We start from the raw sequence: 56629 nt of genomic DNA, 5'->3' as shown, positions 1-56629 counted from the left end.
GCCGGTCGGCGCCGCGGAAGCAGAAGAGCTCGGCGGGCCAGTCCGTCAGGGCGTGGGCGGGCTCGGGGGCGCCGTCGTAACCGGCGAGCACGGCGTGGTAGTTGGTGCCGCCGAAGCCGAAGGCGCTCACTCCCGCGATGCGCTGTGCCACCGGGACCGGCCAGGGCCGGGCGCGTCCGGTGTCGAAGCGGAACGGACCGGTGTCCTCCTCGGCCGGCCGGGTCAGATGCAGCGTCGGCGGCCGCACCCCGGCGTGTACGGCACGCGCGGCCTTGATCAGACCGGCCAGGCCGGCGGCGCATTTGGTGTGCCCGATCTGCGACTTGACCGAGCCGAGGGTGCAGCTGCCCGGTGCCGCGCCCGCCGCCTCGAACAGCTCGGTGAGGACGGCGAGTTCGGTGGTGTCGCCGACGACGGTGCCGGTGCCGTGGGCTTCGAGGAGTCCGACCTGCGCGGGGCTGATCCCGGCGCGGTGGTAGGCGCGTTCCAGGGCCCGCCGCTGGCCCTCGGGCCGTGGTGCGGTCAGCCCGAGGGACCGCCCGTCACTGGAGGTGCCGACCGCTTTGACGACGGCGTAGATGCGGTCGCCGTCCCGTTCGGCGTCCGCGAGGCGTTTGAGGACCAGACAGCCCACCCCCTCGCCGAGCGCGATACCGTCGGCCGCCGCGTCGAAGGGGCGGCAGCGGCCGGTGGGGGACAGCGCCTGCACGGACGCGAACATCAGGTAGTCGTTGATGCCGTTGTGCACATCGGCGCCGCCGCACAGCGCCATATCGCTGTCGTGGTCGCGCAGTTGGCGGCAGGCCAGGTCGAGCGCGGCGAGCGAGGAGGCGCAGGCGGCGTCCACGGTGCAGTTGGCGCCGCCGAGGTCGAGGCGGCTGGCGATGCGTCCGGCGATGACGTTGGCGAGCACGCCGGGGAAGGAGTCCTCGGTCAGCCGGGGCAGTTCGGCGTCGAGGGCGGGCGGCAGGTCGCCGAGGTAGGACGGGTGCAGGGCGCGCAGCCCGTAGGCGCCGGCGAGTTCGGTGCCCGCCTCGGCGCCGAAGACGACGCTGGTGCGGGCGCGGTCGAAGTCACGGCCGGCGTATCCGGCGTCCGCCAGGGCCTTGGCGGCGGCGTCGAGGGCGAGCAGCTGCACCGGTTCGATGCCGGTGAGGGAGGCCGGGGGGATGCCGTGGGCGAGGGCGTCGAAGGGGAGGGCGGGCAGGAAGCCGCCCCAGCGGGACGGGGTGCGCTCGCCCGCCCGCGCGGGATCCGGGTCGTGGTAGATCCCGGCGTCCCAGCGCTCGGCGGGCACCTCGGTGACGGAGTCGACGCCGGTGACGACATTGGACCAGTAGCGGGCCGCGTCGGCCGCGCCGGGATAGCAGCAGGCCATGCCGACGATCGCGATGTCCAGCGGTGCCGCGTCCCGGTCCCGGGGCGCGGCGGGCGGCCGGAACTGCTGGGCTCGCGCTTCGAGTTGGGCGGTGGCCCCGTCGGTCACGGCGGTGTGCAGTGCGGCGAGGGTGGTGGTGGCGCTGCGGGCGGTGGCGGCCTGGCCCAGCATGTACAGGCCCTCCCGGCGCTGTGCGTGCTCCGCCACGGGTGCGGGCGGCCCGCCGTCGGTGTGCCGTAGTCCCTTGCTCGCGATCCGCAACCGGCCGAGGTTGCGCTGCTCCAGCTCCTCCCATCGGGCCCGGGGGTCCGTGCCGTGGGCGGCCAGGCGGCGTTCGGCCGCCGCGAAGTCCTCGGTGTAGGCGGTGTCGGCGCAGCGCGTGGCGTGGCCCGGTGCGGTCCGCAGCAGTACGGTCCGGTCGCAGGCCAGGGCGGTGTCCTGGAAGCCCGGGAGGACGGCGCCGGTGGCCACGGCCTCCTCCGTGAAGAGGTAGGCGGTGCCCATCAGGACGCCGATATGGGCGCCGAGTTCGGCGAGCGGGGCGGCGGCGGCCGCGGCCATGGCGGCCGAGCGGGCGTCATGGATGCCGCCCGCGAGGAGCACGTCCAGCCCCTCGGCCGTTCCGCCATGCTTCCGGGCGTGGGCGGTCAGCCGCTCTATCTGCTCCTCCCATAACGGGAAGCTGGCCCGGGGGCCGATGTGTCCCCCGCACTCCTGCCCTTCGAAGACGAACCGCCGGGCGCCTTCGGCGAGGTAGCGCTCCAGCAGTCCGGGCGCCGGGACATGGAGATAGGTCCGGGTCCCGGCCGCTTCGAGGGGCGCTGCCTGGGCGGGCCGGCCGCCGGCGATCAGGGCGTATTCGGGGGCGAACTCGGCCACCGCGGCGAGCTGTTCACGCCGGAGTTCGGGTGGGGCGAAGCCGAGCAGGCCGACGCCCCAGGGCCGGTCGCCCAGCCGCTCGGCGGTCTCGGCCAGCAGCCGGCGTACCTGTTCGCCCGCCATGACGGCGAGGGCGAGAAAGGGCAGCCCGCCCTCGGCGGCCACGGCGTCGGCGAACGCGGCCTCGTCGCTGACGCGGGTCATCGGCCCCTGGGCCACGGGGAGATGGCTGGCGCCGGGGCGGGGGGCGAGCGGGCGACTGCGTGCCGCGGCGTCGAGGTGGCCGGTGATGGCGGCCCGTACGGCCTGCACGATGCCGCCGGTGGTGCGGTGGCGCGCGGCGAGCCGGGCGGCGAACGCACCGTCCTGGCCGATGGGCAGCAGCTGGGTCCGCAGGTCCCGGGCGCCGAGGAGGGCGGCGACGCGGGCGGGATCGTGGCCGGTGGCTCCGTCCTCCGCTCCCCCCTCGCCCGCTCCCCCGGCCCCGCCGCCGGCCACGGGCGGGCGGAGGTCCGGGCGGGTGAGGACCCGGTGGCCGGCGACGAGGGTGGTCTCGCTGCCGTCCATGGCGCGGATCGCGTCGGCGACCGCCCGGGGCAGCCGGTCCGCGCCCTCGGTGGTGAGCGCGAGCTGGGAGTCGAGCAGCACCCCGGCCGCCCCGCCGGCGACGGCCGCGGCGGCGGTGTGCGGGCCGATGCCCCCGGCGGCGAGGACGGGGACGGTCACGGACGGGTCGGCCAGCAGGCGCTGCAGCAGGACGCAGATGGTGAGTTCGCCCACCCGGCCGCCCGACTCGTGGCCGCGGGCGACGAGCGCGCTGACCCCGGCGGCACACGCCGCCGTGGCCTCCTCGGGGGTGGTGACCTCGGCCCAGACGCGGCGCCGCCCGCCGCCGGCCCAGCCCTCCGGCCGCCCGGGGGCCCGGCCGCGGGCGGGGGCGGCAGGCGGCTCGGGGGCGGCGCAGGCCCGTGGGTCGGCCCAGGCCCCTGGGTCGGCGAGCAGCACGGTATCGACCGCGTCGGGCAGGTCGGCGGGCGTCAGCGGGCACCCCACCGGTATCCGCACGCCGTACGAGAGCCCCCCGGGCCCCCCGAGCCGGGCGAGCGCGGCGCGTGCCGGGCCGGGGTCCCGGCCGAGATCCAGCAGGCCGAGCGCGCCCGCGCGGGCGGCGGCGAGGACGATCCGCTCGCCCGGCTCCTCGAACGGCGAGAGGGCCACGACGAGATCGCGGCCGGCGAGCTCCGGGCGGGCAGGCCCGGCGGGGACGGGGCCGGGGCGGGCGGGCCCGGCGGTCGGGGCGGCAGCAGCGGGCTCAGGTCCGGTGGACGGGCCGGACCCGGGGCCGGCGGGCGGAGCGTCAGGGCCGGACGACCTGGAAAGGGGGGTGCCGGGGAACGGGGGCCGGGGGACCACGGGCGCTCCTTCTGCCGGGGGGGGCGAACACGCTGACCACTGCCACCTGCGGTAACCAGCGGTAGCCCGCTGATGCCGCGTTGCATCGTGAGGCCACCCCCGTGCACTGTCAACGCAGGTGCAACAGGCGGTAGTTGATTGCGCCAAGGTCACGACGGCGGCCCCCGGACCGCCCCGTGCCCCCTGTTCCCCCACGCCGGCCTGCGCTTTCCTGCCCCGCGCCGCCCGTGTGCCGGCCCCTCCGGGCCGCTCCGCCGCCGCGGCGGCGACCGAAACCCGACCCCCGGTGCCTCAGCCGGCCCACAGCGCCTCGGGGTTGGCGCAGTGGACCAGCGGCTCACCACGCAGATAGCGGCCGACGTCCGCGGCGACGATCCGTGCGGCCTTGTGCGCGACCTCCTGGCTGCCGCCCGCGATGTGCGGGGTGAGGACGACACCGGGGGCGGTCAGCAGCCGGGAGGTGGCGGGCAGCGGCTCCTCGGGGAAGACGTCGAAACCGGCGCCGGACAGCTGACCGGAGTCCAGCGCGTCGCAGACCGCGTCGTAGTCGAGCAGCGCGCCGCGGGCGCAGTTGACCAGGACCGAGCCGCGGGGCATCGCGGCGAGCTGCCGGCGCCCGATCATGCCCGTGGTCTCCTCGGTGACCCGGGCGTGCAGGGAGACGATGCGGGAGCGGGTCAGCAGCTCGTCGAGGGAGACCTGTTCGGCGAGGCCGGCCAGCGCCTCGGGGCGGACGTAGGGGTCGTGGACGAGGACCTGGGCGCCCATGGCGGCGAGGACCTTGGCGACCCGGCTGCCGATGGCGCCGAAGCCGATCAGCCCGACGGTGGCGCCGTCGATCTCGATGCCGCAGTTGTCGTAGTCGTAGTAGTCGCCGCGCCAGACGCCCCGGCGGAGGTCCGTGTGGGTGTCGCCGACACCGCGGGCGGCGGCCAGCATCAGGGTGAGGGTGTGCTCCGCGGTGGCGGTGGCGTTGCGGCCGGGGGCGTAGCAGACCGCGACACCGTGCCGGGTGGCGGCTTCGACGTTGGCGTTGACCGGGCCGCCGCGGCTGGTGCAGAACAGCTTCAGATCGGGGCAGTGGGCGAGGATCCGCTCGGTGAGCGGGCCGTGCTCGGTGACACAGATCTCGGCGCCGCGGAGGGCCTCGATCATCTCGTCCTCGCTGCCGGAGGCCTCGATGACCTCGGCGACCGGCCCGAACGGGGTGTGCGGCCAGTCGAATTGGATCTCGCGTACGTCCAGCGGGGTGTCCCCGGCGGCCTCGCGCACGGCCCGGGTGAACAGGTCCGGGCGGATGAAGTGGTTGCCGGCGGCGAGGACGGTGGCGCTCATGAGGGGCTGCTCCTGAAGGGGCGGGGGCGGGGCGGGTGGTCAGTGGAGGGCGGCGGTCCGGGCCGGGGCCGGCGCGTTGAAGCTGAGCAGCGCGGTCTGCCCGTTCTCGATGCGGAGCTCGGTGCGGGCGCCGTTGTCCAGCCGGGGGAAGACCCGGCGGTAGTCGGCAAGCGGGATGCCCAGCAGATGGCAGAGCAGGACCCGGACGAGGGTGGAGTGCGCGACGAGCAGGATCCGGCCGTGCGGCTGTGCGCGGGCGAGTTCGGCGAGGCAGTCGGTGGCGCGCTCGGCGGCGTGACGCGGATGTTCGCCGCCGGGCAGATGGTGCTCGACCGGGTCGGCGAGGAAGGCGGCCAGCTGTTCCGGGAAGCGCCGGCGCATCTCGTCCCTGGTCAGGCCCTCGCCCTGGCCGAAGTCGACCTCGTAGAGCCGCTCGTCGACACCCGCGGTGAGACCGCAGGCCTCGGCGGCGGGGGCCGCGGTCTGCCGGGCGCGGGAGAGCGGTGAGCTCCAGATGGCGGTCAGTCCGGCGGTGGCGGCCCAGGTGGCGAGGGCGGCGGCCTGCTCGCGGCCGTGGTCGGTCAGGGCCACGTCGGTGCGGCCGGCGTAGCGGTTCTCCGCGTGCCAGACGGTCTCGCCATGGCGTACGAGGATGAAGTCGGTCACGGTGCTGCCCTCCTGCGGGCGTGGTCGGCCACGGACCGGTCGAGCCAGCCACGGCGGGTGAGTTCGTCGATGAAGCGGAGATGGACGGGGAGGTAGCGGGCGGTGCGGTCCGGCCTGGGGGTGATCTCCCGGGCGGTGCGCACCATGGCGGCGGCCGCTTCCTGCAGCCCGGTGCCGGAGGAGGTGGCGGCGAGGACGGCCATGCCGAGAGCGCCCTCGGCCTGCTGCGGCAGCCGTACGGGGCGGCCGAGGACATCGGCGCGCAACTGGCACCAGTAGGCGTTGCGGGCACCGCCGCCGGTGAAGGTGAGCGGCCCGTCGACGGGCGCGCCGAGGTGGTCGAGGTAGTCGAAGCAGAGCCGTTCCAGGCAGGCGACGCCCAGGAGACAGGCATGGAACTCGGCGGCCCGGGTGGGGGCTTCACCGAGGAGGAAGGGCGCGGCGTCGGGGGCGCGGAAGGGGAAGCGTTCACCGCCGCCGGCGACGAGGGGGTAGGCGACCGCGTCCGGGTCCAGGGCGGCGGCCCGTGCGGTGAGCGCGTCCAGGTCCGCGCCGGGGAAGCGCTGGGAGAGGACGCCCGCGCCGCTGCTGGAGGCACCGCCCGGCAGCCAGGTCCCGCCGGGCCCGCGGTGGCAGTAGACGACGCCCGCCGGGTCGCGGACCAGGTGCGGGCTGCTGCCCTTGAGGACGAGGGTGGTGCCGAGCACCGAGTTCCAGGCGCCCGGCGCGAGCGCTCCGGCGCCGATCTGGGCCGCGCAGCCGTCGGTCATCCCCGCGACGATGGTGGTCCCTTCAGGGATGCCGGTGGCCTCGGCGGCCGCGGCGCAGACGGTGCCGAGCGGGCTGCCGGGGCGTACGACGTCGGGCAAGAGGCTCTCGGGTACGCCGAGTCCGTCCATCACCTCCTGCGGCCAGCGCTCCTCGACGAGGTGGTAGCCGGTCTTGAGGGCGTGGCCGGCATCGCTCGCGAGCTGCCGGCCGGCCAGCCGCCAGGTGATCAGGTCGACCTGGTGCAGCAGCCGGGAGCCGGTGCGGAGTCCGGGGTCGTCCTCCAGGAGCGCGACGAGCTTGGGCAGCGCCCAGGACGGCTGCATGGTGCGGTAGCCCAGCTCCTGCCAGACCTGCTCCCCGACGGCGTTGACCGCGGCGGCCGGTGCGGCGGCGCGCCCGTCGTCGTACATCAGGCCGGGGGTGCGCGGGGTGCCCCGGTGGTCGGCGAGCAGGATCGTGCCGGAGGTCCCGTCGACCGCCAGCCCGCGGATACGGCGGGTGTCGAGGCCGTCGAGGGCCTCCCGGCAGGCGGCGCCTAGCGCGCGCCACCACTCCTCGGGGTCCTGTTCGTGGCGGTTGCCGTCGCGCCGGCCGGTCAGCGGGCGGGCGGCGGTGGCCAAGACCTCTCCGGTGCCGTCGACGGCGAGACAGCGTGCGCTCTGGGTGCCGAGGTCGAGGCCGAGCCAGATGCCGTCGAGGGCGGGGGCGGCGCCGTGGTGGCGCGGGTCAGACACGGGGTCCTCCAGGGGTGGTGGCGGGGTGGCCGCCGGCTTCGGTCGGCCGGCCGGGGGCCTCGGCGGGGCGGCGGGCGCTCCCCCGCCAGACGGCGCCGCCGCGCCAGCCCGCCTCCCGGGCGCGCGTCCGCCACCCGAGGAAGTCCTCGTACAGCGCGGCATAGAACTCCGCACGTTCCGGTTCGGGCCCCCAACTGCGCTGCATCCGGACGTACTTGGCGGCGGCGCTGTGCATGCTGGTCTCGGCGCCGGTGCGGACCAGGCCGGTGAGGAAGGCTCCCTTGGCGCCGAGTTCGGTGTCGCCGGAGCGGGCGGTGGGCACCCCGGTGGCATCCGCGATCAGGGCGCACCAGGCGTCGCTGTTGGCGCCGCCGCCGCACAGCCGCAGTTCGCTGACGTCCGTGCGGGCGGCGGCCAGCGAGTCCCGCAGGACCAGCGAGAGCCCGTCGAAGACGGCACGCGCCAGATCGGCGGGCGTGTGTTCCAGGGACAGGCCCCAGAAGGAGCCGCGGGCGCCGGTGTCGAGGAAGGGCGCGCGCTCGCCGGCCGGGGAGAGGTAGGGCAGGAACATCAGCCCGCGGGCGCCCGGCTGCGATTCGAAGGCCAGCTGTGCCAGCTCCGGCGGCCCGGGCAGATGCAGCAGCCGGGCCGCCCAGCCGAGCACCTCGGCGCCGTTGAGCGTGGGGAAGGCGCGCAGCACCCGCTCGCGGCCCCGGTAGGCGATGTGGATGCCGGACGGCTCGCCGCCGGTGTCGATCCCGGTACGGACGATCTCGGTGCACAGCGTGGTGCCCAGGATGCTGCACGCCTGGCCGGGGTTGACGACGCCGACGCCGCGGGCGGTGGCGGCGATGTCGTACGGGGACATGACGACCGGCAGACCCGCGGGGAGGCCCAGTTCCTCCGCGGCCCCGGTGGTGATTTCGGCGATCCGCTGCGACTCCCCGAGGACGGTGGGCAGCAGCCGTGCGTAGGCGTCGAGGCCGAAGAGTTCGATGATGGCGGGGTCGTAGTCGCCGGTGGTGTGGTCGAGGAACGGGGCGGAGGCGTCGGACTCGTCGCTCGCCCGGACGCCGGTGAAGCGCAGGAAGAGCCAGCCGGCGGCGGTGAGCGAGGTGGCGGAGCGGGCCAGCCGGTCCGGGTCGTGCGCGGCGAGCCAGCTGAAGAGGGCGTTGGGCATTCCGGTGCAGGTCAGCGAGCCGTTGCGGCGGAAGGCCGCCTCCAGGACGCCGTCGCGCTGCCATCCGGTGAGCAGGTCCCCGGCGCGGCCGTCGGACCACAGGATGGCGGGCCCGGTGGGCCGGCCGCGGTCGTCGACGAGCCAGGCGCCGTCGCCCTGGGCGGTGAAGGACACCAGCCAGACCGGGTCGGTCAGCCCGTCGAGGACCGTGCGGACGGTGTGGACGACGGCGTCCCAGACGGCGTCCATGTCCTGTTCCGCCCAGCCGGGGTGCGGGCGCAGGACCTCGGTGGCCCGGCGGGCGACGGCGATCTCGGTGCCCTGGTCGTCGAAGACGACGGACTTGATCACCGTGGTGCCGACGTCGATGGTCAGTACGGACATCAGTGGGGTCCTCTCACGCCGGTGCCGAGGCGGCGGTGGGCGCGGGGCCGTCCGGGGCGTCGCCGTGCCGGGCGTCCGCGCCGGGGGCGTCCTCCGTACCGGGCGCGGCCGGCAGCTTCAGGAAGTGGGCGAGCACGCAGCTCACCGCATACATCCCCGCGAAGATCCAGACCACCCCTTCGACACCGAGCGGTCCGACGAAGGCGGCGACGACGGCGGGGCCGACGAAGGTGCTGGCGCCCGCGCCCAGGTTGAGGGCGGCCAGGGCCTGGCCCTGGTGCTTCGGCTCCAGGGTGGGCACCAGCGCCGAAAGCGGTACATAACCTGCCAGCGTAGCGCCGTAGAACGCGGCGACCAGGAGGGCGAGCGGGAAGTTCGCGCCCGCCGCGTCCGGGACGTAGAAGAGCAGCAGGGTGCTGAGCGTGCAGCCGGCGCCGCCGAACCAGGCGATGGTGCGGCGCCAGCCGAACCGGTCGCCGACCACGCCGAACAGCAGGTTGGCGAAGATGTTGGTCGCGAACATCGCGCTGAGCAGATGCAGCCACTCGGTGAGGGTGAAGCCGACCGTTCTGGTGAAGTGGATCGGCAGGATGACGAAGAAGCCGAACTGCGAGGCCGTGTTGATCACCCGGACGACCGAGCCGACGCCGACCCGGGGGTTGCGCCACAGGATCGTGATGCTGCCGACCAGGGTGGCCACCGGCCCCTCCCCCTCGCCGGGGGCCCGCCGTACACCGCGGTCGTCACGGACCAGCAACAGGGCGATCAGTCCGCCCGCGGCCACCAGCACCAGCGCGGCCCACAGGGTGGCGTAGGAGCCGATGTGCGGGATCAGGCCGCCGGCGACCAGCGAGCCGAGCGTGGGCAGGCCGCCGGTGAAGGCGAACCAGAACCAGCCCATGGCCGTGCCGAGCCGGGCGCGCGGCGCCACTCCGGCGATCCAGACGAGGAACCCGTAGGCGAACAGCGGATATCCCAGGCCGCGCAGCCCGTACGCGAGCATCATCAGCGGATAGCTGGTCAGGGGGATGGCGGCGGTGAGGAAGAGCAGCTGGAAGACGGCCCAGATGCCCAGGCCGGCCCACATGACGCGGCGCGGCCCCCACAGGTCGGACAGCACTCCGGAGAGCCAGGCGGCGATACCGGCGGCGACTCCGTAGACGGTGAACAGCAGCGCGACCCGGGATTCGGTAAGGCCCTGGTCGAGGAGGTACGGCGAGAGATAGCCGGACTCGACCCCGTCTCCGATCATGAAGAGGAGGAGGCCGAGGTATCCCCAGGCGAGGGTCGGCGGGATGCCCAGGCGTGTGATCAGCGAACCCGGAGGAGAATTCTTCATCGAATCTCCCTTTCTGCGGCGGCGGGGCAGGAGGGGTGGACGCAGCGATGGAACCGCCGGGCGGAAACGGGCGTCAATGGCCGCCGGAATCTTCGCATCGGGGCCGCGACCTGCCATGTTGTGTCGTACCGGAGCCGCATGTGGGCGCCCTGGCCGCCGCGCGCGCCATGTGAAATCCGTGCGAACATAACGCGGCGCATTCACACGGCGGAGCCCGTACGGCGGGGCCGCACCGGCCCGCCACGGGGACAACCGGGACGGAGGGAGCGGAGCGATGGACCGGGTCGAGGCGCAGGAGGAGCGGCGGCGCCGTATGCGGGACACCGTCATCGCCCGCGGGTTCGTGCGGACCGCGGACCTCGCCGAGGAGTTCGGCGTGAGTCTGATGACCGCCCACCGCGATCTGGACGCCCTTCAGGCGCAGGGCTGGCTGCGCAAGGTGCGCGGCGGTGCGACGGGGCTGCCGTCGGCGCAGTTCCACGGCAGTGTCGCGGAGCGGATGGCCACCATGGCGCAGACCAAGCAGCAGCTGGCGCGGGCCGCCGCCACGCTGCTGGTCCCCGGGCAGACGCTGCTGCTCGACGACAGCACGACCTGTCTGCTGCTGGCGCACCAGCTCTCCGGGCACACCCCGCTGACGGTGATCACCAACTCGCTGCCGGCCCTCACCACCCTCGCCAAGGAGCCCGGCGTCGCACTGATCACGCCGGGCGGTGCGTACTTCCCGGCGTATGACGCCTTCATGGGCCCGCACACCGCGGAGGCGGTACGGGCCTTTCGCGCCGATGTGCTGTTCATGTCCACCACGGCCGTCACCAACGGCCGCTGCTACCACACCTCACCGGAGACCGTGCAGGTCAAGCGGGCCATGATGGAGAGCGCCGGCCGCCGGGTACTGGTCGCCGACCACACCAAGTTCACCAAGGGCGGCCTCTATGCGCTCGCCCCGCTGACCGACTTCGATCTGCTGATCGTCGACGACGGACTGGCGGCCGAGCAGGTGCGGGCGGTACGGGCGGGCGGCACCGAGGTGATGGTGGTGCCGGGGCGCGGGCCGGTGGCCTGAGCCGGCGTGCCGTGCGGCCGGTCGCCCCGGCACGGAACCGGCGTTGGCGCGGGCCGGCCCGTCAGACCGCCGGGCTCGCCGTCCAACTGGCCAGCAGGGCCAGGCGGTCAGCCGTCCGTGACCCCGGTTCCGGCGTGTAGACCACCAGCATCTGATCCGGCTCCCCGGACACCGTCAACGTCTCGTACGGCATGGTGAGTTCACCCGCGACGGGGTGCCTCATCCGCTTCGCCCCGTACGTCTTCTCCTTGACCTGGTGGTCCGCCCACAGCCGGCGGAAGTCCTCGCTGCCCAGCGACAGCTCGCCCACCAGCGTCGCCAGCTGCTTGTCCCGTGGGTGGCTGCCCGCGTCCAGGCGCAGATAGGCGACCGTCTCGGCGGCCACCGCGGGCCAGTCCGGATAGAGCTCGCGCGCCTGCGGGTTGAGGAACACCTGGCGCGGCATGTTGCGCTCCTCGGGCGGCATCTGCGAGAAGCCGACGACGGCGTCGCCCAGCGCGTTCCACGCGAGCACATCCATACGGCGGCCGAGCACGAACGCGGGGACCTTCTCCATGGCGTCCAGGAGGAGGCGCAGGCCCGGGCGGACTTTCCGGTCGGCGGGCCCCGCGGCGGACGTGCGGCGGGCGGCGGGCCTGGCCACCGTCCGCAGATACTGCTGCTCGGTGTCGTCGAGGCGCAGAACGCGCCCGATGGCGTCGAGTACGGCATCCGAGGCGGAGGGGCTGCGGCCCTGTTCGAGGCGGATGTAGTAGTCGACACTGACGCCTGCCAGCTGGGCGACCTCCTCGCGGCGCAGGCCCGGAACCCGCCGTCTGCCGTGTCCCGGCAGCCCGACCTCTTCGGGCTGGATGCGGGCGCGCCGGGAGCGCAGGAAGTCGCCGAGTTCCCCGGCCGTGGAGGTGTCCATGCCGCCGATCCTAGGGGGCGTCCCGGATCCGATCCTGGTACTGCCGGACCCAGGAAAAGAGCAGCCCTGGGTAGCGGCGGCGGCCGGGCGCAGTGTGGTTGCCGTCGCCGGGAGACGCCCGGCGGCGACGTCAACCAGCCCAGGAGTTCCCCATGTCGTACGACACCCTCGCCGGCCGCACCGCTGTCGTCACCGGAGCCGCCAGCGGTATGGGCGAGGCCACCGCCCGGCTGCTCGCCTCGCACGGCGTGCGGGTGGCGCTGCTCGCCCGCCGGGCCGAACGGCTGGCGGAGCTGGCCGCCACGATCGAGGCGGCCGGCGGACAGGCCCTCCCGGTCGCCGCCGATGTGACCGACGACGCCTCCGTGGACGCGGCGGCGGAGCGGGTGCACACCGCGTACGGTCAGGTCGACCTGGTGGTCAACTCGGCCGGCGTGATGCTGCCGAACCCGGTCACCGACGGCCGGGCCGACGAGTGGCAGCGCATGCTGGACACCAATGTGGCCGGCGCGCTGCGCGTCGTGCGGGCGTTCACCCCGGACCTGATCGCGGTGGCGGAGTCCGGCCGGACGGCGGACCTGGTGAACATCTCCTCGATCGGCGCGCACATCGCGTTCCCCGGCTATGCGGTGTACGGCGCGACGAAGGCCGCGCTGACGTACCTCTCGCAGTCCCTGCGCACGGAGCTGGGCCCGCGCGATGTGCGGGTCACCAACATCGAGCCGGGTCTCACGGACACGGAGCTGGGCGACCACATCGACAACGCGGAAATGGCCGGCCAATTGGACGGCATGTTCGACGCACTGACCGGCCTGGCCGCGGACGACATCGCGGACCTGGTCGCCTACACGACGAGCCGGGCCCGTCACGTGAACCTGCGCCAGGCGATCGTGCTGCCGACGCGGCAGGCATGAGCCCGGCGCCCGGCCGGCCCGGTCCGCGACGGTGGCGCGGACCGGGCCGGGTCAGGACGGAATCAGGCTGTGGTGGATCAGTTGTTGAGGCTGGTGTGGTTCCACCAGCCCTGGCGGCCGACGGTGAAGTCGGCCGTCGGGCCGTTCCCGTCGATCTTGCCCTGGTACTGCTGCCCCTTCTTCAGCGGGCTTTCGATCAGCTTGTCGTGGGCGTCCCTGATCGAGTCGATGACGAGGGTCGGGACCTTCTTCAGCAGCGCCGGGTCGATGGGCTGCGCGGGGGTGATGGTGACGGCCTCGTCCCAGTTCGGGCGGGCCGCGAGCTGGTGGGCGAGGTGGATCTCGTCGCCTTCGCCGAACACCAGGTAGGTGAGGTATTCGGGGTAGGGCAGGTCTCCGAGCTTGCGGAAGGAGAGGACGTCTTCCCTCTTGCAGTCCACCGTGGTCTCGGCCGTCGTCATCTGCTGGAAGTCACGGCTGCCGTCCGGCTTCACCACGACCCGCTCCAGATGCACCCGGAACTCCTTGCCCTGCTGCAGCTCCGGGAGTTCGAAGTGGTGCGGACAGCGCAGGGAGTAGAAGACCCGCTGGTTCTCGTGCTGCGCCAGGTCCTTCAGGTACATGTCCCGCAGCTCGCCGTTGTCCTTGATGGAGAAGCTGAAGACGGCCTGGTAGTTGTGGCCCGACTGGGGGTTGTACAGCGCCAGGTGGTAGAAGAACAGCTTCTTCTTGCCCAGCAGCAGGAAGCGGTGGATGTGCTCGTGTCCGGCCGTGGGCTCGGATGCGGGGGTGGGGGTCATGGTGAGGTCTCGCCTTTCATGAGTGGGGGTTGTGGTGGAGGTTCCGCTGCCGCCGGGCCCAGAAGGGCCGGTCGGTCCAGCGGGTTTCCTGGGCGTGCACGGCACGGTGGCCGTGCTGGTAGGCGGTCCTGGCCGTGGTGACCTTGGCCGCGTAGTCGGTGAGGGCCGCCCGGTTGCCGTGCAGCCGGGCGTCGACCGCCTGGCCCGCGCTCAGCCCGGTGTAGAGGGCGGTGAGGATGCCCTGGGAGCTGAGCGGGTCGAAGGCGGCTGCCGCGTCCCCGGCGGCCGTCCAGCCGTCGCCGTGCACCCGGTCCAGATGTGCGCTGTGCGCGGGGGCGCGGCGGGGTGGGCGCAGGGTGGTGAACCCGTGCGGGCGGGCCCGGCGGGAGATGTGCCGGGTGGCCAGCAGCCGTTGGCGGAACCGCTCGGCGCCGCGGGCGGCGGCGACGGGCAGGTCCGGGTCGGTGAAGTAGGCGACCAGACGGTGCCGGGAGGGCAGCAGGGCGGTGTACCACCAGCCGTCCTGGTCGGACTCGACCAGCGAACGGCCGTCGGTGGGGGTCTGCGGGGCCGGGTCGAGGGTGAGGTGGAGGGCGGTCAGCTGGTCTGCGGTGCGCCGCCGGGCGCCGGAGCGGACGGCGATCGCGGCGCCCCGTCCGGTGGCGTCCACCACCCAGCGGCAGCGCACCGTACGCTCCCCGGCCCCGCCGGCCCGGTCGCGCAGGGCGAGCCGCCAGGTGCCGTCCGACTGCCGGGAGGGGCTCCGTACGGCGGTGTGCTCGGCGACCTCGGCGCCCGCCGCGCGGGCGGCGGCGCGCAGCCGCCGGTCGAAGAGCGGACGGTCGAGGTGCCAGCCGTGGCCGTACGGGTCGTGGAGGAAGTCCACGGCGTGCAGTTCAGGCGAGCCCCAGGCGGACAGGTTGCCGTGGCAGGGCAGGTGGCCGCTGCCCAGGACCGGCTCGGCGACGCCGAGGTCGGCGAGCAGCAGCCGGCCCATGGACACCAGCGCCTCGCCTGCCTTGGGCGGGCCGGTGCCGGCGTCGGCCAGCAGGACCGTCCGCCCGGCCTGGACGAGGGTGAGTGCGGCGGCGCAGCCGGCCGGGCCACCGCCCGCGACCACGACGTCGTAGGCGGGTGCGGGGCTCACTGGGTGCCGTGGAGGGGGTCGAGCTTCTCCAGGTATCCGGCGGCGATCGTCTCCTCGTCCCGGCCGGTCGCCTCCTTGACCTCCTGGACCGCCTGCTGCACGAGCATGGACTCGACGGTCTCGGCCGGGATCTCCCCGGTCCAGGCATCGGCCACGCCCGCCAGTTGGGGCGCGCCCGCCTCGGGCACCTGGATGTTGATGAGGTTGGCGTGGTCGGGGGCCGGCGGATAGCCGGGCTCGGACTCCACCTGGACGTACTTGGGGAACTTCCCGTCGCCCACGGTGTATTCGTGCGGCTCGACGATGCCGAACTTGTACCAGTCGTCGATCATCTGCCGCCGCTGCTTGTTGAAGTCGGTGCCCTTCAGGCCGCGCAGCCATACCGCCCGGTTCTCGAAGGCCTTCTCCCTGGCGCTGTCGTCGGGGCCGCTCGGCGGGGTGTTGACGGTCGCGAAGTCGGACTGTTTGAGCACATGGTTGGGCATCTGGGCGGGCCAGAAGGTGGGCAGGTAGGGGCTGTAGCGGGGGCCGAGCCCGGACCGTACCTGGTAGCCGGAGCGGCAGCTAGCGGTGTCGCACTGCCAGGGCGCGGCCATCCAGCGGGTGAGGTCGCCCGGCCCCTGCGCGTGCAGCGGACCGTTCTTGCCCAGGGCGTCCTGGACGCTGAGCACATCTCCGTAGTCGGGTTCCGGGTTCTCCGGCGTGCGGTGCAGGATGCGGAAGGGCTCGGAGTACATGGTCTTGTGCCGCATCGGCCAGGTGACCTCGCAGCCCGGGTGGAACGCGTCGGCGGCGCAGTTGTCCAGCGCGGCCCGGTCCAGCAGGCCCGGCCGGGCGGCGACGGGCGCCGCGTCCACGTCCGGGTGGCCCTTACGGGGCGGGCCGGAGGTGAAGTGGCCGTCGGCCCATTGGGCCAGCATCCGGTCCTGCTCGCAGGAGATCTTGATGTGCTGGCGGACGGAGTTGGGCTTGCCGCTGGACATGAAGTCGCCGTAGAGCCACGGCCAGGGCAGGGGGGATGTCCCGTCCCGCTCGTAGTCGCGCATCTGGACATAGACCTGGCGGCGGAGTTCCCGGCTGGCCTCGCCCGGGTCGGCGAGCCGCTTGCGCATGGCCGGGGCGAGGAAGTGGTGCGGGCCTTCCCAGCCGAACTGGGTGGCGAAGCCATGGTTGACCCACTGCAGATCGCAGAACCGGCTCAGCAGCGGTTCGATGTGTTCGGGGAACGAGACCTGCTGCACGGCGGGCAGGGTGTGCTCGGTGACGAACACGTCGTACAGCAGGTCGTAGAGGGTGCGGACGGTCTTCACACCGGGCGCGTAGTGCGGCGGGGCCACCACGGCCCAGGCCGGGCTCGCGGCCTTGGTGACGCCCCCGATGGTGACCTCCGCCGTGACCGGGCCGTCGGAGACGTCGTCGTACCAGGTGTCATTGTTGGCGACGCCGGCGATCGGCTTCTCGGGAGTGGCGTAGGAGGCCGATTTGCCGACGCCGCCGACGACCAGCAGACGGCCGTCGCTCTGGGTGGCGATCGATCCCAGCGGGACCGCACGGCTCATGATCTTCCCGGAGAGGGCGGCATTCTCGTGCAGGGAGGCACGGATCTGCTTGCGGCCGGCGTCGATGACGAGTTTCTTGCGGTCGGCTCCCCTGACGTCGAAGTTCCGTCGGCGCAGCTGGGTGTCCGGCAGGTTCTGGGCCTCGCGGATGTCGAGCGGGATGTGGAACTGGTACCAGGCGGCCTTCTTGTTGGCCAGGTGCACCGACCACTTGATCTCGGTGACGCCGTCCTCGCCCAGTTTGAGTTCCCGGACGGCCTCCCCGGCCTGGTTGTAGCCGTAGACCCGGAACCGGGCGGCCTGCCGGATGACCTTCCCCGAGCTGTCCTTGTACGAGCCGGGCGGCAGCGGCGGCTGGTCCGGTGACTCCGGACCGATGAAGGGCGGTTTGTCGCTGTTGCCGACCCGGGCTATGCCGATGGCGGGGTGGATCTTGACCTGGACGATCTGCGTGTCCATCGAGGAGCCTTTCGCTGGGCGGGTGTGGTGCCCCCCGACGGCTCAAACGTGGATCAGGCTCGCGCGCACTGTGATGTCCAGGCATCGCAATGGATGAACGGATTCACCCCTTCGTGTCGGCGGGGCCGCGCCCGGCCTGCCGTACGGAGACCGGGGCGGCGCCGCGGAGCGCGCGCGTCAGCCGTCGGTGAGCCCCAGCAGCGAGGGCTTGTCGGCCAGGTCGTGGAAGGCCGCCCGCGGGTCCTTGAGCAGTTTGCGCTCGGTGAGGTCGAGCAGCCCGCAGACGGCGCTCACCTCGGCGGCCACCGTCCCGTCCGTCTTCCGGACGGTCTGCTCGATCCGGAAGGTCTTGCCCTCGCCCCAGACGAACGCGCAGCTCACCTCGACCTCGTCACCGGCCCGCAGCTCCCGCAGGTAGCGGATGGTGGTCTCGACGGTCACCGGGCCGACGCGGCGGTCCACCATGGTGCTCTGCCGGATACCGCTCGCCTGCAGCAGCGACCAGCGGGCGTGCTCGGCGTACTGCAGATAGACGCTCTGGTTGAGATGGCCCTGGGTGTCGGTCTCGTAGCCGCGCACCGTGATCCCGACGGCGAACGGCACCGCCGTGTCCGGACCGACTGCCGACTCCGCCGCTTCTGTCACGTGCTTCTCCCACTCCCCGTAGGCGCCGGTGCGCCACTCGGGCCCCCCACGCCTCATTGACCACTGGCTTCACATCGTAGGTGTGGGGGCAAGGGGCCGGAGGGGTTTTCCCGGCGTCGGCCACCGGCCCCGTGGGCGGTGGCCGGGCGCGCGGTGACGGGCGCGGTGACGGGCGCGGTGACGGCGGGCGGCGGGCGGCGGGCGCGTCAGGGGCTGCCCGTCACCAGCCGCAGATTCCACTTCTCCAGGGCCTCGCCGATCGGCTGGAAGATGGTGAGGGTGGCACCACCGAACGTGCCGCAGTGGGCGGCACCACCGCCCGAGTGCACGCCCAGGGCCTTCGGGGCGTTGGGCTGGGTGACATACGACCCGCCCGAATCGCCGGGCGCCGAGCAGGCGTTGGTGAACGACAGGCCCTCGATGACCGTGTTGCCGTAGTCCACGGTCTGGTCGACACGGGTGATCTCCCCGCAGTGCCAGCCGCTGCTCTGCCCGGAGTGGCACAGCGACATACCGGCCAGGCCCTCCTGCGCGCCGGTGACGGTGACCGGCGCACCGCCCTGGCCGGCCACGTTCGCAGTGACCGTCCAGCCCGGCTGGTCGACTTCGACCAGCCCCAGGTCCCCCTCACGTCCGTTGACGCTGTGCCCGCCGCCGTGGTTGGAGGTCCCCATGAGGCTGCCGTCCTTGCCGAACGCGGCCTGATCGGCGGTGAGCGTGCAGTGGCCGGCCGTCAGAAAGCCCTGGAAACTTCCCGGTCCGGTCACCGAGAAGCCGATGGAACAGATGCCCTCGCTGCCCGGCATCCACCGCTCACCGCCGACCACTTTGCCGCCCTGCTGCCGCGGCGTCTGATTGCTGCGCTCGACGGTGACCGGGATCTTCCCCCGCGCCCCCAGCTCACGGACGGTCTTCTCGAAGGCGGCGGTCCGGGGGGTGTGCCGGGTGCGGTCGATGCGGACCACCACACCGTTGGCGCGCTCGTCCACGCCCCAGCCGGTGACGCCGGCCACCCCGTCGCCGGCCCGTCGGGTGATCTGCTGCATCAGGGCCGTGAGCGCGGCGCGGCTGTGCGGCACCGTCTTGGGCACCGCCCCGGCGGCCCGCACCCGCTGGGCGTCGGCGGCGCCGGTGACCGCGACGACCAGCTTGCCGGTGGTCCTGTCGAACCACATCCCGGCGGGCGGGGTGCTCAGCGTCCGGCGCACGGTCGCCGCGGCACGGTGCGCATCGGTCTCCTGCGCGAGCCGGGTCCGTACCTGCACCGCTGACAGCCCTAGGTCCCGGCGCATCGCGTCGAGCATGCCGCGCGGCGAGGGACGGGACGTCGGGTCGGGCCGGGGCACGCCGTGCGCCGGGCTGAACGGACCGACCGCCGCCAGGACGGCGGCGACGGTCGCGCCCCAGAGAGCTGCCTTGCGAAAGCGGCGTTCCATCGGGGATCTCCTCGCGGTGTCGAGTGCACGTCGGACCGATGTGGTGAGCGTGCTCGACACCGGGGCGTGCGGCATGAGTAAGATCCCCGGCATCATGACCGGGTGTTCCGTGAACCCGGCCGTCAAGTCCCCACCGTCCACGGCACGGTGGCGTTCCGGCAGCTCCCGGAGGAGCTGCGCAATGTGACCTACTCGGGTGCCCGCCATCCGGGAGCGACGACACCTGAATGCCCGTCACACGCGGCGGACGGGGCGGCCGGTGCCCCCGGCCACCCCGCCCCGGGCCCCTTCGCCGACCTGGCCGGGGGCGCGAACTGCCAGCGCTACGCCTACGCCGTGCTGCGCCACTTCGGCCTGCTGATACCACCGTTGCGCTCCGCGGAGCTCTGGGCGGACGAGGTGGCGACCCGCCGGGTGGACCGTCCGCGACCGCTGGATCTGGTGCTGTTCGACGGCGGCCCGGCCGAGGGCCGGCCACCGGGCTACGGCGCGCACGTGGGCGTCCACCTGGGACCCGACCAGGTCCTGCATCTGTGCCGGGAGGTCGGCAGGCCCGCCGTATGGCGCTATGCGGACTTCGCGGCGCGGCCGCGCTACGGGCGCCTCCTCGGCGTCAAGCGGGCGGAGCGGCCCCGGGGGCGCTGAGCGCTCAGAAACCTCCGCCGTCGAACCCGCCGCCGCCGAAGCCACCACCGTCACCAAAACCGCCGCCGCCGCCGAAGTCGCCGGAGTTGAAGTCGGATCCGGAGTAGTCGCCGCCCTCGGCGCCCGCACCGCCGTAGTCGGCGCCATAGGCGGCGGACGACATCATCATGTTGCCGAGCAGCGTGCCCACCAGGAGGCCGGGCAGCAGGCCACCGCCGAAGTAGCCGCCGGCCCAGGGGCCGTAGGCCGGGCCCGCGTCCCAGTAGGGCCGGTCGCCGCTCGCGGTCCGGACCGTACGGGCCAGCGGCTCCCGCCCGTCGTCCATGCGGCTCTTGTCCGCGGCGCAGACCGGGACGGTGCGCTCGGCGCCGCCCTCCGGTGCCCATCGGGCATCCACGACCGACGGGCCGTGCCGTGGATCGAAGAAGCAGGGCAGCCGCCGCTCGGGCAGCGGTTCGCCCTCGCGGCGCGCGGCGAGGGTGGCCAGCGAGAACCGGCCGTCCTCCAGGGCCTGGGTCACCCCCTGCACCTCACCGGGGTGCTGGGCCGCCGCCATCGCCGATTTGGCGTTCTCGTACGAGTCCAGCGCATGGCTGTAGTCCGCGCGCATCGCGTCGTCGGCGCCGGGCTCACCGGGGTGGAAGTCGAGCCGGTCCAGCTCCTCGCCGAAGGCGGTGATGTCCTCGTCGACGACGACCCGCAGATCCTCCAGTGCGGCCTGCTCCTCCTCGATCCGCCTTCTGCGGTTGCGGCGGGCGATCGCGTAGGCGCCGCCGCCTCCGACGGCCACCAGCACTCCGAGCCCGATCGCGGTGCCGGTGCCGAAGCCGCTGTCACCCGCGCCGCCCCAGGCAGAGGGGGCCTGGCCGTTCGCCGACCGTACCGCCGTGTCGACGAAGCTGTTCAGGCGCTCGTTGACGGTCGGGTAGTCGGAGCTCTTGACCGAGCCGACGAGGTTCTGGACCGAGTTGCGCGACATCACCCGCGGGTCGGCGCCGGCATTGAAGCCGTTGCCGAGCTCGACGGCGTAGACGCCGCTGATGCCGACCTTGGTGCGCAGGTCCCGCAGCAGGGTGCCGGGCTGGTACTCGGCGGCCCGCGGCAGCACGGCGACGAAGATCGGCTTGTCCGAGTCCTTGATCTTCTTGGCCAGCGCGTCCGCCTGGGCCCGGGAGAACTGGTTCTCGGCGCGGGGATCGACGTAGACCGGGCCCTGCTTGAGGGCCGCCGCGGCCTCGTCGAGCCCGCCGGCGGCATGGGCACCCGGTGCCATCGCGGCGACCACCGCCAGCAGCACGGCCACCAGCAGGAGGACTGGTCCGATCAGCGCACGACGAGTTGCGGTCTTCATGTGTTCGACGCTACCCGAACTGCACTTTCGGGACATCACCGGAGCCGCGACCAATGTGGTCCGGAGCGGTGGATTCTCCCTCGTCTCCAGGGGGCTGTCGCGCCGGAGCTGTCCATCCAGGTGATCGCTCAGCGCGTCGTTTTTGATGCGCAGAGTGCCGGGGATGTTCCGGCTCGCCACTCCCCCGAGGAAACGAGGAGACGATGTGCAGGGCCACCTCGATGGCCACCAATCTGGCCGTCGCCGTCGCCACCACCGCCGTCGGCTGCATGCTGGTGATCTCGCTGGCACCGTCGCGCCCGGACTCCGGGAAGAGCGGTCCCGCGGCCGGCAGGGCGATGGCCGCCACGGCCGGCCATGCGGGCTCGGCCGCGCGGGCCGCCACCTCCGCCCTCGGTGCGGCCGCCGCCAGTGCCGGCCCCGAGGAGTTCGCCTCGCCGACGACGGGGCGGATCGAGGTGACCGCGCCGGAACCCGGCGTCGACTACAAGCCGAACGGCAGTTTCGCGGTGGCCTGGAACAACAGCACGGGCGAGGAGGTGGACGTCTGGCTGCGGACGTCGACGGGCCACGGCCGGTCGCAGCGGGTGGCCCTGGTCGCGACCCGGGCCGGTGCCGGGCCGACCGGTGAGGCGTTCGTGACGCTGCCCAGGGTGCCGCCGGGCCCGCGCTACTTCCTGGAGGTGGCCACCGCCGGCGACGGCGCGGTCCGCGGCTTCAGCCGAACCTTCGCCATCACCGACTGACCGGCAGCCACCGGCCACACGGGGCGGTGGCCGTCGGTCACCGCTCCTAGGGGGTGTCTTTCCGATCAGGCCGGATCAGGGAGCGGGGTCTGGTGCGTGCGATCGCAAGGCGGAGGAGGGAGTCGACGCGGAGCGTCGGCGAGTGACGACAACGCCGCGAGCGTGCGTGCCAGACCCCGCGAGCCCGGCATGATCGGGAAGACACCCCCTACGGCGCGGCGATCCCCACCAGCCCCGCCAGGGCGTCCCGGTGCCGCCCCGGCGACCCGAGGGCGAGCTCATCGCTCTTGGCCCGCTTGAGGAAGAGATGGGCCGGGTGTTCCCAGGTCATGCCGATGCCGCCGTGCAGCTGGACGCATTCCTGGGCGGCACGTACCGCCACCGGCGCGCAGTACGCCTGGGCGACGGCCACCGCCACCGGGGCGTCGGGGCTGCCGGTGGCGAGTGCGTCGGCGGCGTTGCGGGCGGCGGCGCGGGCCGAGGCCACCTCCAGCCAGAGGGCGGCCATCCGGTGCTTGAGCGCCTGGAACGAGCCGACGGGGCGGCCGAACTGGGTGCGCTCGGCGGTGTGCCGCACGGTTTCGGCCAGACACCATTCGGCGACGCCCAGTTGTTCCGAGGCGAGCAGTCCGGCACCGGTGAGCAGGGCCCGGTCGAGGGTGGCGCGGGCGCGGTCCCCGGTGGCCAGGAGCCGTCCCGGGGCGCCGTCGAAGGTGAGGTGGCCCAGGGGGCGGGTGAGGTCGAGCGGGGTGACGGTGTCGGTGCGTACCCCCTCCGCCGAGGCCTCCACCGCATACAGGGCCGGACCGTCGGGGCCCTGGGCCGGGACGAGCAGGAGCTCGGCGGCCGCGGCGTCGGCGACCGAGGTCACCCGGCCGGTCAGGGCGCCGTTCGCATCGGCCCGTACGGACGCCGGTTCAGGCAGCCCGCCGGGGGCGGTGGGCAGCGGGACCGCGAGCACACCGACGGTGCGGCCCTCGGCGAGCGCGGCGAGCGGCGCGGCGACCTCCGCCCGGCCGTGATCGCAGCCCAGCAGGGCGGTCACCGCGATGACCGCGCTGGTCAGAAAGGGGACGGGCGCGACGGAGCGGCCGGTCTCCTCCAGCACGACGGCGGCCTCGCGGGCACTTGCGCCCGCCCCTCCGAGCTTTTCGGGCACCAGCAGGCCCGCGGTGCCGATCTCCGTGGCGAGGGAGTGCCACAGGCCGGTGTCGTAGGCGACGTCCGACTCCAGGCCGGCGAGCACAGTGGCCGGATCGCTGCGGCCGGCGAGCAGCGACCGTACGGCGGCGCGCAGTGCGTCCTCGTCCTCGGAGTACAGGAGGTCGGGGTCGGCGCCGGGCAGGGTGGTCCCGTCGTTCATCGGGGGAGGTCCTTCCACGCGACGTCCTTGTCGGTGCGCGGCTCGGGCGGCAGCCCCAGCACACGTTCGGCGACGATGTTGAGCAGCACTTCCGAGGTGCCTCCTTCGATGGAGTTCCCCTTGGCGCGCAGGTAGCGGTAGCCGGCCTCGCGGCCGGTGAAGTCGACGCCGTCGGGGCGGCGCATCGTCCAGTCGTCGTAGGTCAGTCCGTCCTCGGCGAGGAACTCCACCTCCCAGCCGCTGATTTCCTGGGCGAGCCGGGCGAAGGCCAGCTTCATTCCGCTGCCCTCGGGGCCTGGCTGGCCCATGGTGAGCTGCTGGCGCAGCCGTTCGCCCGTCAGCCGGGCGACCTCGGCCTCCACCCACAGCTTCAGCAGCCGCTGGTGCAGATCGTGGGTGCGCAGTTCGGGGCGGGCGCGCCAGTCGGCGGCGGCGATGCCGATCATGCCGCCCTCGCGGGGGGCGCGGGCGCCGCCGATGGCGACCCGCTCGTTCATCAGCGTGGTCTGGGCGACCTTCCAGCCCTCGCCGACCGCACCGAGGCGATGGGCGTCGGGGATCCGGACGCCGGTGAGGAAGACCTCGTTGAACTCGGCCTCGCCCGTGATCTGCCGCAGCGGACGCACCTCGACACCGGGGTCGGTCATATCGCACACGAAGTAGCTGATGCCGCGGTGTTTGGGCACGTCGGGGTCGGTGCGGGCGATGAGGATCGCCCAGCGGGCCAGATGTGCGCTGGACGTCCAGACCTTCTGGCCGTCGACGATCCAGTCTCCCCCGGCCCCGGCCTCCGCCCCGCCCTCGCGTACCGCGCGGGTCGCCAGCGCCGCCAGGTCGGAGCCGGCACCGGGCTCGCTGAACAGCTGGCACCACACCTCCTCGCCGGTCCACAGGGGACGCAGGAAGCGCTGCTTCTGCTCGTCGGTGCCGAAGCGCAGGATGGTGGGCGCGGCCATGCCGAGGCCGATGCCGATCCGGCCGGGGTCGTTGTCGGGGGCGCCGGTGCCCTCCAGTTCCGCGTCCACGACCGCTTGCAGGGAGCGCGGCGCGTCCAGCCCGCCGAGGCCCTCGGGGAAGTGGACCCAGGCGAGCCCGGCGTCGAAGCGGGCCCGCAGGAACTCCAGCCGGTCGGTGGTGGCGGGAGGATGTGCGGCGAGCAGCTCGGCGGTGCGCCGGCGCAGGTCGTCGGCGTCCGTCATCGGGCCTCCTCCGCTGTGGGGACCACCACGAGCCGGCCGACGGAGGTGCCGTCGGCGACCCGCTGGACGGCATCGGCGGCCTCTGCCAGCGGAACCCGTCCGCCGATCAGCGGCTTGATGACGCCCTGGGCGGCGAGCTTGGTGAGCTCCTCGTGGCAGGCGTCGACGGCGGCCGGGTCCTTGGTGTTGTACAGGCCCCAGTGGAGGCCGAGGATCGCGTAGTTCTTCACCAGCGCGTGGTTGAGGGCCGGGGTGGGGATGGCTCCGCCGGCGAAACCGACGACGACGATCCGGCCCTCGAAGGCGATGCACTTGACGGACTTGGCGTACGCCTCACCGCCCACCGGGTCGTAGACCACATCCGCGCCGCGGCCGCCGGTGGCTTCCTTCACGGAGGCGACGAGGTCGTCGGTGCGCCGGTCGAGGACGACATCACAGCCCAGTTCGCGGGCGACCCGGGCCTTGTCCGCACCGCCCACCACGCCGATGACCGTCGCACCCGCGGCCTTGCCGAGCTGTACGGCGGCACTGCCGACACCACCCGCCGCGGCGTGCACGAGCAGCGTCTCGCCGGCCTGGAGCCGGGCCCGGCGGTGCAGTCCGAACCAGCCGGTCTGGTAGCCGATGTGCAGGGCCGCGGCCTCGGCGTCGTCCAGGGCCTCGGGGGCCGGGCGTACCGTCGCCGCTTCGACGACCACGCGTGCGGCGAAGCCGCCGTCCGGCAGCGGCGGCTGCGCCAGCACCCGTGCCCCGGTCTCACCGGCCGCGCCCTCCCCCACGGCGAGCACCTCGCCGCAGATCTCGACGCCCGGGGTGAACGGCAGCGGCGGCCGCACCTGGTACTGGCCGCGGCACAGCAGCGCGTCCGGGAAGTTGATGTTGGCGGCCCGCACCCGCAGCAGCAGCTGACCCGGCCCCGGCTGCGGGTCCGGCACCTCCTCCAGCCGCATCACTGCACGCGGCTCACCGTTCGCGTGTACGCGCCATGCCTTCACCTGGTGCCTCCACAGAATTGGATACGCGGGTGGGGCGGAGGGCGCACCGGCCCTTCGCCAGCGACATACTAAGCGGTCGGTATCCCCGAGGGAACAGTCTCCGCCACACCACCGCGCGCACCCCGGGCCTCGTCAGGGAAACGGCCACCGGACCCTGCTCCTGACAGGGTCAGGCTCCCGTCCGCCCGATGGCGGAGACTGGCCCGCATGGACACCCCCGCCATGGACTTCCCCGCCGAGCTGGGAAACTTTCTGCGCACCCGCCGCGCCCGGCTGCAGCCGGAGGACGTCGGGCTGGTCCGCTACGGGACCCGCCGGCGCGTCCCCGGACTGCGCCGCGAGGAGCTGGCCCAGCTGGCCGGCGTCAGCGTCGCGTACTACACGCGCCTCGAACAGGGGCAGAGCCACCAGGCCTCGGAAGGGGTGCTGGACGCACTGGCCCGCGCGCTACGACTGACCGCAGACGAGCGGGCACATCTGCGCGCGCTGGCCCGCCCCGGCGCCGCACCCCGCCGCCCCGCGGTGCGCCATGACAAGGTCCGCCCCGGCGTACGGCAGTTGCTCGCCGCCGTGGCGGACGTACCGGCCCTCGCGCTCGGACCGCGCTACGAGATCCTGGCGTGGAACCGCCTGGGGCACGCTCTGACCGCCGGGCACCTCGACTTCGACAGCCCCGGCCGCCCCCAGGACCGGCCCAACGCCCAGCGGCTGCTCTTTCTCGACCCGCACACCCGCGAGCTGTACCCGGACCGCGACGAGGAGACCCGGCGGGCCGTCTCCGCCCTGCGGGTGACCGCGGGGCAGCGCCCCGATGACCAGCAACTCGCCGAGCTGATCGGCGAGTTGTCGATGAAGAGCAGCGAGTTCAGCAGGCTGTGGGCACGTCATGTCGTCCACAACTGCACCTTCGGGACGAAGCGGTTCCACCATCCGCTGGTGGGCGACCTGGAGCTGGACTTCGAGATGATGCAGACCCCGGACGGCTCCGGGCAGGGCGTGCTGATGTACACCGCGGCGCAGGACTCACCGTCCGAGGCGGCGCTGCGGCTACTCGCCGCGGAGCGCGGACCAGTAGTCCGGGTCCTCGAACCCGAGCGCCCATAGGCCGGTGCCCCGCACCCCGTACTTCCTCAGCAGCGGCAGCTGCTCACGGACCCCGCGCCCGTCCTGGTACCAGACCTCGTGCTCCTCACCGTCCTTGCGATAGGTGAAGTGCGGGGTGCCGGACTCCTCGTCGAAGAGGTACTCCGCGTCCTCCCGCTCGCGCAGCGCCTCGGCCTCCTTCCAGGTCACATGGGCCGCATGGCCGGTGATCCCGCTGATCCAGTCCCAGCCGTAGCCCGGGAAGGCCACCTCGATCTTGTGCCGGGGGACGCTGTCGGTGGCGTAGCGCAGAAACTCGTCGTACCAGTCCTTGGCGGAGAGCGGGCCCGCCTCGCCGCCCGACCAGTGCAGGTCGTAGCCCATGATGCGGAACCGGTCGACGACTCCGCCGAGCCGCTCGTAATCGAAGGCCTGACCGCTGCCGCGCACCCGGGCAAGCACCGTGACCACGCACTGCTTGTCACGGTCGTGCAGCCGCGCGCACAGCTCCTTGACGAGCGTGTTGTATCCGGTCCGCACCCGGTCGCGGGTCTCCCGGTCACCGGTGAGGGCCATCGCCTCGTAGTCCAGGTCGATCCCGTCGTAGGACCGGCTCTCGACCAGATCCAGCAGGGTGTCGACATGGTCCCGCCGCCGCTGCGGGTCATGCATCAGCTCGGCCATCTTCTCGGCGCCGAGGGTCTCGGTCACGGTGGGCACGACATCGATACCGGCGTCGTGCAGTCCGTCGATGATGTCGTGCCGTCCGGCGCCCTGGTGCCCCTTGACGGTGGTGTCGTCGGAGGTCTCGTACCAGAAGGGGCTGACGGTGTGGAGCTGGGAGGCGTGCCGCAGCGCGTCGCGGTAGGCGGCGTCGACATTGCCCCAGTAGGGCAGCCAGGCCGAGCCGGTACGTCCGCCGCTCCTCGGGTCCTTCGTCGCCGCGGCCGCCGGCGCCCAGGGCCCGGTGAGCAGGGCCACGGCCAGCAGGAGCGCAAGTCCGGTGCGCGCCCGGGTTCCTGATGCATGATCCATTTCCCGAGCGCTACCCGGTTCCGTTGCTGACGTACCGTCAGTTCGGCCGAACGGGCGCGATCAGGGCGGGCGGGGCCGGCCGGTCCACACCCCGGGCCCGTTGCAAGCCGGGCCGGTGGACCGACGGCCCCCGGGCGGCTACGTCCGTCCGGCCCGCTGCTGGGCGTCCCGCAGGGTGTCGGACGGGGTGGCCCATCGGGCACGTACGACCCGGAAGCCGGCCTCCTCGCAGGCGTCGCAGACGAGTTCGTCGTCGTCCACGACATGGCGGATCTCCCGGTTGCGGGCGATCCGGCGCAGGATCTCCAGCTTGGTGTGCCGCGCCGGGCGCCGGTCGCTGTTGGGGCGCATCCACAACCGGCCCTTGGGCAGGCCGTGTCGAGCGAGCCAGGCCAGAGTGTCCCGTCGGCAGCGCTCCGGCCGGCCCGTCAGATAGACGACCTCGCAGTCCTCGGTGCTGCGCAGTGCCAGGGCCACCCCCTCGGCGAGGGGAGGATCCTCGGTGGCCGCCGCGAAGAAGGCCTTCCAGTCACGTGGGGTGCGCTGCAGCAGATGCTGCCGGTGGGTGGAGTCAGCGAGCGTGCCGTCCAGGTCGAAGACCGCCAGGGGGCGCGTCGTCATGCCGTTGTCGTCCTCTTCCGTCGCTGCCGTTCGCCGGATCCCTCGGGCAACGTGACCGCGATCCGGCCGGATTCGATTCCCTGTGCGAGGGAGAGGCGATCGTACGCGATATCGGCACAGGTCGCGGTGTCCATCCGCAAACGGATATCGGGGCGCTCAGCCGGGCCGTCCGCGTACCCGGCCCCGCCGTCCGGGGCGCAGGATTCCGGCCCGCCGCTCCCGAGGACGACATGGAACTCGCCCTCGTCGAGGGCGATGTCGATCACGTCGGTACCGTCCGTGAAGTGCCCGGCCAGCCTCGCCATGAGAGGCACCGCGAACCAGTGGGCCCGTATCGCGTCCGTCGGGCGCCGCTCATCGAGGGCGGGGGCGCCCCAGTCGGCGAGGGCGGTGAGCGCGGGCAGCAGCGCGCGCCCGCGGGAGGTGAGCTCATAGACGAAGGCGGCTCCGGGCGGGGCGAGCCGGCGGCGGGTGACCAGGCCTTCCCGTTCCATGTCCTTGAGCCGGGAGGCGAGCATGTCGGTGCTGACGCCCGGCAGATCGGCGTGCAGATCGGTGTAGCGCCGGGGGCCGCCCAGCAGTTCCCGGACGATCAGGAGCGTCCAGCGGTCGCCGACGGCGTCCAGGGCTCGGGCGACGGCGCAGTACTGGTCATAGCTTCGGCGCGGCATGACACCAGCATAGACAGAGGTTGGACTTTCCAAGTCCCAACTTGGTAAAACCAAGTACGGTGTTAACGAGTGCTGCCGCGCCGCGCGGTGAGCGAGGGACCGGGAGGCCACCGCATGCAGTTCAAGCAGTCCAGCAAGATGGCCGACGTCTGCTACGAGATCCGCGGGCCGGTGATCGAGCACGCGGACGCGCTGGAGGAGGCGGGCCACAGCGTGCTGCGGCTGAACACCGGCAATCCGGCGCTGTTCGGCTTCGAGTGCCCCGACGAGATCCTCCAGGACGTGATGCGCAATCTGTCCCGCGCACACGGCTACACGGAGTCCCGGGGCATCCTCCCGGCCCGCCGCGCGGTGGCCCAGCACTACCAGCAAAGCGGGATGCACGACGTCGGTGTCGATGACATCTACCTCGGCAACGGCGTCTCCGAACTCGTCTCGATGGCCGTGCAGGCCCTCCTCGACGACGGCGACGAGGTCCTCATCCCGGCCCCCGACTTCCCGCTCTGGACGGCGGTCACCTCCCTCGCGGGCGGCAAGCCCGTGCACTATCTCTGCGACGAGTCCGCCGACTGGCTGCCGGATCTGGCCGACCTCGCCTCGAAGATCACCGACCGGACCCGGGCGATGGTCATCATCAACCCCAACAACCCGACCGGCGCGGTCTATCCGCGCGAGCTGCTCGACGGCATGCTCGATCTCGCCCGGCGCCACGGGCTGATGGTCTTCGCCGACGAGATCTACGACCGGATCCTGTACGACGACGCGGTCCACCACCACGCCGCGGTACTCGCTCCCGACCTGGTCTGCCTGACGTTCAGCGGACTGTCGAAGTCCTCCCGCGTGGCCGGATTCCGCTCCGGCTGGCTGGTGGTCTCCGGCCCCAAGCAGCACGCCGCCGACTATCTGGAGGGCCTGGGCACCCTCGCCTCCATGCGGCTGTGCCCGAACGCACCCGCGCAGTACGCCATCCAGGCGGCGCTCGGCGGCCGGCAGAGCATCCAGGACCTGGTGCTGCCGGGCGGCCGGCTGCACGAGCAGCGCGACCGGGCCTGGGAACGGCTGAACGAGATCCCGGGCGTCTCCTGCGTCAAGCCCAAGGGCGCGCTCTACGCCTTCCCCCGCCTCGACCCCGCCGTACACAAGATCCACGACGATGAGAAGTTCGTCCTCGATCTGCTGCTGCGGGAGAAGATCCAGGTCGTCCAGGGCACCGGCTTCAACTGGCCGCGCCCGGACCACTTCCGCATCCTCACCCTCCCGCGCGCCGATGACCTGGACGCGGCGATCAGCCGGATCGGACGCTTCCTGGCGGGCTACCGGCAGTGACACCGGGCGCCGACGCGCCGGGCCGCCGAGGCGGCAAACCGCGCCCCGCGCCGCACTCACTCGAACGGCCGTACCCCTCCCCCGGCCCCGTCCGCCGCTCGCCGGTACGGTCCCGGGGCCGGGCGGCGGGCAGGAAGCCCGTCCTGGCGCCGAGGAGGCGCCGCGGCACCGTCCGGGGGTCTCCGGGCCCGGCCGTCCCCCTCGCCCGGTGGGAGCCCGTCCCGCCGTCCGCTGCACGAAACGCGCCCTTGAGCGCATCGCCCGCAGCAGATTAGGTGGAGGGCGGCAATCCTGCCGCCACCCCACAAGGGAGAGGGATTCCATGCCCGTACGGCCTGCAGTAACGGAAGCGGAGCTGGAAGCTCACCTGCGCGGAATATGCTTCAAGACGGGCCCGCCGCGCCGTATCGGCGTCGAGATCGAGTGGCTGGTCCATGATGCGCGCAACCCCCGATGTCCGGTCGAACCTGACCGGCTGCGCAGCGCGGCCACCGCTCTGCGCGCGCTGCCCCTCACCTCCCTACTGACCTTCGAACCCGGCGGCCAGCTGGAGCTCAGCTCGCTGCCCGCCACCTCCCTCACCGACTGCATCGAAGCGGTCACCGCCGACCTCGCGCTGGTCCGGCCCGCCATGCTGGCCATGGGCCTGGGCCTGGCCGGCCACGGCCACAATCCGTGGCATCCCCCGCGGCGGGTGCTGACCGACCCCCGCTACAACGCCATGGAGGCGTACTTCGACCGCTGGGGCTCCGCCGGGCGGTCCATGATGTGCGCCACCGCGTCCGTGCAGGTGTGTGTGGACGCCGGATACGAGGAACCCGGGCCGCTCGGGTACGGCAGACGCTGGCTGCTGGCCCATCTGCTGGGCGCGGTGCTGGCCGCGGCGTTCGCCAACTCACCCACCAGTGAGGGCTGCCCCACCGGCTACCGCACCACCCGCCAGGTCATCTGGTCGCAGCTCGATCCGGACCGTACGCTCGCCCCTCCCCCGGGGCCGGATCCGCGCACCGCCTGGGTGCGCTACGTCCTGGACGCACCGGTCATGTGCGTCCGCTCCGAGGACGGACGCTGGGACGCCCCGGAGGGACTCACCTTCCGCGAGTGGATCCGTACCGGCGTCCCCAGACCGCCCACCCAGGAGGATCTGGACTACCACGTCACCACGCTCTTCCCGCCCGTACGGCCGCGCGGCCATCTGGAGCTGCGCATGATCGACGCACAGTCGGGCGACTCCGGGTGGATCGTGCCACTGGCCGTCACGACCGCGCTGTTCGACGACCCGGAGGCGACGGAGCGGGCGTACCGCATCGTCAAACCCCTGGCGGAGACGGCCGGTGCCCGCCCCGCGCCGCGCAACCCGCTGTGGCGGCACGCGGCCCGCGGCGCGCTGACCGACCCGGAGCTGCACACCGCCGCGGTGGCCTGTTTCGCCGCCGCGCAGGAGGCCCTGCCGCGCCTGGGGGCCTCCCCCGAGGTGCGCGCGGCGGTCGCGGAGTTCACCGAACGCTATGTGGCACGCGGCCGCTGCCCCGCGGACGACCATCTCGACGCCCTGTACGCCGCGGAGGGCGATCTCATCGTTGGGAAGGACAGCCAGTGACCATCGATCCCGAGCTCCTCCGTGAGCGCGCGGCCTCGGCGCTGCTCGCCGCCCGCGACCGCACCCGCCTGCTGACCACCTGCGTCGAGCATCCCGACCTCGTCGCCCAGCACTCCCCCCTGATGTCCCCGCTGGTCTGGGACCTGGCACACATAGGCAACCAGGAAGAGCAGTGGCTGCTGCGCACCGTCGGCGGCCGGGACGCGCTGCGTCCGGACATCGACTCCGTCTACGACGCCTTCGAGCACCCCCGGTCCGAGCGCCCCGCACTGCCCCTGCTGGCACCCGACGAGGCGCACGGCTATGTCGCCGAGGTCCGCGGCCGGGTGCTGGACATCCTGGAGAGCACCCCGCTGCACGGCGGTCCGCTGCTCGACTCCGGTTTCGCCTTCGGCATGATCGCGCAGCATGAGCAGCAGCACGACGAGACCATGCTCATCACGCACCAGCTGCGCACCGGCCCGGCCGTGCTCACCGCGCCCGAGCCGCCGCCCGCCTCCGACGACATCCTGCCGGCCGAAGTGCTGGTCCCCGGCGGCCCGTTCACCATGGGCACCTCCGCCGAGCCCTGGGCGCTGGACAACGAACGGCCCGCCCACCGCCGGCTGGTGCCCGCCTTCCTGATCGACACCACACCGGTCAGCAACGGCGCCTACCAGCGGTTCATCGAGGCCGGGGGGTACGAGGAGCCACGCTGGTGGGCTCCGGCCGGCTGGGCGCAGGTGCAGGAGCACAAGCTGCGGGCACCGCTCTTCTGGAAGCGCGACGGCGGCCAGTGGCTGCGACGGAGGTTCGGGGTGACCGAGCCGGTGCCGCCGGACGAGCCGGTGCTGCATGTCAGCTGGTACGAGGCGGACGCCTACGCCCGCTGGGCCGGCCGGCGGCTGCCGACCGAGGCCGAGTGGGAGAAGGCCGCCCGCCACGACCCGGCGACCGGGCGGTCCAGGCGCTACCCCTGGGGCGACGAGGACCCCACACCGGCGCATGCCAACCTCGGCCAGCGGCATCTGCGGCCCGCCCCCATCGGCAGCTACCCGGACGGACAGTCGCCGCTCGGCATCCGGCAGTTGCTGGGCGATGTGTGGGAGTGGACGGCGAGCGACTTCCTGCCGTATCCGGGCTTTGCCGCCTTCCCCTACCGGGAGTACTCGGAGGTGTTCTTCGGCGACGAGTACAAGGTCCTGCGCGGCGGTTCGTTCGCGGTCGGCCCGGTCGCCTGCCGGGGCACCTTCCGCAACTGGGACCTGCCCGTCAGGCGGCAGATCTTCTCCGGGTTCCGTACCGCCCGGGACGCCGGCCCGACGGCGGCGGACGCATGAGGCCCGCGACCCCGGCGCCGCGGGAGGACGTTGTCTGATGTGCCGTCATCTTGCTTATCTGGGACCGGAGATACCCTTCGGCCAGGTTCTGCTCGCCCCGCCCCACAGCCTCCACCGGCAGTCATGGGCGCCCCGCCGTCAGCGGCACGGCACGGTCAACGCGGACGGGTTCGGCGTCGGCTGGTACGCGCCCGGCGACCCGGTGCCCGCGCGCTACCGGCGGGCCGGGCCGATCTGGGGCGACGAGCTGCTGCCCGACCTGGCGCGGGTGGTGCGCACCGGCGCGCTGCTCGCCGCCGTACGGGACGCCACCGTGGCCGGTGCGGACGCCGAGGCCGCTGCCGCGCCGTACGCCACCGGCCGCTATCTGTTCAGCCACAACGGCGCGGTGGCCGGCTGGCCGGACGCGCTCGCCCCGCTCGCCGCGGAGCTGCCCCCGGAGGAGCTGCTGCGGCTGCCGGCCCGCTGCGACGCGGCGTTCCTGTGGGCACTGGTCCTGCACCGGCTCGCGCGCGGCGACGAGCTCGGCGACGCGCTGGCCGGCACCGTCACGGCGGTCGCCGCGGCCGCGCCCGGCTCCCGGCTCAATCTGCTGCTCACCGACGGCACCACCATCGCCGCCACCACCTGGGGCGACACGCTGTGCCATCTGGCCCTTCCCGAGGGCGGCACGGTGGTCGCCTCCGAACCGTACGACGATTCCCCCCACTGGACCGAGGTCCCCGACCGCACCCTGCTGCGCGCCACCCGGACCGAGGTCCACCTCACCCCGCTCAAGGAGCCCGCCACGTGAGCCGCCTCAGCATCACCCGCACCCTCCCTGCCGACGCCACCGCGGCCGCGCTGCGCGCCGATGTCACCGAGGGCCTGTCCCGTACCCCCAAACAACTGCCGCCCAAATGGTTCTACGACGCCCGCGGCAGCGAGCTGTTCGAGGACATCACCAAGTTGCCCGACTACTACCCGACCCGGGCCGAGCGGGAGATCCTGCTCACCCGCGCCGACCACATCGCCGCGGCCACCCAGGCCCGCACCCTGATCGAGCTGGGGTCCGGCTCGTCCGACAAGACCCGCCATCTCATCGGCGCGCTGACCGGACTGCACACCTACCTGCCGATCGACGTCAGCGAATCCGCGCTGGCCGCGGCGGGCGAGGCGCTGCTCAGCGAGCACCCCGGCCTGACCGTGCACGCACTGGTCGCCGACTTCCAGCAGGGCATGGAGCTCCCCGCGACACCCGGCCCGCGGCTGCTCGCCTTCCTCGGCGGCACCATCGGCAATCTGCTCCCCGAGGAGCGCTCCGCGTTCCTGCACTCCGTGCACGACATGCTGTCCCCGGGCGACGCCCTGCTGCTCGGCACCGACCTGGTCAAGGACGAGGCCACGCTCGTCGCCGCCTACGACGATCCGCAGGGGGTGACGGCGGCGTTCAACAAGAACGTCCTGGAGGTCATCAACCGTGAGCTGGGCGGGGACTTCGACCCGGCGGACTTCGACCATGTCGCCCTGTGGAACACCGCACAGGAGTGGATCGAGATGCGGCTGCGGGCCCGTAAGGATCTGACCGTCAAGATCCCCGGGGTGGACCTGGCGGTGACCTTCGCCGCGGGCGAGGAGGTGCGCACCGAGGTCTCGGCGAAGTTCCGCCACGAAGGCGTGCGTGCCGAACTCGCCGCGGCCGGACTGGAGTTGAAGAACTGGTGGACCGACAGCGCGGACCGCTTCGCGCTGTCGCTGTCCTTCCGGGTCTGATATCCGCCGCTTCCCGGCCGGTGTGACCCCCGGGTCCGCCGGCCGGGTGCCGCGTCCGCGCGCGATGTGGTTCGATGCCCCGACCGCATGTTCGCACCGGACGGCCGGTGCGCACGTACGCAGACGCGACGGGCAGGGGAAGCGGCATGGGACCGGTGCTGGATCGACGGGGATTCCTCAGGGGCGCGGCCGGACTGTCGGCCGCCGGGGTGCTGGCGGGCGCCGGCAGCGGGCAGTTCACGGCCGCCGCCGCACAACGCCGGGCGTCCGCGGTGTCCGTGGCGGACTGGATGGCGGCGCTCGGCGACGGCACCCCGGTCCAGCGGCTGACGATCCCCGGCACCCATGACTCCGGCGCCCGGCTGGGCGGCCCCTGGGTGGCCTGCCAGAACACCTCCATCGACGCCCAACTGACCTCCGGAATACGCTTCCTGGACGTCCGCTGCCGGGCCATCGACAACGTTTTCGCCATCCATCACGGCGCCTTCTACCAGGAGCTGATGTTCGGCGATGTGCTCAACGCCTGCCGGGCGTTCCTCAAAGCACACCCCTCCGAGACGGTGCTGATGCGGGTCAAGCAGGAGTACTCGGAGGTCTCCGCCGAGGAGTTCCGCCGGATCTTCGGCATCTATCTGGACGACAAGGGCTACCGGTCGCTCTTCCGGCTGGACGCCGGACTCCCGACGCTCGGCCAGGCCCGCGGCAAGGTCGTCCTGCTGGCGGACTCCGACGGCCTGGGCAGCGTCCGCTACGCCGATCCGCAGCTGTTCGACATCCAGGACGACTACATGGCGGAGCCGTTCGGGAAGTACCCGAAGATCGAGGCCCAGTTCCGCAAGGCCGTCACCCAGCCCGGCAAGCTGTTCGTCAACTACGTCAGCACCGCCGCCCTGCTCCCGCCCCGCTCCAACGCGGACCGCCTCAACCCGCAGGTCAAGAAGCTGCTCACGGGCTCGGAAGGCAGCGGCTGGACGGGCCTGGGCATCGTGCCGATGGACTTCCCGAACGAGGCCGGCCTGGCCGAGACGCTGATCGGGCACAACCTCGCGGGACGGCGCCTGCGGCGGGCGGCATGAGGCCGGCCGGCAGGTCCGGCAACAGCGCACGGGTCACCCGACCGGCCTAGCGGAAAGCGGCCGGGCGGCCCCGTCACCTCGTCCGGTGCTCCCGGCCCGCCGGGGCCCCGGATCGCGGGTCGAACGGGGGTGCTCCGGTGCGGCTTTCTCCCTGCTTTTCGCCGCCCGTGCGGAATGAGGCGCCCGGGTGACCGAACCACAGCGGCCACCCCTGCATCAGACTGGGTGAAATGTCTGGATCCGGTGTCGCCCCTGCATCCGACGGGGTGTCGCCGGCTGATGCGGCGAGGCGGCGGCTGAGTGGAGACGAGCGAACGCGGGACCGTGCCGGCGGACAACGCCGGCCGGGCGGCCGGGGACGCCGGGGCACCGGCGCCCGAGGTCTGCCCGGGTCCCGGCGGGCCGGCGTGCACCGGCCGCGGCCGGGAGGGCGTTCCGCTGCGGGTGACCCTCGCGCTCGGAGTACTGACCGTGGTCATGGGCGGCACGGTCCTGGCACTGGGATCCCCGTCGCGCGATCCGTTCCTGGCCCCGGGGGACACCGCCACCGGCTCCTATACGGCGACCCGGGCCGACGGCGACCAAGCCGCCGCCGCGGTGCTCGCCGGTCCCTACACGGAGCGGCCGGGCCCGCCGGTGGCGGCGCGGCACAGCGGTGTCATGGCCGCCCCGCCGACGGCGTCCCGGCCCCTGCTGGCGGTCCCGGCGGCCCCCTCCCCGGCGATCGGCGCGCTCTTCTCCCCCGCCGCCGACGGCACCCCGGCCCACCACTGCACGGCCAGCGTGGTGCAGTCCCCGGCGGGCGACCTCATCGTCACCGCGGCGCACTGTGTGCACGACGGCGGCTTCCGGACCCGGCTGGTGTTCGCGCCCGGAATGCACGACGGGATCGCGCCGTACGGCCTGTGGGTGCCGACCCGGATCCATGTCGACCCGCGCTGGATCCGCGACCGGGACCCCGACCACGATGTGGCGTTCCTGCGGATGCGCAGAGCGGGACGGGCCGGCGGCCGGATAGCGGACCTCACCGGCGCCGAACGGATCCGCTTCGACGCGCCGGCCGGGCGCCCCGCGCAGCTGACCGGATACCCCGAGGACCAGGACACCCCGGTCAGCTGCCGGCACACGGCGGACGCCCAGGGCCCGGCCCAACTCCGCTTCACCTGCCGGGGGTTCCCCAACGGGACCAGCGGCGGGCCGATGCTCACCGACGTCAACCCGGCCACCGGGACCGGTGCGCTGATCGGTGTGATCGGCGGTCTCAACGAGGGCGGCGACAACCTCGTCTCGTACAGCAGCCGGTTCGGCGAGGACGTGGCCGCGCTCTACCGGCGGGCGACCGCGGAGCCGGGCCCGTGGCCCCCGCAGCCCCGCGCCCGGGCCGACGCGTCCGGCGTCAGGCCCCCCGCGCCACCACGGTCTTGAGGACGGACGGCAGCGGATACCAGTCGGCGGTGGCGAAGCTCGCGTGCGCGGCGGCCAGTTGCCTGACCCGGGCCAGGGCCTCCGCCTCGGTCGGGCGGGTGCCGTCGATGACCGGCGGCACGTTGTGGGCGTCGGTCATGATGAGCAGGTAGTGCCGGGTGTCGTACCAGGCGGTGTCGATACTGCCGTTCAGATAGGTCGCGGCGTCACCGTCGAAGACCACGAACCAGGGGCGCAGCGCGGGGTCCGTGTAGCGCTCGCGGGGGTCACCGGGAGCGGCGCCGTGCACCGCGGGGAAGGCCGTCGACCGGCCCAGTTGCCCCCGTGCCGCGAGGTCCTTGAGGTGCCCGGCGTACTCCACGTCCGTCCACAGCTTGTCGAAGGGGTTCTTCTCCTCGACGGTGCCGGGTATCAGCTCGATCAGGAACTTGCCGGCCAGATCGGCACGCGAGGGCCAGCCGCCCGCCCGCACCGCCTCGTCGGGGGTGGCGTGTCCGGCGGTGAGATCGCCGGGGCCGTAGACGGCGTCGCCCAGCTTCTCGCGCACCAGCGCGTCGAACTCGGCGGGGCCGCGGCCGCCCTTGGCGTTGAAACCGTCCTTCATCTCGATCTTGAACAGGATCGGACGGTGGCCGGGGTGGGCGTCGTGCCAGGCCTTCACATCGGCGAGGCACCCGGCGAAGTCCTGGTTGCGGTCCTTGGTGCGCAGCTCTGAGGCGTTCGCGGCGCCCTCGCAGTTGCTGTTGTTGCCCAGCGGGTTGCTGTGCGAGACCCGGAAGGACCGGCCCAGGCCGTTGGTCCAGAGGTCGAGTTCGAGCAGTGCGGCGCCGGAGTCCAGGGCATCCGCGAAGTAGGGGTACTTCTCCTTCTCATAGGCGTTGTGGACGCCCACGGACGTGCTGGTGCCGTATGTCGTGCCGGCCGGCTCGGCGCCCGCCGGACCGGTCACCGCGATCACTGCCGCCGCCGCGACGGCGACCGTTCCCACACACCGCTTTCCGTTCATGTGCCCCGCTTCCCCTAGGTTTCCGGCGTCCGGGCACTCGCCCGAACGGCCGATCGACCGGTGGTCACCCGGCCGATCGGGGAGCAGCGTACGGGAGTTGCGCACCGCGGGACCCACGGGGTGGAGGCGGATAAGCAAAGATCGGACAACACAACCAACTCGGGGAGGACCCATGTCCGACAAAAGCTCCACCCGCCGGATTCCGCACACCGGGCTGTCGCTCGCGGCGGCCACGCTCACGGGCATCGTCGCGCTCTACATCGCCCTCGTCGCCTTCGGCAACATCACCGACTTCGGCACCAACCAGCAGTTCGTCCGGCATGTCCTGGCCATGGACACCACCTTCAAGGACCCGGACCTGATGGGTCGGGCCATCACCTCCCGAACCCTGCAGGACGCCGCGTATCTGGGCATCATCGCCTGGGAAACGCTCACCGCGCTGACCCTGATCGTGGCCACCGCGCTGTGGGCCCTGGGCATACGACGCCGGAACGGTCTCGCCAGGGCCCGGCTGGTCAGCACCGCCGGCCTGCTGATGCTCCTCCTTCTCTTCGGTGCGGGCTTCCTCGCCATCGGGGGCGAGTGGTTCGCCATGTGGCAGTCGGAGGCCTGGAACGGGCTGGAAGCGGCCACCCGCAATGTCACCCTCGCCGGGATCGCCCTGCTGGTCGTCCACCTCCCGGGCGTGGCCGGGCCGTCCGGAGAGAGCCTTCGGACCGAGGAATGAGGCGAGGAATGAGACGAGGAATGAGGCGTGCTCACTCCGCCCTGAACCAGAACGCCGTTCTCCAGAAGGGCGATTCCTCCACCGCCGGATCATGACCGCACATCCGCTCACGCAGCGCCGCCACGGCGGCGCGGGCCACCTCCCGGTCGTCCGCGCCCAGCTCGGCGCTGCGCTCGGCTATCAGTCCGAGCAGGGCGGCCAGACCGGGCAGCGACGAGGCCGCGGCGCCCTGATAACCGGCGCCGTGGTCCCAGCCGTTGGGGTCGTAGTGGTCGATGCCGCCGACTTCACCGTCGAGCATCAGCATCTGGTCGCCACAACTGCCGAACGAGAAGCAGAAGTTGACCGGGTCCGAGTCATCGTCCGGGTAGCGCTCCCCGTACAGCTCGTCGGCGTCGAAGGGGTGCAGCGCATCGCCGTCGTCCGCCAGCAGATGCGTCGCGTCGAACCCGATGGCGTCGATCCGGACCGCGGGAAATCCGACGGTGGTCAGGAACTCCCGCGACTGCCGGTGGGTCAGCTCCTCGGGCAACTCGGCCTCGGCGGGCCGCCAGAGCGAGCCCGCCCCGAACCGCTCCTCCAGCCAGGCCGCGTCCGGTGCCAGTGGGATGTCCTCGGCAGTCGTGGTCATGGCGCCCTTCCCCGCACACCGATCGGCACTCCGCCGATCTCCTGCACCCAGCAGACCACAGGGGTCTGACAACGGGCCCTCACCACTCGATCCGGTAGCCCGTCAGCCAGTTGTCCGCCCCCGCGCCGCCCCGCTCGGCGGCCTCCGGGCGGGACGGGCGGCCGGGGGTGCCCGAGGCGGTGAGCTTGGCCATCCCTGCGCTGGCCGCGACGACCTGCTCCACCCGCTCCCGGCGCAGCTGCTCGTAGGCGGCGAAGGCGCTGTGCGGATCGGGCCGGTCGCGCAGGCACTTGGCGAGGACGATGCCGTCTTCGATGGCCATGGACGCGCCCTGGGCGGCGTTGGGCGCGGCCGCGTGCGCGGCGTCGCCGAGGACGACCATGGTGTCGGTGTGCCAGACCGGAGTGGTAGCGAGGTCGTAGGCGCTGGAGGCGATCACGCGGTCGCCGGTGGCGCGGACGAGGGCGGCGGCCGGGGTCTCGTCACCGTCGAAGAGCCCGGCGACCCGCTCCCGCCAGGCGGCCGGGGTGACGGCCGGCGGATCGGCCCGGTCAAGTTCCGTACCGGGGACGTTGGCGAACCACCAGACCTCGCCGTCGGGGGCGCGGGTGCAGCCGAAGAAGGCCTGCTTGCCGAAGATCATGGTGTAGGTGTCCGGGGCGAGCGGCACCTCGGCGGCGTCGGGGACATAGCCGCAGACCGTGTTCTGGCCGGTGTAGCGCGGTTGCGGGGCGGCCGGGTCGATCAGGGCGCGGGTGACGGAGTGCAGACCGTCGGCGCCGATCAGCAAGTCGCCCTCGGCGTGGCTGCCGTCGGCGAAGCGCGCGACGACCCTCCGGCCGCCGGCGCCGTCCACGGACTCGGCAGCGACCAGCCGCTTCCCGTGCCGTACCGCGATCCCGCGGCGCGTCGCCTCGCGGTGCAGCACCTGGTAGAGGGTGGCCCGCCGTAGTGTGCGCGGGCCGAGGCCGTCGCCCCCTTCGGTCCCCGCGATGGGGCGCTCCCCCAGTCGTGTGCCGTCGTTGCCGATGAACTCCACCCGCTGTGCCGGGAAGGAGCTGTCGACGACGGGGCCGTGCGCGTCGATCACCCGGAGCGCTTCGAGGCCGTTGGCGAAGACGATGAGAAAGGCGCCGACATCGTCCGCGCCGGTCGGATAGGCCTCGAAGATCTCGGCGTCGATACCCGCCTTCTGCAGGGCCATCGCGGTCACCGCTCCCGCGATACCGCCTCCGATGATCAGGGCTTTGGTCATGCCGTTTTCCCCCCAGTCGGGTCGCCGGCCCGGTCACGGCCGACGAACGGTGCGACCCCGGTGACCGCACCACCCCCACCTTGGCCCTGACGGCCCGGAAGATCCACCCCACCTCCCCCCACCCCCGCCCCCTCCTCCTTCCGGGGAGAGAGGCGATGAAGCTGCATCCGGGGAAACGCCGCGCGGCAGACAGGCGATGCGCCACCCCCGACGGACGACGCATCCCCCACCCGGCAGAGGAATCGCCACCGCGCAGGCGCGGAACGGCCCTCAGCCCGCCGCGTACACATCCTCGATGTAGCGGCCGGAAGCGGTCAGTTCGCGCAGCCAGGCCTCGGATTCCTGCGGCGAGGCGCCGGTGCGGGCAGCGTGCAGCTCGCGGAAGGCGGCCCGTACACCGGGCGCCATCCGGCTGCCGTCCCCGCAGACGTACACCCGCGCGCCGGCCTGCAGCAGTTCCCACACCTCGGCAGCCTCGGCGGCGATCCGGTGCTGGACGAAGCGGTGGCCGTTCTCGGGGCGTTCGCTGAAGACGGGGCGTACGGAGATGACGCCGGCGGCTTCGGCGGCGGCGAACTCCGCGGCGTGCAGGAAGTCGGCGGTGGGGTCGTCACAGCCGAAGTAGAGCCGGGCGGGGGACTGCCGGCCCGCGGCGACGCGGTCGGCGACGGCGCCGCGGAAGGGCGCGAGGCCGGTACCCGCCGCGACCAGGATGACGGGGGTGTCATCGGCCGCATCCAGGCGGAAGGCCTCGCGGCAGGGCTGGACGCGAGCCAGCACGGTGTCGCCGGGCCGCACACCGTGCAGGTAGGACGAGCCGGTGCCGCCGGGCAGCAGCGAGACCATCAGATCGGCGTGCCGGGCGTCGGTGGCGGGTGAGGACGACAGGGAGTAGTGCCGGGTGCGCAGCGGCGGCAGCAGCTCCAGCAGCACCGGCCAGGGCAGGGCCCCGCTCAGCGCCGGGTGCGCCTCGATCAGCTCGATCAGGGTGCGCGGGTCGTCCTCGGCGAGGTTCTCCAGTGCGTGGCGCTCGGGCGGGCAGGGGTTGTGGGCGGCGAGCACGGCGACCTGTTCCGGCGTGGGCCGCATGCCCAGTTCAAGGTGGTGGGTGAGGAGTTGGCGCACCGTCAGGGGCCGGTCGACGGGCAGGGTGTCGCGCCCGGCGCGGCGGCCGGAGTGCAGCGCGAGGACGGTGTCCGGGTCGGCGCCCAGGGCGCGGGCAGCCCGCTCGACGGTGTCCGGGGCGTTGGCCGGCAGCACCGCGAGGTGGTCGGCCGTGCGGTAGTCGACGCCGTCGGGCAGGGCGATCCGCAGGAAGCGCTTGGGCCGCGGCCAGCCCTCCGCGGTGAGGTCGTGGGCCTCGGTGACGGTCATCGGGACGAGGTCGTGGCGGGCGGCGAGCGCGTCCAGCGGGCCGCCGGTGATCTCGGTGACGGTGTAGCCGGTGTCCTCCGCCGCCGGTTGGCCGGCGCCGATGGTCGCCGGGTCGCCGTACCGCGTCAGCAGCTCGGTGCGCAGCGCCGCGGTGAACTCCTTGACGGTGCCGCTGAGGTCACCGGAGGCGTCGGCCTCGGCGCGCGGCAGCAGCCGGTGGGCGCCGAGTGCGTCGAGCCGGTCGTCGATGAGGGTCGGTATGTGCTGGTAGGTGGCGGCCCAGTTGCGGTCGCCGACGCCGAGGACGGCGAACGGCAGGTCCGCGGCGGCGCCGTCCTGCGCGGTGTTCAGCCATTCGACGAAGGCGGCCGCGTCGTCGGTGGGCTGGCCGTTGTAGGAGGCGGCGACGATGACGACCGGCCGGTCGGCGGGCAGCGTTCCGGCGTAGGCGTCCAGCGGCGCCACATCGGCGGTGAAGCCGAGTCCGGTGGTCTCGTCGGCGAGGCGCTCGGCGAACTCGCGGCAGGTGCCGTAGTTGCTGCCGTGCAACAGCAGCAGACCGGTGCCCTGCGGGACGCGGGTCGGCAGGCCCTCGTCGGTGGCCGCGTCGTCCCCGGTGTTCTCGGCGCTGCCGGGGAGCACGGCCAGCGCGGCGCGGACCGCGGCCCGGTCGGCGGGCGTCCGGGCGGCGAGGGTGAAGGTGAACCCGTCGGGCTTGAGGGTCAGCGTCTCCTTGATGTCCAACTGGTAGTCGCGGTGGTCGATCAGGCGGTAGCGGTGCGCGAGGAGGGCGAGCAGCATGGTTGCCTCGTGGAGCGCGAACTGCCGCCCGATGCAGGCGCGTTCACCGGTCCCGAAGGGCTTGTACGCATGCGGGGAGCGGGCCGCCTCGGCCTCGGGGCTGAAGCGGGAGGGGTCGAACAGTTCGGGGTTGTCGCCCCAGGCGGGGTCGCGGTGCAGCATCGGGGTGAGCACCGTGACCAGCTCCCCCGCCTTCACCGGGTAGCGCCCGCCGAGCAGGGTGTCCTCATGGGCCTGCCGGGTGAAGGCGGCGGCGGTGGGCCACAGTCGCAGCGCCTCGTTGAGGACCTGGCGGGTGAACGGCAGGTGCCCGATGTCCTCGAACGAGGGGTCGGGGTCGGCCTGGTCGCCCCACAGCTCGTCGGCCTCGCGCTGGACCATGCGCAGCGCGAGCGGGTCCTTGAGCAGGTGGTAGAGGGCGAAGGAGAGCGCGCCCGAGGTGGTCTCGTGACCGGCGATCAGGAAGGTGATGACCTGGTTGCGGATGTTGGCGAGGTCGAGGGTGGGCCCCTCGCCGCCCTCCTGCCCCCGGGCGCCGAGCATCAGGCCCAGCAGGTCGTCGTCGCCGCTCTCGCCGCTCGCCGTGCGGGCGGCGATGACCTCGTCGACGACGGACGCGAGGTAGTCGGCGTCGGCCTGGAAGGCGGCGTCCGCCGCGGAGTGGTCGCCGTCGGGGTCACGGGAGAACTTCTTCATGCTCCATTCGAGGCAGCGCACCATGGCCTCGACGAACGGGTGCGGGGTGTCACCGCGGGAGAACGACTCGAAGTCGAAGCCGAAGCCGGCCAGTCCGATGGTGTCCAGCGTCATCCGGGTCATGTCCTCGGCGACCTGGACGGGCGTGCCGTCGGCCACCCGCCGGTCCCAGGCGGCCATGACCCGGCGGGCGACCTTGAGCATCGCCGGGTGGTAGGTGCGCATCGAGCCGAGCGCGAAGGCCGGCATCAGGACCTCATGTGCCTTGGCCCAGTTCGGCTCGTCGTTGTAGGCGGTGAACAGACCGTCACCGGCGAACTCTCTGACGTTTTCCAGGACGACCGACACGCCCTTGCTGAAGCGGGATTCGTCGGCGACCTCGGTGACCAGGTCGAGCGAGGAGAGGAACAGCGTCTCGCGGTCGCCGAACTTGCGCTTGAAGACCGGGCCGTGGATCCGGGCGAGGTCCATGGACTGCTGGATGGGCGTGTGGGTGAGCCCGGCCTTCGTGAGGTCGGCCACCGGGATGCCGTCATCGGCGGCGCGTTCGTCGCTGTGGAGCGCGATGGTGTCGGTCATGTCTCCAGCGTGAGGGCCCCCACACGCAGGTCACGCCCGGACAACTGCATGATTGTGCAGTGGTTTTTCGCTGCTCGCTCTTGCGCGCGGACCGGAGAAGGGAACATGGACAACGGGACAGCCGACGGGGCGTCGGACGGGGACTCGGCGCACACGGACGATGCACCCTGCGTGAGCGGATACGCGGAGGACCCGGCCGGGCCGTACGCGGGCGGCCCCTGGCGCAACTACTTCCTGATCCTGCTGGACCGTATCCCCACGCCGATCGCGGTGTGCCGGGCCCATGGCGAGGTGCTGATCGCCAATCCGGCGATGGCCGCCCAGTGGGGCGCGGCACCGGGACAGCTGCGCGGCCGCAATCTGCTGGACCTCTTCGAGCCCCGTGCGAAGGCGCAGCTCGACAGGCTCAGCGAGGCCCTGCGGCTGGGGCGCCGGTCGCGCTATCCGGTCGAGGTGCGCTGGCAGGCCGGCTCCGACGGCAGCGTACGGGAAGGGGAGCTGACGATCGATCCGGTGGGCGATCCTTCGGTGCGTCCGCCCGCCCTGCTGGCGCTGCTGCGGGTCAGCGAGACCGCTCCGCCGCCGACGCCGCGGGGCTCGGCGAGCCCGGTGGAGGCCCGCATCCTGGCACTGGCCGCGGGCGGCGCGACCACGGCGTCGATCGGTACGGCGCTCGGGCTGACGGTCGACGGGGTGAACTACCACCTCACCCGGCTGGCCCGCCGCTGGCGGGTGCAGGGCCGTACGGCGCTGGTGGCCAGGGCGTATGTGCTGGGCGTGCTGTCGGCGGACAGCTGGCCGCCGGCTCCCGCCTGACCGGGCCGGGCGACGGGGCCGGGCGACGGGGCCGGGCGACGGGGCCGGGCGGCTGGCCGCGCGGCGGCGGCGCCGCGGCCCGGGAGCCCGGCAGCACGCATGTGCGGATAACCTCCCTGGTGTGGAGGAGAACGCAGCCGCGCAGTTCGAGCGCGGAACGGACGGCCCGAAGGTCATCGTCGTCGGCATCGACGGCTCCGACTCGTCGTGGCGCGCCGCCGCCTATGCGGCGGGGCTGGCCCGGCGTCAGGCCTCGAAACTCGTCCTGGTCTATGTCCAGCCGGTGCTGCCGGCCGGTGCGGCGATGGGGGCGCCGGTCATGGATGCCACGAACGAGGTGGCCGAGGAGCTGATGGCCGAGATCCGCCGGGCGACCGAGCGGCTGCAGGGGATATACCAGGTGCGCTGGGAGTTCCACACCCTGCGGGGCGATCCGTACAACGGCATGGTGCAGATGGCCGATGACCTGAAGGCCGACGCGGTGGTGGTCGGCGCCTCGGAGTCGGCCGGGCACCGCATCATGGGCTCGGTCGCGGTGCGGCTGGTCAAGGCCGGCCGCTGGCCGGTCACCGTCGTTCCGTAGGCCCTCTCCGCCCCTGATCCGCCGGACAGGCCCCAGGACGCCGGACCGCCCGCCGCTCCGCTGGTGGGGCGCGCCGCCCTGAGGCACGGTGGAAAGTGGACGGGCGGAGCGCCGCCCCGACGAGGGAGACCACCGTGACCGACCGCACGTATCGCGTGACCGAGATCGTCGGTACGTCCCAGCAGAGCATGGACGCCGCGGTCAAGAATGGCATCAAGCGCGCCTCGGAGACCTTGCGCAATCTCGACTGGTTCGAGATCACCCAGGTCCGCGGGCATATCGTCGACGGCGAGATCGACCATTACCAGGTCGGCCTGAAGGTCGGATTCCGGCTGGAGGACGCCGATTGAACACCTCTCCCGTGTACGTCTCCCGGCGAGTCCCGACAGTACTAGGGAGTCGCCTTCCTTAGTCGCTCCCGAGGGTCCATGATGATCCGCCGTCGGACCACGACGGAGCGTACGGAGGGATGACGATGGGGCTGCGCGCGGGAAAAGGCGTATTGCGCCGTAAACCGATCGAACACATTGAAGAGGCGGAAGGCACCGCGAGCGAGCAGCTCACCCGGGCACTCGGCCTGTGGCAGCTGACCGCCATCGGCGTCGGCGGCATCATCGGCGCGGGGATCTTCACACTGGCCGGCACCGTCGCGAACGAGAAGGCCGGACCGGCGGTACTGATCTCGTTTCTCGTCGCGGGTATCGCGAGCGCCGCGGCCGCGTTTTCCTACGCCGAATTCGCCGGGCTGATCCCGAAGGCGGGCTCGGCCTACACCTATGGCTACGCGGTCCTCGGTGAGGTGGCGGGCTGGTTCATCGGCTGGGACCTGCTGCTGGAGTACACCGCGATCGTGGCGGTGGTCGCGATCGGCATCTCCGGCTATTTCGGCTTTCTGCTCGGCGAGCTGGGCGTCGATCTGCCCGCCTGGATGCTGGGCGCACCGGGCACGGGACCAGGGCACCGGGTGGACCTATTCGCCGCGGTGCTCTGTCTGCTGATCGCCTATCTGCTGACGCTGGGCATCAAGAACGCGGCGCGTTTCGAGACGATCGTGGTGGGCCTGAAGGTCCTGGTGGTCGTCGTGGTGATCGTGGTCGGCTTCTTCCACATCAACACCGCGAACTACACGCCGTTCTTCCCGTTCGGGGTGAGCGGTGCCTTCACCGGCGCGGCCACGGTCTTCTTCGCGGTCTTCGGCTATGACGCCATGAGTACCGCGGCGGAGGAATCCAAGGACGCCCAGCGCCATATGCCGAAGGCGATCATGTATTCGCTGGCGATCTCGATGGTGCTGTATGTCCTCGCCTGCCTGGTGCTGACGGGTATGCAGAACTACACGGAGATCGACCCGGAGAGCGGTTTCTCGTCGGCGTTCAAATCGGTGGGTCTGGGCAGCCTCGCGGATGTCATCGCGGTCGGCGCCATCATCGGCATTCTGACCGTCATGTTCACCTTCATGCTCGGTGTGACCCGGGTGTGGTTCTCGATGAGCCGTGACGGTCTGCTGCCGAAGTGGTTCGCCAAGACCAGCCCCAAGCACCATGTGCCGACCCGGGTGACCTGGATCGTCGGCTTCGCCTCCGCGGCGATCGCGGGTTTCCTGCCGATCGGTGAGGCCGCCGAGCTGACGAACATCGGCATCCTGCTCGCGTTCGTGGTGGTCTGCGTCGCGGTGATCGTGCTCCGCTACAAGCGCCCCGACCTGCCGCGGACGTTCCGTACGCCGGGAATGCCGGTGGTGCCGGCGATCGGAGTGTGCTTCTCGATCTGGCTGATCACGTTCCTGGCGTGGCAGACCTGGGTCCGGTTCGCGGTGTGGTTCCTGATCGGCCTGGTCATCTACTTCGCCTACTCCTACCGCCGCTCGAACCTCGCGCGGGCGGAACGGGAGGCTGCCGGAGCGGAGGGCGGCCCGGGGCAGGCGTGAGCCGCGTCCGCTGACGGGGCTGCGGTGTGCGGCGGGGGCCGGCGGGCGTGGGTCCGCCGGCCCCCGCCCGTCTCTCAGAAGACGAACGGTCCGGGCGACTGCTTGGACGTGGCCTGGCAGGTGGCCGTGATGCCGAACACCACGACCTTCAGGGAGGTGGCCTCCAGGCGGTCGCCCGCGGCGACCGTACCGCTGAGCGGTCCGGTGGAGACCGGGCTGCCGGCCGGGATCGCCGGGTTGGCCTTGCCGCTGAACTGTGTGGTCCCGGCGCCGTTCTTGGTGAGCGTGAGGGTGGACGCCACCGAGTTCGCACCGATGGCTATGGGTGAGGTGATCGCCGAGGTGGAGAGGCTGATGGTCGCGGCCGTGCCGTTCTGGGTCGCGGTGAGCGTCCCCGTACCGGAACCGTAGAAGCCGCAGTTGAAGGAGAGGGTGGCGGTGCCAGGGGTCACCGCGGGGGCGGCCGGCGCCATCGCGAGGGTGCCCGCGGTGGCGACGGCGACGACAAGTGCCGTACGGAAGCCGAATCTGCCGGGTCTGAGGTGCTTCATAGGGGGGTTACCGCCTTCATGAGGGGGGTGCAGGTCCATGGCACCGGCCGTCGAAGGGTGCGGGAGGGAACGACAGGCAGCCACCCGGGGGCCGCGGTCGGACCCCGTGCCGACCCACCGCCCAGATCTGACGGATGGTCAGCGACCTGAATCGCTGACCATTGAGGCATGCGCCCCTGAAGAGAGCAAGGCAGAACCCTCATGATTTTCGGGGTGCCCGGCCGGCATGGCGGCGCGGCCGGCGCACCCTCCTCATCCGTCACACTGCGCCGCCACCAAGGCCTCACCGGCCTCCGTCCGGAAATAGAGCACGGACCGTCCGGCCCGGCGGCGGCCGGCGAGCCGGGCATCGAGCAGCACCTTGAGGTGGCGGCCCACCGACCCCAGGCCCTGGCCGGTCAGCGCCACCAGCTGGGTGGTGCTCTTGGGAGTGCCGAGGAGGACGAGTACGCCCGCCCGCGCGGGGCCCAGCAACGCGCCCAGCGCCTCGGGCGCCGCCACCCGTCCGGTCTCGGCCAGCACGCCCGAGCACGGATACACCACGGCGGACCGCTGTCGGCCCGGGGCCGGGCGGACGTCCCACGAGACCCAGCTCTGCTGCGGTGTGACGGGGACGAACAGCAGCCGTGCCCCGTCGAGTTCCCTCGGCGGATGGTCGTCCGCCGTGATCTGCAGCCGGTTCGCTCCGAGCCAGCGCATACCGGGGCGCATCCCGGCCAGTGCCGCGGTCCAGCCGCCCCGGCTCAGCTGCGCGCTGCGGGTGAGGACATCGGCCTCCAGGACCCGCCGGCGGCGCGCCCAGTACGGCAGCACCGCTTCCTGCCACACCCACTCCAGCAGACCGGCGGTGCGCTCGGGCAGGTCGCCGGCGCGGCACAGCGGACCGGGCAGCGGCCGGCCCTCCAGGGAAACAGCGAGATCGGCGCGCACGGTGGCGGGAGAGGTTGCACGGACGGGCACCAACTCCTCGGCGAGGGAGGGCAGTTCCGCTAGCGGGTCACCGGCCGGCGTGGGCGTCAGGAAGGTCGCGTTCCAGCGGTGTCCGAGAGCGGCCCGGACCAGCGCGGCGGTGACCGGGTCGTCGGTCAGCCGCCTGCGGTAGGCGGGCAGATGGCGTTCGAGCCAGGCCCGCTCCCCCGGATGCGCGGCCGTGCCCCGGTGCAGGGTCTTCAGCGTGGCGAGGGTCTCGGCCAGCGGGGAGATCGCGAAACGGCTTCCGGCGAGGGTGTCCGCGCTCACTTCCCACCAGCCCATCTCCCCTCCCCCTTCCCCGCTCCGCGCCGTTCGCCGTGGTTTCGCCGGCCCGCGAAACAGTAACGCCCCGCCCGCACGGCCCCCGAGACTCCGGGACCGTGCGCACCTACCGACAACTCTTCCGTACACCGGAGTTCACCCCCTTCTTCCTGACCTCCGCCCTGCAGGTGGGGGCGCAGACGATGAGCGGACTGGCCCTGGGCCACCGGGTCTACGCGGCGACCGGCTCCCCGCTGCTCTCCGCCCTGGCCATGTTCGGCCCGGCCCTCGCCCAGGTGATCGGCGCGGCGACCCTGCTGTCGGCGGCCGACCGGATCCCGCCACGCACCGCACTGACCGGCCTGGCACTCCTCCTCGGCCTGGGCACCGCCGTCCAGGCCCTCCCGGGGCTGCCCGTGTGGGCGGCCTTCGCCGTCCTCCTGGCGCTCGGGCCGGTCTCCTCGCTGGGCGGCGGAGTGCGCTACGGGCTGCTCCACGAGATCCTGGCGCGCGAGGGGTATCTGCTGGGCCGCTCGGTACTCAACATGTCCGCCGGTCTGCTGCAGATCTGCGGGTTCGCGGCCGGTGGTGTCCTCGTGACCGTTCTGTCGGCGCGTGGCACCCTGCTCGCCGGGGCGGGGCTGTACGCCGCCGCCGCGGCCGTCGCCCGGTGCGGTCTCGGCCGGCGGCCACCGCGCGCCGCGGGCCGGCCGTCGGTGGCCGACACCTGGCGCAACAACGCCCGTCTGTGGTCCGCCGGGCCCCGCCGCACCGTCTACCTCGCGCTGTGGGTGCCCAACGGGCTGATCGTCGGCTGTGAGTCCCTCTATGTGCCCTACGCGCCCCGGCACGCGGGGCCCCTCTTCGCCTGTGGCGCCCTCGGCATGCTGACAGGGGACATCCTGATCGGCAGATACGTCCCCCGGCGGTGGCGGCCACGGCTCTGTGTCCCGCTGTGCCTGCTGCTCGCCGTGCCGTATCTGCTGTTCGCCCTCCGCCCGGCACTCCCCCTCGCGCTGGCCGCCGTGCTGCTCGCCACCATCGGCTATGCGGCGAACCTCCCCTTGCAGGAGCGCCTGCTGTCACTGACCCCGGACGAACTGAGCGGACACGCCCTGGGGTTGCACTCCTCCGGCATGCTGACCCTGCAGGGCGTCGGCGCCGCGCTGGCGGGCGCCGTCGCCGAACGCACCTCGCCCACGACCGCGATGGCGGCGATGGCGGCCGCGTCGGTGGTGGTCACGGTTGCGCTGGCGCCCGGTCTCCGTCCCGGGGGTCCGGAACGGCGGCCGACACAGGACGGCGACGGCGACGGCACCAGCGACAGCGACAGCGACAGCGACAGCGAAGGCGACCGCGACCGCGACGGCACCAAACCCTGCCGGAAAATGCCCGGGAAACTCGCTCCGGCGCAGCGGGAATTGCCCCCTTCACGGCCTTCGACGGGGGCGTGAGCGGCGCTCCGCTCCGGGGCGTACGTGGCACCCTTCGCCCGCTCGCCCCGGCCCCGCACACCGCCGGTGACAGTATCCGCACATCCCTCCTCATCTGGGCTTCTGTGCCTGTCGAACCTACGATCGCCGGACAGGGAAGGGGGACCGGATGGACCGGAATATCCGCACCGTAGAGGACGTACTCAGGCTCCTGGACGGCCTGTTCGCACCGGAGGCCGACCGCTGGACGAGCGGGGCGGCCTCGTGGTGGGACGGCTTCTACGCGGACCGCGACAGGGCGGTGCCATTCTTCGTGGCGAAGCCGGACGAGAACCTGGTCTCATACCTCGAACGTGGCCTGATCACCCCGGGCCGGGCCCTCGACCTGGGCTGCGGGCCTGGCCGCAATGCGGTCCATCTGGCCTCGCTGGGCTTCGAGGTGGACGCCGTCGACCTCTCTCCGGCGGCCGTCGCCTGGGCCGAGGAGCGCGCCCGGGAGGCGGGCGCCGAGATCGGCTTCCACTGCGGTGACGCCTTCGCGCTCGCCGGCACCGCACTCGGCGGTCCCTACGACCTGATCCACGACTCCGGCTGCTTCCACCATCTGCCGCCGCACCGCCGCATCAGCTATCTCGCCCTCCTCGACCAGGTGCTGGCCCCCGGCGGCCATCTCGCCCTCACCTGCTTCGCGGCGGGCGAGATGGGTTCCGAACTTCCCGACGGCGACTTCTACCGCCAGTCCGGTCTCCACGGCGGTCTCGCCTACACCCCGGAGTCGCTGCGCCGGCTCTTCTCCGACCTGACGGAGGTCGAGCTGCGCCGTATGCACGACGAGCCGCCGGAGTCCCCGTCCTTCGGCGAACCCTTCCTCTGGACGGCCCTGTTCCGCCGCGACACCCGTCCATGACCTCCACGGGGCGCGGCCGGGCCGGTGCCCGAAACCGGTCCGGCCGCGGAGCCCGCGGAGCCCGCGGAGTGCTCAGCGGCTGCCGCTGGGCAGGGAGTGTCCTTCCGCCGGCGCGGCCGGCCGGGAGACGCTTCGCACCAGATGACCCGCGGCCGACTCCGCCAAAGTACGGAGCGCCGGGTGCCAGGGGCGGGCTTGTGGTCCGGTCAGGACGAGGCGGCGTGAGGTCTGCGGCTGCAGCGGGAGCAGGACCAGGTCAGAGGGGATCAGTGAGCGGGAGACCTCGGACAGGACCGTCACACCGAGACCGGCCTGCACCATGCTGATCAGGGTCGCCAGGTCCCGTACCCGGTGCGTCGGGGAGAAGCGCAGCCCGGCCAGGCTGTGGAGCGTACGGACCCGGGCCTCACAGCCGTTGGGGGAGATCAGGAACGGGTCGTCCTCCAGGTCGCGGATGTCGACACGCGGCTCGTCCGCGAGGGGGTGGTCCCGGGGCAGCAGGGCCCGGTACTCGTCCGTGGCGAGCTCGATACCGGGGCCGGACCAGGGGTACTTCCCCGCGGTGGCCGGGGGAGGGTCGATCAGGACGGCGGCATCGGCCGTCCCGTCCTCCAGCCAGGCCGCGACCTCGGCGCTGTCGCCCTCGAAGACCCGCACGGTGATCCGCGGCTGGTCCTCGCGCCAGTGCCGGAGCAGGCCGGGGACCAGGCCCTGGCAGACCGTTGGTGTGGAGGCCAGCCGCACGGTTCCGGTCATGGTCCCGCCGGCATCGGCCGCGAGCTGCTCCACGGACCGGACCGCCGACAGCGCCATACGGGCGTGCGGCAGGACCTTCGCACCGAGCACGGTCGTCCGCACCGGGCTGGCGCGGATCAGCAGCGGGGCGGTCAACTCCCGTTCCAGGGAGGCGACGGCGTGCGACACCGCCGACTGGCTCATGCCCAGCTCGGCGGCGGCCGCGCTGAACCCGCCCGCGTCGACGACGGCGAGAAAGGCCCGCAGCTGGGGCAGATTCAAGGTCATGCGTGGGTCTCATATCCCTATGACGACTATGCGTTGGATCAATGATGCCCGGTTCGGTGACGCTGGCTCCGTGCCGCCGGTTCCGGCGGCGACACCCCCGAGCCAATACCGAGGAGAGCCATGCCGTATTTCCGGGTCACCGTCCCCGACCCCGACCTCCCCGCCGATGTCCAGCGCGCCCTTGCCGAGGGGCTGACGGGGCTGGCGGTCACGGTGCTGCGCAAGGACCGCGCGCGCACCATCGTCCACCTCAATCTGGTTCCGGCAGACCGCTATTACGTCGGCGGCACGCCCCTGGCCGGCGGCCGCGAGGCGCATGTGGAGGCGAGTCTCACCGCGGGCACCAACAGTGCCGCGGAGAAGGCCGCCTTCATCGCCGCGGCCGACGAGCTGCTGTCGGACCTGCTCGGCCCGCTCCCCCGGTCCGGTGTCGCGCTGCACGAACTGCACCCGGAGAGCTACGGCTACAACGGGGTGACGCAACTCGACTACTACCGGCGGGCCGGGAACGCACCGGCTGCGCCCGCCGCCCGCTGAGGCCTTCGCCGGGCTGTGCTTCTTCTGCCCGGCTCGCCCCGTTCGTTCCCGCTGACGTGCGCCCGCCCCCTCGACGGGGGCCGGGCGCACAGGAGTTACTCCCGCGGCACCTCTTGACGCGCCCTTGGCCGCAACCAAGAATGAGCGCGCTCTGACAACGTTGTCGGCCACGCGGGGCGTGCGCGCTCGTCCGCACGGCCCGGCCGGCTGTCCGGCGACCCAACCCCCGGAGGTCCGGATCCATGCCATGGCTCAGTCGTACCCGGCTGCGCACCGCGGGCGCGGTGCTGGCGGCCGCGCTCATCGGGAGCGCGCTCGCGGTCCCCGCCGCGCAGGCCGAGCCGCCCGGCGGCCCGCTCACCGACCTGGTCAACCCGTTCATCGGCAGCCAGAACGACGGCAACACCTACCCGGGTGCCGCCGTACCGTTCGGCATGGTGCAGCTCTCCCCGGATACCGGGCACTTCGCCGGCTACAGCTACGACGACGACCGCATCCGCGGCTTCAGTGCGGTGCACCTCTCGGGCGTGGGCTGCGGACTCGGCGGTGATCTGCCGGTGCTGCCCACCACGGGCGACATCACCGAGACCGACTATGCGAAGTACGCTTCCGGCTACCGCCACGACGACGAGTCGGCCCGGCCCGGCTATTACCGCGTCGGCCTGACCTCCTACGGCGGAATCACCGCCGAGCTCACCGCGACCGCACGCACCGGGAAGCAGCGCTACACCTTCCCGGCCACCGACAAGGCCAATGTGCTGCTCAACGCGGGCCAGTCGCTGCACAAGACGGTCTCGACACGGGTCGAGGTGCTGGATTCCCGCACCATCCGCACCACCATCACCAGCCGCGGTTTCTGCCAGGACACCCAGCCGTACACCGTCCACACGATCACCCGCTTCGACCGGCCGTTCACGTCGTACGGGACCTGGGACGGCGACAAGGTGACGGCCGGGTCCAAGGGGTCCACCGCCGGCGGCCGGCACGGTGCCTACGCCCGCTTCGACACCCGCTCGGACCGCACCGTCGAGGCGACCACCGCCCTCAGTTACGTGGACGCGGCGGGCGCGGCCCGCAATCTGCGTGCCGAGGGCGGCAGTTCCTTCGACCGTACGAAGGCGGCGGCCGACGCCGCCTGGGAGCGGCGGCTGGGGCTGGTGAAGGCCCAGGGCGGCGACCGGACGCTGCGCCGGACCTTCTACTCCTCGCTCTACCGGTCCTTCCTCGCGCCGAACATCGGCAGTGATGTGGACGGGCGGTACACCGGATGGGACCGGAAGACGCATCGCGCCAAGGGGTTCACCTACTACCAGAACTGGTCGTTGTGGGACACCTATCGCACCCAGGCGCAGCTGCTGGCGCTGCTGGCGCCGGGCGAGTCCCGCGATATGGCGCTGTCGGTGCTGCGGATCGACAAGGAGAGCGGCTGGCTGCCCAAGTGGGGCTACGGGACGGTCGAGACGAACATCATGACCGGCGATCCGGTCACTCCCTTCCTCACCAACGCCTATCAGCAGGGGCTGTTGCGGGGCCATGAGGAGGAGGCGTACGCGGCGCTGAAGAAGAACGCCGACGGAGTGCCGCCGGACGGTTCGCCGGCCGTCGGCCGGGAGGCCAACGCGCCCTACCTCAAGGACGGCTTCGCCCCGTACATCAAGGGCCGCCCGCACCCAAAGCCCGGCGACTCCGACTTCGACCACGGTGCCTCGGCGACCCTCGAATACGCCCTGTCGGACGCGATGCTGGCCCAGATGGCGCGCGATCTGGGGCACGGCAAGGACGCCGACCGGTATGCGGCCCGTGCCCAGAACTACCGCAAGATCTTCGACGGTTCGACCGGCTTCTTCCGGGCCCGCGACGCACAGGGCGCCTTCACCGGCCCCGCCGACCCGGCCAAGAGCGAGGGCTTCCACGAGGGCACGTCCTGGCAGTACCAGTGGCTGGTTCCGCAGGATCTGCCGGGGATGCTGCGGCTGATCGGCGGCAGGGACAAGGCCGATGAGCGCCTGGACGCGTTCTTCGCCTACCGGAAGCTGCTGGAGGACCCGGAGAAGACGGCCCGCGAGGTGTGGGTGAACGGTCCCTACGACTACTACAACGCGGACAAGTACAACCCGCAGAACGAGCCGGATCTGATCGCGCCGTACACCTACCTCTCCACCGGCCGCCCCTGGAAGACGACGGATGTGGTGCATGCGGCGCTGACGCTGTTCACCGACACGCCGACCGGGATGACCGGGAACGACGATCTGGGGACGATGTCGGCGTGGATGGTGCTCTCCTCGATCGGGGTGTTCCCGGTACAGCCGGGCACCGACAGCTGGGGGCTGAGCACACCGGTCTTCGACCGGGTGGACCTGACCCTGGACCGGCGTTACTACCCGTCCGGGCACTTCACCGTCACGGCGCCCGGTACCTCCGCCGCCCACCGCTATGTGCGGTCGGTCCGTCTCGACGGCGCCGACCACGACCGGACCTACCTCACCACCGAGGATCTGCGCTCGGGCCGTGAACTGGCCTTCACCGTGGGCACGGAGCCGTCCCGCTGGGGTACCGGCGAGCATGCCGCACCACCGCCGGTGGGCACCGGCTCAGCCGCGCAGCAGCAGTCCGACCGCCAGCGCTGAGATCACCGCGGCGGAGAGCAGCGCGGTGACGACCCGCCCCCGGGAGCCGGTCAGCGTCCTGCCCAGCACGGCGCCGCCCGCGGCCAGGAACAACTGCCAGCTCGCGGAGGCGGTGACCACGGCGGCCACGAAGGCGGCGGAGCCGGCGGCACCGGCCCCCGGTGCCCCCGCACCACCGGCCAGCACCAGCGCGGAGAAGTAGAGGACCGCCCAGGGGTTGACCAACGTCAGCCCCAGGAAGGCGAGATAGGCCCGGCCGGGGCGTCCCAGGACGTCCCGTGCCGGGCCCTCCTGCGTACCGCGGTGGCGCAGGGCCCGTACGGCGGTCCGGATCGCCATGCCGAGCAGGATGACGGCGGCGAGCGAGCGCAGCGGGCCCGCGGCCGGGGCGACCGCACGGGAGAGGGCGGCGCCGCCGGCGACCGCGGCCAGCGCGTAGAGGCCGTCGGCGGTCGCCACCCCGAGCGCCGCCGAGGCACCGACCCGGAAGGAGGTCCGGGCGGTCACACTCACCAGCAGCACGGCCAGCGCGCCGACGGGAACGGCGAGCGCATAGCCCGCCCACAGTCCCGGCAGAAAGGCATCGGTCAGGATCTCGGTCATGCCGTTCAGCTTCGGGCGGGCCGATGTGGTGGGTCCATCGAAAGTTTCCGCAGGGAACCGTGTGGCATCTCCGCACGGTTGATGCGGTTGTCCTCAAC

General features: G+C 72.7%; 48 protein-coding genes (1 of these 48 only partly in view). 21 read left to right on the top strand and 27 right to left on the bottom strand.

Annotated features, from left to right (window positions below; genetic code table 11):
- The 6 genes from NUT86_RS35360 to NUT86_RS35335 form a co-directional block, all read right to left on the bottom strand.
- Positions 1-3475 carry the 5' portion of a type I polyketide synthase gene (locus NUT86_RS35360; RefSeq protein WP_274739433.1) on the bottom strand. It extends 3710 nt beyond the left edge of the window, so the window shows 3475 of its 7185 coding nt (coding positions 1-3475); the start codon lies at positions 3473-3475; the stop codon falls past the left edge of the window.
- Positions 3476-3961: 486 nt separating this feature from the next.
- Positions 3962-5005, bottom strand: coding sequence for a 2-hydroxyacid dehydrogenase (locus NUT86_RS35355; RefSeq protein WP_274739431.1), 1044 nt, complete (start codon positions 5003-5005; stop codon positions 3962-3964).
- A gap of 39 nt (positions 5006-5044) precedes the next feature.
- Positions 5045-5671, bottom strand: coding sequence for a histidine phosphatase family protein (locus NUT86_RS35350; RefSeq protein ID WP_274739430.1), 627 nt, complete (start codon positions 5669-5671; stop codon positions 5045-5047).
- Positions 5668-7176: an FGGY-family carbohydrate kinase gene (locus NUT86_RS35345; RefSeq protein WP_274739428.1), complete on the bottom strand. Its 1509-nt coding sequence runs from the start codon at positions 7174-7176 to the stop codon at positions 5668-5670. The genes NUT86_RS35350 and NUT86_RS35345 overlap by 4 nt, the downstream gene beginning before the upstream one ends.
- On the bottom strand, positions 7169-8740 hold the full coding sequence (locus NUT86_RS35340; protein ID WP_274739426.1) for an FGGY-family carbohydrate kinase: 1572 nt from the start codon (positions 8738-8740) through the stop codon (positions 7169-7171). Before NUT86_RS35340 ends, NUT86_RS35345 begins: the two co-directional genes overlap by 8 nt.
- Before the next feature lie 13 nt (positions 8741-8753).
- The gene (locus NUT86_RS35335; protein WP_093645686.1) at positions 8754-10079 is read right to left on the bottom strand and encodes an MFS transporter; all 1326 of its coding nucleotides are present in this window, start codon (positions 10077-10079) and stop codon (positions 8754-8756) included.
- 274 nt (positions 10080-10353) lie between these two features.
- On the opposite strand from NUT86_RS35335, the gene NUT86_RS35330 reads away from it, so the two are divergent.
- Positions 10354-11145 (top strand): DeoR/GlpR family DNA-binding transcription regulator, encoded by a 792-nt coding sequence (locus NUT86_RS35330; RefSeq protein ID WP_018088517.1) that lies wholly within the window; start codon positions 10354-10356, stop codon positions 11143-11145.
- Positions 11146-11206: 61 nt separating this feature from the next.
- On the opposite strand, the gene NUT86_RS35325 is transcribed toward NUT86_RS35330, so the two are convergent.
- Positions 11207-12055, bottom strand: a complete 849-nt coding sequence (locus NUT86_RS35325) for a helix-turn-helix transcriptional regulator (RefSeq protein WP_274739423.1) — start codon at positions 12053-12055, stop codon at positions 11207-11209.
- A gap of 152 nt (positions 12056-12207) precedes the next feature.
- Here NUT86_RS35325 and NUT86_RS35320 point away from each other — a divergent pair, with 152 nt between their 5' ends.
- Positions 12208-12969: an SDR family oxidoreductase gene (locus tag NUT86_RS35320; protein ID WP_018088515.1), complete on the top strand. Its 762-nt coding sequence runs from the start codon at positions 12208-12210 to the stop codon at positions 12967-12969.
- Positions 12970-13046: 77 nt separating this feature from the next.
- Here NUT86_RS35320 and NUT86_RS35315 read toward each other — a convergent pair whose 3' ends face one another.
- The 5 genes from NUT86_RS35315 to NUT86_RS35295 form a co-directional block, all read right to left on the bottom strand.
- The gene (locus NUT86_RS35315) at positions 13047-13769 is read right to left on the bottom strand and encodes a hypothetical protein (protein WP_018088514.1); all 723 of its coding nucleotides are present in this window, start codon (positions 13767-13769) and stop codon (positions 13047-13049) included.
- Between the two features lie 16 nt (positions 13770-13785).
- Positions 13786-14916 carry an NAD(P)/FAD-dependent oxidoreductase gene (locus NUT86_RS35310; RefSeq protein ID WP_274739421.1) on the bottom strand — a complete coding sequence of 377 codons (1131 nt, stop codon included), beginning with the start codon at positions 14914-14916 and terminating at the stop codon, positions 13786-13788.
- Entirely contained in the window at positions 14913-16934 is a 2022-nt protein-coding gene (locus NUT86_RS35305; protein WP_018088512.1) for a LodA/GoxA family CTQ-dependent oxidase, read from the bottom strand. Before NUT86_RS35305 ends, NUT86_RS35310 begins: the two co-directional genes overlap by 4 nt.
- 177 nt (positions 16935-17111) lie before the next feature.
- On the bottom strand, positions 17112-17636 hold the full coding sequence (locus NUT86_RS35300; RefSeq protein ID WP_274739419.1) for an acyl-CoA thioesterase: 525 nt from the start codon (positions 17634-17636) through the stop codon (positions 17112-17114).
- Between the two features lie 149 nt (positions 17637-17785).
- Positions 17786-19015, bottom strand: a complete 1230-nt coding sequence (locus NUT86_RS35295) for a S1 family peptidase (protein WP_274739416.1) — start codon at positions 19013-19015, stop codon at positions 17786-17788.
- Positions 19016-19117: 102 nt separating this feature from the next.
- Between NUT86_RS35295 and NUT86_RS35290 the strand changes: the two genes are divergently transcribed.
- Entirely contained in the window at positions 19118-19660 is a 543-nt protein-coding gene (locus NUT86_RS35290) for a cell wall hydrolase (RefSeq protein WP_274739415.1), read from the top strand.
- A gap of 4 nt (positions 19661-19664) precedes the next feature.
- Here NUT86_RS35290 and NUT86_RS35285 read toward each other — a convergent pair whose 3' ends face one another.
- A complete protein-coding gene (locus NUT86_RS35285; RefSeq protein WP_274739414.1) occupies positions 19665-21011 on the bottom strand; it encodes a hypothetical protein in 1347 nt (448 codons plus the stop codon).
- 203 nt (positions 21012-21214) lie between these two features.
- Here NUT86_RS35285 and NUT86_RS35280 point away from each other — a divergent pair, with 203 nt between their 5' ends.
- Positions 21215-21757: a hypothetical protein gene (locus NUT86_RS35280; protein ID WP_234017501.1), complete on the top strand. Its 543-nt coding sequence runs from the start codon at positions 21215-21217 to the stop codon at positions 21755-21757.
- A 208-nt stretch (positions 21758-21965) separates the two neighbouring features.
- Here the strand turns inward: NUT86_RS35280 and NUT86_RS35275 are convergent, their stop codons facing one another.
- Genes NUT86_RS35275 through NUT86_RS35265 form a run of 3 tightly spaced genes read right to left on the bottom strand, consistent with a single transcriptional unit; the run spans position 21966 to position 25314 of the window.
- Positions 21966-23120, bottom strand: a complete 1155-nt coding sequence (locus NUT86_RS35275; RefSeq protein WP_274739413.1) for an acyl-CoA dehydrogenase family protein — start codon at positions 23118-23120, stop codon at positions 21966-21968.
- Positions 23117-24319 carry an acyl-CoA dehydrogenase family protein gene (locus NUT86_RS35270; RefSeq protein ID WP_266444098.1) on the bottom strand — a complete coding sequence of 401 codons (1203 nt, stop codon included), beginning with the start codon at positions 24317-24319 and terminating at the stop codon, positions 23117-23119. Before NUT86_RS35270 ends, NUT86_RS35275 begins: the two co-directional genes overlap by 4 nt.
- A complete protein-coding gene (locus NUT86_RS35265) occupies positions 24316-25314 on the bottom strand; it encodes an NADPH:quinone oxidoreductase family protein (RefSeq protein ID WP_274739412.1) in 999 nt (332 codons plus the stop codon). Before NUT86_RS35265 ends, NUT86_RS35270 begins: the two co-directional genes overlap by 4 nt.
- A gap of 207 nt (positions 25315-25521) precedes the next feature.
- Here NUT86_RS35265 and NUT86_RS35260 point away from each other — a divergent pair, with 207 nt between their 5' ends.
- On the top strand, positions 25522-26418 hold the full coding sequence (locus NUT86_RS35260; protein ID WP_274739411.1) for a helix-turn-helix transcriptional regulator: 897 nt from the start codon (positions 25522-25524) through the stop codon (positions 26416-26418).
- Here NUT86_RS35260 and NUT86_RS35255 read toward each other — a convergent pair.
- The 3 genes from NUT86_RS35255 to NUT86_RS35245 all read right to left on the bottom strand — a co-directional run bounded on the left by NUT86_RS35255 (position 26362) and on the right by NUT86_RS35245 (position 28724).
- Positions 26362-27432, bottom strand: coding sequence for a glycosyl hydrolase family 18 protein (locus NUT86_RS35255; protein ID WP_274739410.1), 1071 nt, complete (start codon positions 27430-27432; stop codon positions 26362-26364). The genes NUT86_RS35260 and NUT86_RS35255 overlap by 57 nt on opposite strands.
- Positions 27433-27570: 138 nt before the next feature.
- Positions 27571-28053 carry a phosphatase domain-containing protein gene (locus tag NUT86_RS35250; RefSeq protein ID WP_018088501.1) on the bottom strand — a complete coding sequence of 161 codons (483 nt, stop codon included), beginning with the start codon at positions 28051-28053 and terminating at the stop codon, positions 27571-27573.
- The gene (locus tag NUT86_RS35245) at positions 28050-28724 is read right to left on the bottom strand and encodes a winged helix-turn-helix transcriptional regulator (RefSeq protein WP_018088500.1); all 675 of its coding nucleotides are present in this window, start codon (positions 28722-28724) and stop codon (positions 28050-28052) included. Before NUT86_RS35245 ends, NUT86_RS35250 begins: the two co-directional genes overlap by 4 nt.
- A gap of 114 nt (positions 28725-28838) precedes the next feature.
- Between NUT86_RS35245 and NUT86_RS35240 the strand changes: the two genes are divergently transcribed.
- The 7 genes from NUT86_RS35240 to NUT86_RS35210 all read left to right on the top strand — a co-directional run bounded on the left by NUT86_RS35240 (position 28839) and on the right by NUT86_RS35210 (position 37222).
- Positions 28839-30050 (top strand): pyridoxal phosphate-dependent aminotransferase, encoded by a 1212-nt coding sequence (locus NUT86_RS35240; RefSeq protein WP_274739409.1) that lies wholly within the window; start codon positions 28839-28841, stop codon positions 30048-30050.
- Positions 30051-30372: 322 nt separating this feature from the next.
- Positions 30373-31650: an ergothioneine biosynthesis glutamate--cysteine ligase EgtA gene (gene egtA, locus NUT86_RS35235; RefSeq protein ID WP_018088498.1), complete on the top strand. Its 1278-nt coding sequence runs from the start codon at positions 30373-30375 to the stop codon at positions 31648-31650.
- Positions 31647-32969, top strand: coding sequence for an ergothioneine biosynthesis protein EgtB (gene egtB, locus NUT86_RS35230; RefSeq protein ID WP_274739408.1), 1323 nt, complete (start codon positions 31647-31649; stop codon positions 32967-32969). Before egtA ends, egtB begins: the two co-directional genes overlap by 4 nt.
- A gap of 37 nt (positions 32970-33006) precedes the next feature.
- Complete coding sequence (gene egtC / locus NUT86_RS35225) at positions 33007-33762, top strand: ergothioneine biosynthesis protein EgtC (RefSeq protein WP_159484859.1); 756 nt, start codon at positions 33007-33009, stop codon at positions 33760-33762.
- Entirely contained in the window at positions 33759-34721 is a 963-nt protein-coding gene (gene egtD, locus NUT86_RS35220) for an L-histidine N(alpha)-methyltransferase (protein ID WP_266444074.1), read from the top strand. The genes egtC and egtD overlap by 4 nt, the downstream gene beginning before the upstream one ends.
- 146 nt (positions 34722-34867) lie before the next feature.
- Positions 34868-35797 carry a phosphatidylinositol-specific phospholipase C gene (locus NUT86_RS35215; RefSeq protein ID WP_274739407.1) on the top strand — a complete coding sequence of 310 codons (930 nt, stop codon included), beginning with the start codon at positions 34868-34870 and terminating at the stop codon, positions 35795-35797.
- A 300-nt stretch (positions 35798-36097) separates the two neighbouring features.
- Positions 36098-37222, top strand: a complete 1125-nt coding sequence (locus NUT86_RS35210) for a trypsin-like serine peptidase (protein ID WP_159484863.1) — start codon at positions 36098-36100, stop codon at positions 37220-37222.
- On the opposite strand, the gene NUT86_RS35205 is transcribed toward NUT86_RS35210, so the two are convergent.
- Positions 37194-38228, bottom strand: a complete 1035-nt coding sequence (locus NUT86_RS35205; protein WP_159484865.1) for a phosphatidylinositol-specific phospholipase C domain-containing protein — start codon at positions 38226-38228, stop codon at positions 37194-37196. The two genes, NUT86_RS35210 and NUT86_RS35205, sit on opposite strands and share 29 nt — an antisense overlap.
- A gap of 172 nt (positions 38229-38400) precedes the next feature.
- On the opposite strand from NUT86_RS35205, the gene NUT86_RS35200 reads away from it, so the two are divergent.
- Positions 38401-38955 carry a DUF2165 domain-containing protein gene (locus NUT86_RS35200; RefSeq protein WP_274739405.1) on the top strand — a complete coding sequence of 185 codons (555 nt, stop codon included), beginning with the start codon at positions 38401-38403 and terminating at the stop codon, positions 38953-38955.
- A 31-nt stretch (positions 38956-38986) separates the two neighbouring features.
- On the opposite strand, the gene NUT86_RS35195 is transcribed toward NUT86_RS35200, so the two are convergent.
- From NUT86_RS35195 to NUT86_RS35185, 3 genes are all read right to left on the bottom strand, one after another.
- A complete protein-coding gene (locus NUT86_RS35195) occupies positions 38987-39586 on the bottom strand; it encodes an SUKH-4 family immunity protein (protein WP_266444060.1) in 600 nt (199 codons plus the stop codon).
- A 79-nt stretch (positions 39587-39665) separates the two neighbouring features.
- The gene (locus tag NUT86_RS35190) at positions 39666-40841 is read right to left on the bottom strand and encodes an FAD-dependent monooxygenase (RefSeq protein ID WP_093645645.1); all 1176 of its coding nucleotides are present in this window, start codon (positions 40839-40841) and stop codon (positions 39666-39668) included.
- Between the two features lie 270 nt (positions 40842-41111).
- Entirely contained in the window at positions 41112-44291 is a 3180-nt protein-coding gene (locus NUT86_RS35185; RefSeq protein WP_274739403.1) for a cytochrome P450, read from the bottom strand.
- 105 nt (positions 44292-44396) lie between these two features.
- On the opposite strand from NUT86_RS35185, the gene NUT86_RS35180 reads away from it, so the two are divergent.
- From NUT86_RS35180 to NUT86_RS35165, 4 genes are all read left to right on the top strand, one after another.
- A complete protein-coding gene (locus NUT86_RS35180; protein ID WP_274739402.1) occupies positions 44397-45107 on the top strand; it encodes a PAS domain-containing protein in 711 nt (236 codons plus the stop codon).
- 121 nt (positions 45108-45228) lie between these two features.
- The gene (locus tag NUT86_RS35175) at positions 45229-45690 is read left to right on the top strand and encodes a universal stress protein (protein WP_018088486.1); all 462 of its coding nucleotides are present in this window, start codon (positions 45229-45231) and stop codon (positions 45688-45690) included.
- 134 nt (positions 45691-45824) lie between these two features.
- Positions 45825-46040: a dodecin gene (locus tag NUT86_RS35170; protein WP_093645640.1), complete on the top strand. Its 216-nt coding sequence runs from the start codon at positions 45825-45827 to the stop codon at positions 46038-46040.
- A 125-nt stretch (positions 46041-46165) separates the two neighbouring features.
- The gene (locus NUT86_RS35165; protein WP_371874908.1) at positions 46166-47617 is read left to right on the top strand and encodes an amino acid permease; all 1452 of its coding nucleotides are present in this window, start codon (positions 46166-46168) and stop codon (positions 47615-47617) included.
- Positions 47618-47691: 74 nt separating this feature from the next.
- On the opposite strand, the gene NUT86_RS35160 is transcribed toward NUT86_RS35165, so the two are convergent.
- A complete protein-coding gene (locus NUT86_RS35160; RefSeq protein WP_274739399.1) occupies positions 47692-48168 on the bottom strand; it encodes a hypothetical protein in 477 nt (158 codons plus the stop codon).
- A gap of 252 nt (positions 48169-48420) precedes the next feature.
- On the bottom strand, positions 48421-49422 hold the full coding sequence (locus tag NUT86_RS35155) for a transcriptional regulator (RefSeq protein WP_274739397.1): 1002 nt from the start codon (positions 49420-49422) through the stop codon (positions 48421-48423).
- Positions 49423-49520: 98 nt separating this feature from the next.
- Between NUT86_RS35155 and NUT86_RS35150 the strand changes: the two genes are divergently transcribed.
- Positions 49521-50855 carry an MFS transporter gene (locus NUT86_RS35150; RefSeq protein WP_274739395.1) on the top strand — a complete coding sequence of 445 codons (1335 nt, stop codon included), beginning with the start codon at positions 49521-49523 and terminating at the stop codon, positions 50853-50855.
- A 148-nt stretch (positions 50856-51003) separates the two neighbouring features.
- Complete coding sequence (locus NUT86_RS35145; protein ID WP_274739394.1) at positions 51004-51741, top strand: class I SAM-dependent methyltransferase; 738 nt, start codon at positions 51004-51006, stop codon at positions 51739-51741.
- Positions 51742-51813: 72 nt separating this feature from the next.
- On the opposite strand, the gene NUT86_RS35140 is transcribed toward NUT86_RS35145, so the two are convergent.
- Complete coding sequence (locus tag NUT86_RS35140; protein ID WP_159484883.1) at positions 51814-52764, bottom strand: LysR family transcriptional regulator; 951 nt, start codon at positions 52762-52764, stop codon at positions 51814-51816.
- A 120-nt stretch (positions 52765-52884) separates the two neighbouring features.
- Here NUT86_RS35140 and NUT86_RS35135 point away from each other — a divergent pair, with 120 nt between their 5' ends.
- The gene (locus NUT86_RS35135; RefSeq protein ID WP_274739391.1) at positions 52885-53301 is read left to right on the top strand and encodes a tautomerase family protein; all 417 of its coding nucleotides are present in this window, start codon (positions 52885-52887) and stop codon (positions 53299-53301) included.
- Between the two features lie 242 nt (positions 53302-53543).
- Positions 53544-55928 (top strand): GH92 family glycosyl hydrolase, encoded by a 2385-nt coding sequence (locus NUT86_RS35130; RefSeq protein ID WP_274739389.1) that lies wholly within the window; start codon positions 53544-53546, stop codon positions 55926-55928.
- Here the strand turns inward: NUT86_RS35130 and NUT86_RS35125 are convergent.
- Positions 55893-56531, bottom strand: a complete 639-nt coding sequence (locus NUT86_RS35125; protein WP_274739387.1) for a LysE family transporter — start codon at positions 56529-56531, stop codon at positions 55893-55895. The genes NUT86_RS35130 and NUT86_RS35125 overlap by 36 nt on opposite strands.
- Positions 56532-56629 lie beyond the last annotated feature (98 nt).

The organism is Streptomyces sp. G7(2002), from assembly GCF_028870195.1.
Taxonomy (GTDB): Bacteria; Actinomycetota; Actinomycetes; order Streptomycetales; family Streptomycetaceae; genus Streptomyces; species Streptomyces nigrescens.
Note: the sequence above shows the minus strand (reverse complement) of the source record. Positions and strands in the feature narration are given on the sequence as shown.

What these genes read in the sequence shown, in the direction of transcription:
- NUT86_RS35125 (WP_274739387.1), bottom strand. Translation starts at nt 56,531, where the DNA reads ATGACCGAGATCCTGACCGATGCCTTTCTGCCGGGACTGTGGGCGGGC.
- NUT86_RS35270 (WP_266444098.1), bottom strand. Translation starts at nt 24,319, where the DNA reads ATGACGGACGCCGACGACCTGCGCCGGCGCACCGCCGAGCTGCTCGCC.
- NUT86_RS35295 (WP_274739416.1), bottom strand. Translation starts at nt 19,015, where the DNA reads ATGGAACGCCGCTTTCGCAAGGCAGCTCTCTGGGGCGCGACCGTCGCC.
- NUT86_RS35240 (WP_274739409.1), top strand. Translation starts at nt 28,839, where the DNA reads ATGCAGTTCAAGCAGTCCAGCAAGATGGCCGACGTCTGCTACGAGATC.
- egtA (WP_018088498.1), top strand. Translation starts at nt 30,373, where the DNA reads ATGCCCGTACGGCCTGCAGTAACGGAAGCGGAGCTGGAAGCTCACCTG.
- NUT86_RS35245 (WP_018088500.1), bottom strand. Translation starts at nt 28,724, where the DNA reads ATGCCGCGCCGAAGCTATGACCAGTACTGCGCCGTCGCCCGAGCCCTG.
- NUT86_RS35250 (WP_018088501.1), bottom strand. Translation starts at nt 28,053, where the DNA reads ATGACGACGCGCCCCCTGGCGGTCTTCGACCTGGACGGCACGCTCGCT.
- NUT86_RS35320 (WP_018088515.1), top strand. Translation starts at nt 12,208, where the DNA reads ATGTCGTACGACACCCTCGCCGGCCGCACCGCTGTCGTCACCGGAGCC.
- NUT86_RS35155 (WP_274739397.1), bottom strand. Translation starts at nt 49,422, where the DNA reads ATGGGCTGGTGGGAAGTGAGCGCGGACACCCTCGCCGGAAGCCGTTTC.
- NUT86_RS35300 (WP_274739419.1), bottom strand. Translation starts at nt 17,636, where the DNA reads ATGAGGCGTGGGGGGCCCGAGTGGCGCACCGGCGCCTACGGGGAGTGG.
- NUT86_RS35135 (WP_274739391.1), top strand. Translation starts at nt 52,885, where the DNA reads ATGCCGTATTTCCGGGTCACCGTCCCCGACCCCGACCTCCCCGCCGAT.
- NUT86_RS35140 (WP_159484883.1), bottom strand. Translation starts at nt 52,764, where the DNA reads ATGACCTTGAATCTGCCCCAGCTGCGGGCCTTTCTCGCCGTCGTCGAC.
- NUT86_RS35255 (WP_274739410.1), bottom strand. Translation starts at nt 27,432, where the DNA reads ATGGATCATGCATCAGGAACCCGGGCGCGCACCGGACTTGCGCTCCTG.
- NUT86_RS35315 (WP_018088514.1), bottom strand. Translation starts at nt 13,769, where the DNA reads ATGACCCCCACCCCCGCATCCGAGCCCACGGCCGGACACGAGCACATC.
- NUT86_RS35355 (WP_274739431.1), bottom strand. Translation starts at nt 5,005, where the DNA reads ATGAGCGCCACCGTCCTCGCCGCCGGCAACCACTTCATCCGCCCGGAC.
- NUT86_RS35190 (WP_093645645.1), bottom strand. Translation starts at nt 40,841, where the DNA reads ATGACCAAAGCCCTGATCATCGGAGGCGGTATCGCGGGAGCGGTGACC.
- egtC (WP_159484859.1), top strand. Translation starts at nt 33,007, where the DNA reads ATGTGCCGTCATCTTGCTTATCTGGGACCGGAGATACCCTTCGGCCAG.
- NUT86_RS35280 (WP_234017501.1), top strand. Translation starts at nt 21,215, where the DNA reads ATGTGCAGGGCCACCTCGATGGCCACCAATCTGGCCGTCGCCGTCGCC.
- NUT86_RS35160 (WP_274739399.1), bottom strand. Translation starts at nt 48,168, where the DNA reads ATGAAGCACCTCAGACCCGGCAGATTCGGCTTCCGTACGGCACTTGTC.
- NUT86_RS35185 (WP_274739403.1), bottom strand. Translation starts at nt 44,291, where the DNA reads ATGACCGACACCATCGCGCTCCACAGCGACGAACGCGCCGCCGATGAC.
- NUT86_RS35165 (WP_371874908.1), top strand. Translation starts at nt 46,166, where the DNA reads ATGGGGCTGCGCGCGGGAAAAGGCGTATTGCGCCGTAAACCGATCGAA.
- NUT86_RS35260 (WP_274739411.1), top strand. Translation starts at nt 25,522, where the DNA reads ATGGACACCCCCGCCATGGACTTCCCCGCCGAGCTGGGAAACTTTCTG.
- NUT86_RS35285 (WP_274739414.1), bottom strand. Translation starts at nt 21,011, where the DNA reads ATGAAGACCGCAACTCGTCGTGCGCTGATCGGACCAGTCCTCCTGCTG.
- NUT86_RS35305 (WP_018088512.1), bottom strand. Translation starts at nt 16,934, where the DNA reads ATGGACACGCAGATCGTCCAGGTCAAGATCCACCCCGCCATCGGCATA.
- NUT86_RS35195 (WP_266444060.1), bottom strand. Translation starts at nt 39,586, where the DNA reads ATGACCACGACTGCCGAGGACATCCCACTGGCACCGGACGCGGCCTGG.
- NUT86_RS35330 (WP_018088517.1), top strand. Translation starts at nt 10,354, where the DNA reads ATGGACCGGGTCGAGGCGCAGGAGGAGCGGCGGCGCCGTATGCGGGAC.
- NUT86_RS35340 (WP_274739426.1), bottom strand. Translation starts at nt 8,740, where the DNA reads ATGTCCGTACTGACCATCGACGTCGGCACCACGGTGATCAAGTCCGTC.
- NUT86_RS35325 (WP_274739423.1), bottom strand. Translation starts at nt 12,055, where the DNA reads ATGGACACCTCCACGGCCGGGGAACTCGGCGACTTCCTGCGCTCCCGG.
- NUT86_RS35200 (WP_274739405.1), top strand. Translation starts at nt 38,401, where the DNA reads ATGTCCGACAAAAGCTCCACCCGCCGGATTCCGCACACCGGGCTGTCG.
- NUT86_RS35145 (WP_274739394.1), top strand. Translation starts at nt 51,004, where the DNA reads ATGGACCGGAATATCCGCACCGTAGAGGACGTACTCAGGCTCCTGGAC.
- NUT86_RS35180 (WP_274739402.1), top strand. Translation starts at nt 44,397, where the DNA reads ATGGACAACGGGACAGCCGACGGGGCGTCGGACGGGGACTCGGCGCAC.
- NUT86_RS35205 (WP_159484865.1), bottom strand. Translation starts at nt 38,228, where the DNA reads ATGAACGGAAAGCGGTGTGTGGGAACGGTCGCCGTCGCGGCGGCGGCA.
- NUT86_RS35130 (WP_274739389.1), top strand. Translation starts at nt 53,544, where the DNA reads ATGCCATGGCTCAGTCGTACCCGGCTGCGCACCGCGGGCGCGGTGCTG.
- NUT86_RS35215 (WP_274739407.1), top strand. Translation starts at nt 34,868, where the DNA reads ATGGGACCGGTGCTGGATCGACGGGGATTCCTCAGGGGCGCGGCCGGA.
- NUT86_RS35275 (WP_274739413.1), bottom strand. Translation starts at nt 23,120, where the DNA reads ATGAACGACGGGACCACCCTGCCCGGCGCCGACCCCGACCTCCTGTAC.
- NUT86_RS35335 (WP_093645686.1), bottom strand. Translation starts at nt 10,079, where the DNA reads ATGAAGAATTCTCCTCCGGGTTCGCTGATCACACGCCTGGGCATCCCG.